Origin of the sequence: Prochlorococcus marinus XMU1412 (assembly GCF_017696315.1) — a bacterium.
GTDB classification, from domain to species: domain Bacteria; phylum Cyanobacteriota; class Cyanobacteriia; order PCC-6307; family Cyanobiaceae; genus Prochlorococcus_A; species Prochlorococcus_A marinus_AF.
Map to the genome: position 1 here is coordinate 129435 of NZ_JAAORJ010000001.1, position 57671 is coordinate 187105.

63 protein-coding genes (2 of these 63 cut by a window edge) are annotated in these 57671 nt (G+C 31.4%); 31 read left to right on the plus strand and 32 right to left on the minus strand.

The window, feature by feature from the left end; genetic code table 11:
• On the minus strand, nt 1–1149 hold the 5' portion of the coding sequence (gene radA / locus HA152_RS00710; protein WP_209132523.1) for a DNA repair protein RadA. It extends 213 nt beyond the left edge of the window; the window shows 1149 of its 1362 coding nt (coding positions 1–1149); it begins with the start codon at nt 1147–1149; its stop codon lies beyond the left edge, outside the window.
• Between the two features lie 107 nt (nt 1150–1256).
• Here radA and rpaB point away from each other — a divergent pair, with 107 nt between their 5' ends.
• The 5 genes from rpaB to HA152_RS00735 are packed head-to-tail and all read left to right on the plus strand — an operon-like array spanning nt 1257 to nt 6025.
• Nucleotides 1257–2003, plus strand: a complete 747-nt coding sequence (rpaB, locus tag HA152_RS00715; RefSeq protein WP_025892447.1) for a response regulator transcription factor RpaB — start codon at nt 1257–1259, stop codon at nt 2001–2003.
• Entirely contained in the window at nt 2004–3422 is a 1419-nt protein-coding gene (gene plsX / locus HA152_RS00720; protein WP_209132525.1) for a phosphate acyltransferase PlsX, read from the plus strand.
• 53 nt (nt 3423–3475) lie between these two features.
• Complete coding sequence (locus HA152_RS00725) at nt 3476–4483, plus strand: beta-ketoacyl-ACP synthase III (RefSeq protein ID WP_209132527.1); 1008 nt, start codon at nt 3476–3478, stop codon at nt 4481–4483.
• Between the two features lie 18 nt (nt 4484–4501).
• Nucleotides 4502–5398 (plus strand): ACP S-malonyltransferase, encoded by an 897-nt coding sequence (fabD, locus tag HA152_RS00730; protein ID WP_209132529.1) that lies wholly within the window; start codon nt 4502–4504, stop codon nt 5396–5398.
• Between the two features lie 6 nt (nt 5399–5404).
• Nucleotides 5405–6025: a lysophospholipid acyltransferase family protein gene (locus tag HA152_RS00735; RefSeq protein WP_209132531.1), complete on the plus strand. Its 621-nt coding sequence runs from the start codon at nt 5405–5407 to the stop codon at nt 6023–6025.
• Nucleotides 6026–6029: 4 nt separating this feature from the next.
• Here HA152_RS00735 and HA152_RS00740 read toward each other — a convergent pair whose 3' ends face one another.
• The gene (locus HA152_RS00740) at nt 6030–6683 is read right to left on the minus strand and encodes a molecular chaperone (RefSeq protein ID WP_209132533.1); all 654 of its coding nucleotides are present in this window, start codon (nt 6681–6683) and stop codon (nt 6030–6032) included.
• 9 nt (nt 6684–6692) lie between these two features.
• A complete protein-coding gene (locus tag HA152_RS00745) occupies nt 6693–6944 on the minus strand; it encodes a Ycf34 family protein (protein WP_011817632.1) in 252 nt (83 codons plus the stop codon).
• A 14-nt stretch (nt 6945–6958) separates the two neighbouring features.
• Between HA152_RS00745 and HA152_RS00750 the strand changes: the two genes are divergently transcribed.
• Together HA152_RS00750 and HA152_RS00755 are read left to right on the plus strand one after the other, a co-directional pair.
• The gene (locus tag HA152_RS00750; protein ID WP_209132535.1) at nt 6959–8176 is read left to right on the plus strand and encodes a CCA tRNA nucleotidyltransferase; all 1218 of its coding nucleotides are present in this window, start codon (nt 6959–6961) and stop codon (nt 8174–8176) included.
• Between the two features lie 58 nt (nt 8177–8234).
• A complete protein-coding gene (locus HA152_RS00755; RefSeq protein ID WP_209132537.1) occupies nt 8235–8654 on the plus strand; it encodes an RNA recognition motif domain-containing protein in 420 nt (139 codons plus the stop codon).
• Here HA152_RS00755 and HA152_RS00760 read toward each other — a convergent pair whose 3' ends face one another.
• Together HA152_RS00760 and pds are read right to left on the minus strand one after the other, a co-directional pair.
• Nucleotides 8655–9563, minus strand: a complete 909-nt coding sequence (locus HA152_RS00760) for a phytoene synthase (RefSeq protein WP_209132539.1) — start codon at nt 9561–9563, stop codon at nt 8655–8657. It lies immediately after the preceding gene.
• A gap of 34 nt (nt 9564–9597) precedes the next feature.
• A complete protein-coding gene (gene pds / locus HA152_RS00765; RefSeq protein WP_209132541.1) occupies nt 9598–10998 on the minus strand; it encodes a 15-cis-phytoene desaturase in 1401 nt (466 codons plus the stop codon).
• Between the two features lie 90 nt (nt 10999–11088).
• On the opposite strand from pds, the gene ndhM reads away from it, so the two are divergent.
• Together ndhM and HA152_RS00775 are read left to right on the plus strand one after the other, a co-directional pair.
• Complete coding sequence (ndhM, locus tag HA152_RS00770; protein ID WP_209132550.1) at nt 11089–11436, plus strand: NAD(P)H-quinone oxidoreductase subunit M; 348 nt, start codon at nt 11089–11091, stop codon at nt 11434–11436.
• Entirely contained in the window at nt 11433–12056 is a 624-nt protein-coding gene (locus tag HA152_RS00775; RefSeq protein ID WP_209132552.1) for a DUF3172 domain-containing protein, read from the plus strand. The genes ndhM and HA152_RS00775 overlap by 4 nt, the downstream gene beginning before the upstream one ends.
• A 6-nt stretch (nt 12057–12062) precedes the next feature.
• On the opposite strand, the gene HA152_RS00780 is transcribed toward HA152_RS00775, so the two are convergent.
• On the minus strand, nt 12063–13007 hold the full coding sequence (locus HA152_RS00780) for a LysR family transcriptional regulator (protein ID WP_025922065.1): 945 nt from the start codon (nt 13005–13007) through the stop codon (nt 12063–12065).
• An 83-nt stretch (nt 13008–13090) separates the two neighbouring features.
• Between HA152_RS00780 and HA152_RS00785 the strand changes: the two genes are divergently transcribed.
• The 5 genes from HA152_RS00785 (at nt 13091) to HA152_RS00805 (ending at nt 19771) form a co-directional block, all read left to right on the plus strand.
• A complete protein-coding gene (locus HA152_RS00785) occupies nt 13091–13819 on the plus strand; it encodes an NnrU family protein (protein ID WP_209132554.1) in 729 nt (242 codons plus the stop codon).
• Between the two features lie 33 nt (nt 13820–13852).
• The gene (locus HA152_RS00790; RefSeq protein ID WP_209132556.1) at nt 13853–15874 is read left to right on the plus strand and encodes an NAD(P)H-quinone oxidoreductase subunit 5; all 2022 of its coding nucleotides are present in this window, start codon (nt 13853–13855) and stop codon (nt 15872–15874) included.
• Between the two features lie 121 nt (nt 15875–15995).
• Nucleotides 15996–17600: an NAD(P)H-quinone oxidoreductase subunit 4 gene (locus HA152_RS00795; RefSeq protein ID WP_209133291.1), complete on the plus strand. Its 1605-nt coding sequence runs from the start codon at nt 15996–15998 to the stop codon at nt 17598–17600.
• Between the two features lie 123 nt (nt 17601–17723).
• Nucleotides 17724–18545, plus strand: coding sequence for a segregation/condensation protein A (locus HA152_RS00800; protein WP_209132559.1), 822 nt, complete (start codon nt 17724–17726; stop codon nt 18543–18545).
• Nucleotides 18546–18592: 47 nt separating this feature from the next.
• The gene (locus tag HA152_RS00805; protein WP_209132561.1) at nt 18593–19771 is read left to right on the plus strand and encodes a nucleotidyltransferase family protein; all 1179 of its coding nucleotides are present in this window, start codon (nt 18593–18595) and stop codon (nt 19769–19771) included.
• On the opposite strand, the gene HA152_RS00810 is transcribed toward HA152_RS00805, so the two are convergent.
• Nucleotides 19755–20645 carry a methylenetetrahydrofolate reductase gene (locus HA152_RS00810; RefSeq protein WP_209132563.1) on the minus strand — a complete coding sequence of 297 codons (891 nt, stop codon included), beginning with the start codon at nt 20643–20645 and terminating at the stop codon, nt 19755–19757. The two genes, HA152_RS00805 and HA152_RS00810, sit on opposite strands and share 17 nt — an antisense overlap.
• Before the next feature lie 77 nt (nt 20646–20722).
• Between HA152_RS00810 and HA152_RS00815 the strand changes: the two genes are divergently transcribed.
• Nucleotides 20723–20995, plus strand: coding sequence for a helix-turn-helix domain-containing protein (locus HA152_RS00815; protein ID WP_209132565.1), 273 nt, complete (start codon nt 20723–20725; stop codon nt 20993–20995).
• Here HA152_RS00815 and HA152_RS00820 read toward each other — a convergent pair.
• The 9 genes from HA152_RS00820 to HA152_RS00860 form a co-directional block, all read right to left on the minus strand.
• On the minus strand, nt 20964–21152 hold the full coding sequence (locus HA152_RS00820) for a hypothetical protein (RefSeq protein WP_209132567.1): 189 nt from the start codon (nt 21150–21152) through the stop codon (nt 20964–20966). The two genes, HA152_RS00815 and HA152_RS00820, sit on opposite strands and share 32 nt — an antisense overlap.
• A 67-nt stretch (nt 21153–21219) precedes the next feature.
• Nucleotides 21220–21717, minus strand: a complete 498-nt coding sequence (locus tag HA152_RS00825; protein WP_209132569.1) for a CYTH domain-containing protein — start codon at nt 21715–21717, stop codon at nt 21220–21222.
• Entirely contained in the window at nt 21718–22629 is a 912-nt protein-coding gene (locus tag HA152_RS00830; protein ID WP_209132571.1) for an NAD(+) kinase, read from the minus strand.
• A gap of 9 nt (nt 22630–22638) precedes the next feature.
• On the minus strand, nt 22639–22959 hold the full coding sequence (gene nuoK / locus HA152_RS00835; protein WP_041484502.1) for an NADH-quinone oxidoreductase subunit NuoK: 321 nt from the start codon (nt 22957–22959) through the stop codon (nt 22639–22641).
• Between the two features lie 18 nt (nt 22960–22977).
• Complete coding sequence (locus HA152_RS00840; protein ID WP_209132574.1) at nt 22978–23577, minus strand: NADH-quinone oxidoreductase subunit J; 600 nt, start codon at nt 23575–23577, stop codon at nt 22978–22980.
• 13 nt (nt 23578–23590) lie between these two features.
• On the minus strand, nt 23591–24217 hold the full coding sequence (gene ndhI / locus HA152_RS00845; RefSeq protein WP_209132576.1) for an NAD(P)H-quinone oxidoreductase subunit I: 627 nt from the start codon (nt 24215–24217) through the stop codon (nt 23591–23593).
• A gap of 68 nt (nt 24218–24285) precedes the next feature.
• Nucleotides 24286–25404 (minus strand): NADH-quinone oxidoreductase subunit NuoH, encoded by a 1119-nt coding sequence (gene nuoH, locus HA152_RS00850; RefSeq protein ID WP_209132583.1) that lies wholly within the window; start codon nt 25402–25404, stop codon nt 24286–24288.
• Between the two features lie 75 nt (nt 25405–25479).
• A complete protein-coding gene (locus HA152_RS00855) occupies nt 25480–26625 on the minus strand; it encodes a citrate synthase (protein WP_209132585.1) in 1146 nt (381 codons plus the stop codon).
• Between the two features lie 126 nt (nt 26626–26751).
• Complete coding sequence (locus HA152_RS00860) at nt 26752–28212, minus strand: hypothetical protein (RefSeq protein ID WP_209132587.1); 1461 nt, start codon at nt 28210–28212, stop codon at nt 26752–26754.
• 89 nt (nt 28213–28301) lie between these two features.
• On the opposite strand from HA152_RS00860, the gene HA152_RS00865 reads away from it, so the two are divergent.
• Nucleotides 28302–28652 (plus strand): rhodanese-like domain-containing protein, encoded by a 351-nt coding sequence (locus HA152_RS00865; protein ID WP_209132589.1) that lies wholly within the window; start codon nt 28302–28304, stop codon nt 28650–28652.
• Here HA152_RS00865 and trpB read toward each other — a convergent pair whose 3' ends face one another.
• A complete protein-coding gene (gene trpB / locus HA152_RS00870) occupies nt 28653–29891 on the minus strand; it encodes a tryptophan synthase subunit beta (protein ID WP_209132591.1) in 1239 nt (412 codons plus the stop codon). It lies immediately after the preceding gene.
• A gap of 48 nt (nt 29892–29939) precedes the next feature.
• Between trpB and HA152_RS00875 the strand changes: the two genes are divergently transcribed.
• Nucleotides 29940–30251 carry a translation initiation factor SUI1 gene (locus HA152_RS00875; protein ID WP_209132594.1) on the plus strand — a complete coding sequence of 104 codons (312 nt, stop codon included), beginning with the start codon at nt 29940–29942 and terminating at the stop codon, nt 30249–30251.
• A 42-nt stretch (nt 30252–30293) separates the two neighbouring features.
• Nucleotides 30294–30917 (plus strand): adenylyl-sulfate kinase, encoded by a 624-nt coding sequence (gene cysC / locus HA152_RS00880; protein WP_209132596.1) that lies wholly within the window; start codon nt 30294–30296, stop codon nt 30915–30917.
• Nucleotides 30918–30931: 14 nt separating this feature from the next.
• Here cysC and purE read toward each other — a convergent pair whose 3' ends face one another.
• The gene (purE, locus tag HA152_RS00885) at nt 30932–31468 is read right to left on the minus strand and encodes a 5-(carboxyamino)imidazole ribonucleotide mutase (protein ID WP_257470592.1); all 537 of its coding nucleotides are present in this window, start codon (nt 31466–31468) and stop codon (nt 30932–30934) included.
• An 89-nt stretch (nt 31469–31557) separates the two neighbouring features.
• Between purE and bchM the strand changes: the two genes are divergently transcribed.
• Nucleotides 31558–32259 (plus strand): magnesium protoporphyrin IX methyltransferase, encoded by a 702-nt coding sequence (bchM, locus tag HA152_RS00890; RefSeq protein WP_209132599.1) that lies wholly within the window; start codon nt 31558–31560, stop codon nt 32257–32259.
• 1 nt (nt 32260) lies between these two features.
• Here the strand turns inward: bchM and HA152_RS00895 are convergent, their stop codons facing one another.
• Entirely contained in the window at nt 32261–32989 is a 729-nt protein-coding gene (locus HA152_RS00895) for a response regulator transcription factor (protein ID WP_209132601.1), read from the minus strand.
• 59 nt (nt 32990–33048) lie between these two features.
• Between HA152_RS00895 and HA152_RS00900 the strand changes: the two genes are divergently transcribed.
• Complete coding sequence (locus HA152_RS00900) at nt 33049–34194, plus strand: cysteine desulfurase family protein (RefSeq protein ID WP_209132603.1); 1146 nt, start codon at nt 33049–33051, stop codon at nt 34192–34194.
• Between the two features lie 14 nt (nt 34195–34208).
• On the opposite strand, the gene rsmH is transcribed toward HA152_RS00900, so the two are convergent.
• The gene (gene rsmH / locus HA152_RS00905; RefSeq protein WP_209132606.1) at nt 34209–35111 is read right to left on the minus strand and encodes a 16S rRNA (cytosine(1402)-N(4))-methyltransferase RsmH; all 903 of its coding nucleotides are present in this window, start codon (nt 35109–35111) and stop codon (nt 34209–34211) included.
• Nucleotides 35112–35149: 38 nt separating this feature from the next.
• Between rsmH and HA152_RS00910 the strand changes: the two genes are divergently transcribed.
• On the plus strand, nt 35150–36337 hold the full coding sequence (locus tag HA152_RS00910) for an NAD(P)H-quinone oxidoreductase subunit H (protein ID WP_032519718.1): 1188 nt from the start codon (nt 35150–35152) through the stop codon (nt 36335–36337).
• Nucleotides 36338–36346: 9 nt separating this feature from the next.
• Nucleotides 36347–36799, plus strand: coding sequence for an acyl-CoA thioesterase (locus HA152_RS00915; RefSeq protein ID WP_209132608.1), 453 nt, complete (start codon nt 36347–36349; stop codon nt 36797–36799).
• 3 nt (nt 36800–36802) lie between these two features.
• Here the strand turns inward: HA152_RS00915 and HA152_RS00920 are convergent, their stop codons facing one another.
• The 3 genes from HA152_RS00920 to menA are packed head-to-tail and all read right to left on the minus strand — an operon-like array spanning nt 36803 to nt 39881.
• The gene (locus tag HA152_RS00920; protein ID WP_245211169.1) at nt 36803–38005 is read right to left on the minus strand and encodes an AMP-binding protein; all 1203 of its coding nucleotides are present in this window, start codon (nt 38003–38005) and stop codon (nt 36803–36805) included.
• Nucleotides 38002–38967, minus strand: coding sequence for an o-succinylbenzoate synthase (locus HA152_RS00925; RefSeq protein WP_209132619.1), 966 nt, complete (start codon nt 38965–38967; stop codon nt 38002–38004). The genes HA152_RS00920 and HA152_RS00925 overlap by 4 nt, the downstream gene beginning before the upstream one ends.
• A complete protein-coding gene (menA, locus tag HA152_RS00930; protein WP_209132621.1) occupies nt 38964–39881 on the minus strand; it encodes a 2-carboxy-1,4-naphthoquinone phytyltransferase in 918 nt (305 codons plus the stop codon). The genes HA152_RS00925 and menA overlap by 4 nt, the downstream gene beginning before the upstream one ends.
• A 101-nt stretch (nt 39882–39982) precedes the next feature.
• Here menA and HA152_RS00935 point away from each other — a divergent pair, with 101 nt between their 5' ends.
• Nucleotides 39983–41395, plus strand: a complete 1413-nt coding sequence (locus HA152_RS00935; RefSeq protein WP_209132623.1) for a chorismate-binding protein — start codon at nt 39983–39985, stop codon at nt 41393–41395.
• Here HA152_RS00935 and gshB read toward each other — a convergent pair.
• Nucleotides 41388–42311, minus strand: a complete 924-nt coding sequence (gene gshB / locus HA152_RS00940; protein ID WP_209132625.1) for a glutathione synthase — start codon at nt 42309–42311, stop codon at nt 41388–41390. The two genes, HA152_RS00935 and gshB, sit on opposite strands and share 8 nt — an antisense overlap.
• 5 nt (nt 42312–42316) lie before the next feature.
• Nucleotides 42317–42571, minus strand: a complete 255-nt coding sequence (grxC, locus tag HA152_RS00945; RefSeq protein ID WP_209132627.1) for a glutaredoxin 3 — start codon at nt 42569–42571, stop codon at nt 42317–42319.
• Nucleotides 42572–42647: 76 nt separating this feature from the next.
• Here grxC and prfB point away from each other — a divergent pair.
• From prfB to HA152_RS00975, 6 genes are all read left to right on the plus strand, one after another.
• Nucleotides 42648–43770, plus strand: a protein-coding gene (gene prfB, locus HA152_RS00950) for a peptide chain release factor 2 (RefSeq protein ID WP_209132629.1) whose coding sequence is annotated in 2 segments (ribosomal slippage) — nt 42648–42722 and nt 42724–43770 — 1122 coding nt in all. Because the reading frame shifts where the segments join, the coding sequence is not laid out codon by codon here.
• A 3-nt stretch (nt 43771–43773) separates the two neighbouring features.
• A complete protein-coding gene (locus HA152_RS00955) occupies nt 43774–43956 on the plus strand; it encodes a DUF3285 domain-containing protein (protein ID WP_011817674.1) in 183 nt (60 codons plus the stop codon).
• Between the two features lie 6 nt (nt 43957–43962).
• Entirely contained in the window at nt 43963–44502 is a 540-nt protein-coding gene (gene ybeY / locus HA152_RS00960) for an rRNA maturation RNase YbeY (RefSeq protein WP_209132637.1), read from the plus strand.
• A gap of 6 nt (nt 44503–44508) precedes the next feature.
• A complete protein-coding gene (locus HA152_RS00965; RefSeq protein ID WP_209132639.1) occupies nt 44509–44919 on the plus strand; it encodes a diacylglycerol kinase family protein in 411 nt (136 codons plus the stop codon).
• A 12-nt stretch (nt 44920–44931) separates the two neighbouring features.
• The gene (locus HA152_RS00970; RefSeq protein WP_075507470.1) at nt 44932–45528 is read left to right on the plus strand and encodes an anthranilate synthase component II; all 597 of its coding nucleotides are present in this window, start codon (nt 44932–44934) and stop codon (nt 45526–45528) included.
• A 19-nt stretch (nt 45529–45547) separates the two neighbouring features.
• A complete protein-coding gene (locus tag HA152_RS00975; protein WP_025900235.1) occupies nt 45548–46273 on the plus strand; it encodes an MBL fold metallo-hydrolase in 726 nt (241 codons plus the stop codon).
• Here the strand turns inward: HA152_RS00975 and HA152_RS00980 are convergent.
• The 4 genes from HA152_RS00980 to mnmE all read right to left on the minus strand — a co-directional run bounded on the left by HA152_RS00980 (nt 46270) and on the right by mnmE (nt 51552).
• Entirely contained in the window at nt 46270–47379 is a 1110-nt protein-coding gene (locus HA152_RS00980) for a pyridoxal phosphate-dependent aminotransferase (RefSeq protein ID WP_209132641.1), read from the minus strand. The two genes, HA152_RS00975 and HA152_RS00980, sit on opposite strands and share 4 nt — an antisense overlap.
• A complete protein-coding gene (gene argS / locus HA152_RS00985) occupies nt 47379–49193 on the minus strand; it encodes an arginine--tRNA ligase (protein ID WP_209132644.1) in 1815 nt (604 codons plus the stop codon). Before argS ends, HA152_RS00980 begins: the two co-directional genes overlap by 1 nt.
• 27 nt (nt 49194–49220) lie before the next feature.
• Nucleotides 49221–50087, minus strand: a complete 867-nt coding sequence (gene nadC, locus HA152_RS00990) for a carboxylating nicotinate-nucleotide diphosphorylase (RefSeq protein WP_209132646.1) — start codon at nt 50085–50087, stop codon at nt 49221–49223.
• Nucleotides 50088–50169: 82 nt separating this feature from the next.
• Entirely contained in the window at nt 50170–51552 is a 1383-nt protein-coding gene (mnmE, locus tag HA152_RS00995; protein ID WP_209132648.1) for a tRNA uridine-5-carboxymethylaminomethyl(34) synthesis GTPase MnmE, read from the minus strand.
• Between the two features lie 66 nt (nt 51553–51618).
• Between mnmE and HA152_RS01000 the strand changes: the two genes are divergently transcribed.
• Nucleotides 51619–52062, plus strand: coding sequence for a DUF2062 domain-containing protein (locus HA152_RS01000; protein WP_209132650.1), 444 nt, complete (start codon nt 51619–51621; stop codon nt 52060–52062).
• 18 nt (nt 52063–52080) lie between these two features.
• Here the strand turns inward: HA152_RS01000 and HA152_RS01005 are convergent, their stop codons facing one another.
• On the minus strand, nt 52081–54390 hold the full coding sequence (locus tag HA152_RS01005; RefSeq protein ID WP_209132652.1) for a RelA/SpoT family protein: 2310 nt from the start codon (nt 54388–54390) through the stop codon (nt 52081–52083).
• A 54-nt stretch (nt 54391–54444) separates the two neighbouring features.
• On the opposite strand from HA152_RS01005, the gene HA152_RS01010 reads away from it, so the two are divergent.
• Entirely contained in the window at nt 54445–56043 is a 1599-nt protein-coding gene (locus HA152_RS01010; protein WP_209132654.1) for an ABC transporter ATP-binding protein, read from the plus strand.
• Here the strand turns inward: HA152_RS01010 and HA152_RS01015 are convergent.
• Nucleotides 56036–56995, minus strand: coding sequence for an RluA family pseudouridine synthase (locus HA152_RS01015; RefSeq protein WP_209132656.1), 960 nt, complete (start codon nt 56993–56995; stop codon nt 56036–56038). The genes HA152_RS01010 and HA152_RS01015 overlap by 8 nt on opposite strands.
• Nucleotides 56986–57671: the 3' portion of a ribosome biogenesis GTPase YlqF gene (gene ylqF, locus HA152_RS01020; RefSeq protein ID WP_209132658.1), read on the minus strand. It continues 187 nt past the right edge of the window; 686 of the gene's 873 nt are visible here — the last part of the coding sequence; its start codon lies beyond the right edge, outside the window — the gene reads right to left on this strand; the stop codon is at nt 56986–56988. Before ylqF ends, HA152_RS01015 begins: the two co-directional genes overlap by 10 nt.

Sequence of the window (57671 nt, forward strand, 5' to 3'; positions counted from 1 at the left end):
TGGCAAAGGAGGAATATTTTTCAAACTTGATAAAATTGATATTGCTACACCTAAGTCAGAAGATGGATCATTAATCTCAAAACCCCCACCAGTAGCAATATAACAATCAAATTCAGATAATTTTATCCCTACGTGTTTTTCAATAACAGCTAGAATTTGATGCAATCTATTTATGCTTATTCCAGTTGTAATACGTCTTGGGTTACTGTAGAAAGTTTTATTTACTAGTGCTTGTATATCAACTGCTAATGGTCGAGAGCCTTCATTTGTAATCGTAGTCGTTACACCTGAAATGTTTTCTTTATTTGTAAAAATTGAACTTGGGTTTTGTATCTCTCGTAAACCTTCTTCAAGCATTTCAAAAATTCCAATCTCGAAGGTCGATCCAAATCGATTTTTTATACTTCTTAGTAATCTATGTGAGGAAATATTATCTCCTTCAAAGTTTATTACTGTATCAACTAAATGCTCTAGAGTTTTAGGGCCAGCTAAAGAACCATCTTTGGTTACATGACCAATTATTAGAAGAGCGATATTATTATCTTTGGCAAGATTTTGCAATTCAGATGAACATTCTCTAACTTGAGAAACCGATCCTGGAGAACTTTGCATTTCATGATTATGGATGGCTTGAATACTATCAATAATTGCGAAACTTGGATTTACACTTTTGATCTCTTCAATAATTAGGGATAAATTGGTTTCTGCAAAAATTTTCAAATCTATACTGTTTTGATTTAATCTTTCCCATCTAATTTTTACTTGTTCTAGAGATTCTTCTGCAGTTATATATAAAACTTTCTCATTAAGAGATATTTTTCCTGCTGATTGAAGAACTATTGTGCTTTTGCCTATACCTGGTTCTCCTCCTAGTAATACAACAGATCCAGGAACTATCCCACCTCCAAGCACTCGATCAAATTCTCTAAAACCACTTGTAAATCTTGATATTTTTTCTGATGAAATCTCGTTAAACGGTATAGATTTTTTATTATTTTTTATATTTTTTATTTCTTGATATTTAGATCTCTTACTTTTTATTTCTTCAACAATGGAATTCCATGAGTTGCAATTTAGGCATCTACCAAAGTATTGAGAAGTTTCAGATCCGCAATTCTGACAAATAAAAGTCGATAATTTGCTAGACATTAAGTTTCTGAATGAAGTAATGGAACAAGAATGTTTGGGATATTGCCCCTCTACAAGTTAGATTAGGTTAATAATTAATTCTCTTACTGATTAGCTAATAGAAACAAATGGCTCTATCTAGTCAAACTAAAGAAACTATACTGGTCGCAGATGACGAGGCAAGTATTAGAAGGATTTTGGAGACACGTCTCTCCATGATTGGCTACAAAGTTGTAACTGCAAGTGATGGTAAAGAGGCACTAAAGTTATTTAAGGATTATGAACCTGATTTAGTAGTTCTTGACGTCATGATGCCAAAGTTAGATGGTTATGGAGTTTGTCAAGAATTACGGAAAGATTCTGATGTCCCAATTGTTATGTTAACTGCATTAGGAGATGTTGCAGATAGGATAACAGGTTTAGAATTAGGAGCTGATGATTATGTAGTAAAACCATTTAGTCCAAAGGAGTTAGAAGCTAGAATTAGGTGCGTACTCAGAAGAATCGACAAAGAACAAATTCCTGGGATGCCTAATTCAGGATTAATTCTGGTTACGGATATAAAAATTGATACAAATCGAAGACAAGTTTTTAAAAGTGATGAGAGAATTAGATTAACTGGTATGGAATTTAGTCTTTTAGAGCTTTTGGTCAGTAGGTCAGGTGAGCCATTTAGTAGAGGAGAGATCTTGAAGGAAGTATGGGGATATACCCCCGAGAGACATGTAGATACAAGAGTCGTGGATGTTCATATATCAAGATTAAGATCAAAACTGGAGGCTGATCCTGCAAATCCTGAATTAATTTTGACAGCAAGGGGTACAGGATATCTTTTTCAACGGATTGTCGATATTGCTCCTTTTGATGGTAAATAAATGGGAAAAAAAACAGCACAAAAAATTAATAAGTCCAGAGCTATTAGAAGATTAGTTATTTGGTACAAAAGAAATTCGGCTGTGACTTCTATAGTTGATACTGCTGCAAGTTCTGCGGCCACGGCTAGTAATGTTGCGGGTAATATGGTCTCTGGTGCTGGATCAGTAGTAACAACAGCTAGTAATGTTGCAGGTAATGTTGCAGGTAATGTTGCAGGTAATGTAGTTTCAAGTGCTGAATCTGTTGTTAATACTGCTAGTAGTGTAGTTTCAAATGCTAGTTCAATAGCTAAAAATACACTACAGCCATTTGTTTTTGACCCATTAAAAAGATTACAAAATAACGATAATATTTTAGATAGGGTGGAGGAATCTCAATCTAAAAGAATTTGGATCGCAGTTGATGGTATGGGTGGAGATTATGCTCCTGGTCCAATTCTTGAGGGTTGCCTAGAAGCAATAAGTAGATTTCCAATAAATATAAAGTTTGTCGGCAAAATTGAAAAAGTTAAAGATGCAGCAGAAAAAACTGGTTTATCAGAATTATTAGAAAATGAAATAGATAATAATCGTCTTGAATTAATTGATAGTGGAGAACCTATTGGGATGAATGAAGAAGCTACTGCAGTTAGAAAAAAGAAAAATGCAAGTATAAATGTTGCAATGGATTTAGTAAGAAATAATAAAGCTGAAGCTGTCTACTCAGCGGGTAATTCAGGCGCCATGATGGCTTCTGCCATATTTAGAATTGGGAGATTGAAAGGGATTGAGAGACCAGCTATAGGAGCATTGTTTCCAACAAGGGATCAAACTCGCCCGGTATTAGTTTTAGATGTCGGTGCAAATACTGATTGTAAGCCATCTTATCTGCATCAATTTGCTCTTCTAGGTAATATTTATGCAAAAGACGTCCTACAAGTTCAAAAACCAAAAATTGGCCTTTTAAATATTGGAGAAGAAGAATGTAAAGGTAATGATTTATCCTTAAAAACATTTGAATTATTATCTTCTGAAAAAAGTTTTGATTTTGGAGGTAATTGTGAAGGGCGAGATGTATTATCAGGTAGTTTCGACGTAGTAGTCTGTGATGGATTTACTGGAAATATATTATTGAAATTTCTTGAATCTGTGGGAGGAGTTTTATTAGATATTTTGAGATCTGAACTGCCACGTGGCAGGCGGGGGAAAGTTGGTTCAGCTTTTTTAAAAAGTAATCTACTCAGAATTAAGAAAAGGTTAGATCATGCTGAACATGGAGGAGCTTTATTACTAGGGGTGAATGGTATTTGCGTTATTGGTCATGGAAGTAGCAAATCTTTATCAGTAGTTAGTGCTCTTCGCTTGGCTCACTCTGCAGTGAATCATGGCGTTATGGACAATTTAAATCAACTGCAAAAGCTTCAAGTTTTAAATTCATAAAACATATTGAGTCAAATTTATGTTTGACTAATATAAGTAACTAAAAAATTCTTTTGGAAGGAATAAATTTTAATCAGATTGGAGTGTCATTCAAGGGAAGTGGAAGTTATGTACCTGATCAAATCCTAACCAATCAAAAAATTAGTCAAAAAGTTGATACAAACAATGAATGGATACAATCTAGAACTGGCATTTCTGAGAGAAGAATCTCTAGCGTAGAAGATAATGTTACTGAGATGGGTTATAAGGCTGCTTTAACTGCTATAGAAATGGCTAATTGGGATATTAAAACGATTGATTTGATTGTTTTAGCTACTTCTACTCCGCATGATTTATTTGGATCAGCCCCATCTATTCAAGCTAAATTAGGGGCAGCTAATGCTGTAGCTTTCGATTTAACTGCAGCTTGTAGTGGTTTTTTATTTGCCTTAATAACAGCCTCACAATATTTAAAAGGGGGTAGTTTTAAAAGGGCTATTGTTATTGGAGCAGATCAATTATCAAGTTTTGTTGATTGGAACGATAGAAGAAGTTGTATTCTCTTTGGAGATGGTGCCGGTGCATTAGCAATTGAAGCCACAAATGAATTTGATAATTTTATAGGTTTTGATATGAGAACCGATGGGGGAAGGGGTTCTTTTCTTAATCTTCCATCAAAAAAGAATAAGGATTCAATAGTTGATGAAATTGACTTTTTAAGTGGAGGTTTTTCTCCAATTCAGATGAATGGTCAAGAAGTTTATAAATTCGCAGTTAAAGAAGTTCCCCTAATTCTTGAAAAGTTGTTTAAGAAAATGAAATATAATTCTGATCAAGTTGATTGGCTCTTACTGCATCAAGCTAATCAAAGAATATTGGATTCTGTAGGAGAAAGGTTAAAAATTCCCAGAGAAAAGATTCTTAGTAATTTAGAAAAATATGGCAATACGTCAGCAGCAACAATTCCACTAATGATGGATGAGGCTGTAAGAGATTATAGAATTAAACAAAATGATATTATTGCTACAAGTGGTTTCGGTGCTGGGTTAAGTTGGGGTGCAGCCCTAATTAAATGGGGTTAAAAACAAAATAGGAACATTATGACAGTTGCATGGGTTTTCCCTGGACAGGGTTCGCAAAAAATTGGAATGGCAAAACAAATTGAAAATTTGCCGAGCACAAAAGAGAGGTTTAGTTATGCTTCTGAGATATTTGAGAGAAATTTATTTGAAATTTGCGAGTTAAATTCTGATCCAACAAATCCTCTAAGTGATTTGAATAATACGAGAAATACACAAATCTGTCTTTTTTTGGTTGAATCAATTTTATTAGATGCCTTAAAAGAAAATGGTTTTAAACCAACTTATGTTGCTGGGCATAGTTTGGGAGAAATAACTGCATTATATTGTGCGGATGTTTTTTCATTCGAAGACTGCGTATCACTAATAAAAGTAAGATCTCAATTAATGGTAGATGCTGGGCAAGGATCTATGGCAGCAGTAATTGGTTTTGATAGAAATGAACTTGATTTATTAGTCAAAAAAAGTGAAGATGTTGTCATTGCAAACGATAATAGCTCGTCCCAAGTTGTCTTATCAGGATCTAATGAAGAGTTAGACAATTTATCGAAAGAAATTCCTTGTAAAAGATTCCTAAAATTAAATGTTTCAGGTGCATTCCATTCACCATTCATGGATGAGCCTGCAGTTAAATTTTCTGAATATTTAAAACAGATTAAGTTTAAAAGTCCTTCTTTCCCAGTAATAAGTAATTATGAACCTTCATTATGTGACGATCCTAATGAGCTTAAAACTAGATTGGAAAATCAAATGTGTAATGGCGTAAGGTGGCGAGAAACTATGGATTTAATGGCAAAAGATAATGATCTTCATTTTGTTGAAGTTGGCCCATCAAATGTGCTTAGCGGTTTAGCAAAAAGACATATGAAAGATTTAAAAATTTCTCAAGTTTCATCTTCTAATCACATAACTTATTAATTAAGTATGACAAATGATGTTTTTCAAAAATTAATCTATCAATTAGTTAGCAAACTTTTTGTATTGCCAATTTATAGATTTTTTTTTAGAGGTCATTTAATAGGTAGAGAGAATATTCCGCAAAAAAATTCTTTTATAATGGTTTCTAATCATGGTTCTTTGCTTGACCCTCCTTTGTTAGGTCATGCTCTTGGACGTAATATATCTTTCATGGCCAAGGCAGAGCTATTTAAAATACCTTTTCTTGGGTTTATTATTAAAGCTTGTGGAGCTTATCCTGTAAAAAGAGGAATTGTTGATAAAAATACCATTAAAACAGCATGTACAAAATTATCAAATGATAATTGCATTGGAATATTTATTGATGGTACGCGTCAAAAAAATGGTCGAGTGAATAAGCCCAAACACGGTGCAGCATTATTAGCCTTTAAAAATCAAAAATTATTATTGCCTGTCGCAATAGTTAATTCTCATAAACTAATAAGATTTAAATTCTTTATTCCTTTGTTTTCAAAAATAGTTATTAAAGTCGGAACACCTGTTCAACCTCCTCAGAGTTCATCAAGAGATGATCTGAATTCTGTAACAATGTATCTTCAAGATAAAATTAATAATTTGATTGGATGAATATTTAGTTAATTGGAGAAATAGGGTAAAGAGGCAAAACTTTTCTCCAAGAATTTAAATTTGAATTTAATAAATTTTTATTTGCTAAGTTTAATAGTTCTTTTAAATCTTCTTTATCATCATAATTAGCCTCAAAAGTAAGTTCTTTACTCCCAAGTTCTTTGACAACTTTTGGTAAAACTGTTTCTCGAATGAATAGATCCGAGGAATTTTTTTCTTCATAACAAATTTCATATTTACCTGCAATTAAACCTTTTCGTTTTAATTTTTTGTAAATCCAGAATGATTTTTTGTTTGTAAAGATATTATTTTTTGATGCAATTCTTTTTGCCATTATTTCAAATGAACTAAAACTGTCTAGAGGACAATTTATTTGTTGTGAGATAGTTCTTGCTAAAACTACAATAAGTCGTGAAGCATTAAAATTTGCTGGCCCTATGCTGACAGATAACTTATTTATTTTTTGTAAATTTTCTTTGGAAATGAATTTGTTAAGATCATTAATTAAATTGTTGCAAAGGTCATTATCAAATTTTTTGATAAATAATTCATCAGATTCAAGAGTATTGTTTTTTCTATACCCGAAGCCAAAAGAATTGTCTGTGCTATGAATCACTAATGTAGGGTAATTTTCTCTTTGTTTTAATTTATTTGTCATCTATTACCTTTAAACAGGTAATTCCATGCCTGGATTACATTTAGACCATTTACCAAATTCATTTTCAAAACTTTCACAAGATTGAACATCCCAATCAGTTTTATAATCACCATTATTGTCTTTAACTATATTGACATGAATGAATGGTTTTTTTGCTTTAAAATCAGGAAGATCACAAATATGATCAACACCATGATTATTCTCAACATCATGATATGTGATACATCTATCAACCCACTTACAGTTGATGCAAATGCACATAACTATTAAATAAAATGAAAAGTAGCATTCACACAGATCATACACTAATAATTGATGAATTAGAAACAAGTATAAAATTTCATAATTTGGATTTAATATTAGGTTTGTTACCTAAAGGATCATATTTGGTTGGTGGTTATATAAGAGATATTATTTTGGGCAGAAAAACTGAAAAGGCAGATGTTGATATTGTGGTACCTTTAAATGCAATTGAAATTGGGAAAAAGATTGCAGATAATATTGGATCAAAATTTATAATTTTAGATGAAAAAAGAGAAGTAATAAGAATTATTCTTAAGCATATTTATATTGATATTGCTAATCAAGTTTCATCCACGATAGAAGAAGATTTATATTCTAGAGACTTTTCGATTAATTCAATTGCTTTTTTATTTGATAAGAAGTGTTTGGTTGATCCATTAAATGGTCTTAAAGATCTAGAGATTTCTTTGCTTAGAACTAATTCTGAAAAAAATTTACTAAATGATCCTTTACGCATATTAAGATGTTTTCGATTTGTTTCAGAATTGAATTTTAAAATTGATCTTGATTTAATTACCTTTATTAAAAAAAATAAAGGGAAATTAAATCTTGTTGCTAAAGAGAGGATTAATTATGAAATACAGAAAATAGTTCAAGGAGAAAATGCTCTTAATGCAATATTGTTTATAAAAAAATTAAATATATTTAGTACTGATAATTTATCTGAAGATTCTTTTTTTTTGGATTTAGAGAAAATTAATTATTCAGAACTTAATCGAGAAGAAAGAGAAAAATTTCTACCATCATTTTTTATTGCTCAAATTTTAGATGTTGTATCCTTAGAAAAACTTAAATTTAGTAAATCTGAAATAGCAAAAACTAAGTTATTACGAAAATGGCATTTTTTGTTGGAGAAAAAAAATATATCTCAATTAACTGAATCAGATAGATTTGCTTTACATAAAGAATTAGAGATGTTTCTTCCAGCTTTTATTTTTTATTTGCCTCAAAACTTTCGATTAGATTGGCTTCATAGATGGCGAGACAATAATGACAAATTATTTCATCCTTCAAACTTACTTAATGGTGAGGTAATCAAAAAAAATTTAAAAATAAAGGATGGGCCTATCTTAGGAGAGCTGTTACGCTATCTTTCAAAGGAACTTGCATATAAGAGATTAAATAATTTTGATGAAGCTATTTATAAAGCAAAGCGATGGATTGAACAAAATGCACCAAAATGTGATTAAATACACATAGCTAAGTTTTGTTTAGAAGTTCAGACTTCAAAATCATTTTTAAAAATTTATGAGCATTCGCATTTACATTGGCAATTTACCACAAGGATTTAATCCAAAAGAATTTGATACACTTTTAAAGTCAGTTTCTGATTCGATTAGATTTAAAGCAGTACTAGATAAGGAAACTAAAGAATGCAGGGGGTTTGGTTTCGCGACAGCTAATAATGACGATAATGCTAATTTATTAATTCAAAAGTTAAACGGTTTTGAATTTAATGGTTCTAAATTACGAGTTGAGCTATCCGAAAAGAAAGATTCTGCTTCAAATAAAAGAAATGGTGGAAAATTAAACAAAAATAAGAAGAGGAAAGACTTTAAGAAAATTGTTCATAGTGATGCTCCTAACCTAGAAGCACCTGATCCCAGATGGGCTGGAGAATTATCTAAATTGAAAGATTTGTTGGCTAATCAGAAGACGCCTGCTTAGTTACTTAATTCTAGAAATTAAAAAAGATATTGGAATCTCAAGAGCTTTTACTGAATTTTTTACAAAAGCTCTATTATTAAAAACATCATAATCTAATCTTTCAATAGAATCTAATATTCCTCTGTAAAGACGTAAAGATGTCCACACAGGCCATCTTGCGTCAGAAGATAGCCACTTAATACCATCCTCAGACTTTTGGAACCATTCACGAGCTCTTGTTAATTGAAAGTTCATCAGTGCTTTCCACTGCTTGTTTATTTTTCCTTTTAAAAGTTCTTCTTCAGAATAATTAAATTTTTCAATATCCGCTTGAGGGAGATAAATTCTTCCTCTGTGTCTATCTTCTCCCACATCTCTTAATATATTGGTTAATTGATTTGCAATTCCAAGCGCTATAGCTGCTTCAGAGGGGTCAGGCATGGCACTCCATGGGGCTGATGTATAAGCACTATCAATCCCCATCACATTTTGAGTCATTAAACCAACAGTCCCCGCAACTCTATAACAATAGAGTTTTAATTCATCAAAATCTTTGTATCTAAATTTATTCAGGTCCATTCTCTGGCCATCTATCATATCTAGATAAGGTTGAATACTTTGTGGATATTTCTCGATCGTATCTAATAGAACTGAGTCTAATTCAGATTTAATATTCCCTTTAAATACATTTTTAGTATTTTCTTCCCATTCATCTAGATTATCTGAAAGCTCATCTTGTGATTTAGTTGAGGCTTCTACGCTATCCATTATTTCATCTGTTCTTCTACACCATACGTAAATAGCCCAAATAGCTTTTCTCTTTTCTTGAGGTAATAGAAGAGTACCCAAGTAAAAGGTTTTAGCCCATTGTTGAGTTTCTTTTCGGCATATCTCGTATGCTTGATCTAGTTGAGAAATTGAATTTTTCAAAAAGTTTTAGCTGAATTGAATGATCTTGCAAATGTTATGAAGAAACATTTTGAGAGGTTTTGGAATATTCCTTATTAATTGATTCCGCGCATAATTTGCCACTTAAAACAGCTCCTTCCATAGATGCTAAATATTTTTGCATTGTATAATCACCAGCTAAAAAAAAGTTTTTTATGGGGGATTTTTGACTAGGTCTGAACTCTTGACATCCCGGAATTGCCTTATAAACAGATCTTGGTGTTTTAACTACTTTATATTTTCTTAATTTTGTCTTATCGTCACCCATGAAATGTGTTGGGAATAATTTCTTCAATTCTTCCATAGTTGCATCAACGATGTCTTGATCACTTCTATTTATCCAATCTTTTGCCGGTGCGAAAACTAATTCAAGCATTGATCTATTTGGATCTTCGTATTCTTTACATGTAATACTCATATCTGCGTAAACACTGAGAAGTGGTGATCTGCTAAATAGTAGATGGTCGATATCCGTTAATTTTTTGTCAAACCATAAATGGATATTAATGACTGGCACACCATTTAAACCATCTAATTTAGAAAATGCATCTAACCCTTTCCATTGTTTAGGGATCATTAATTTAAAGAGATCTACAGGCATTGCACTTACATAAGCATCCGCCGTTAGCTCTTCCTTTTCGTTTTTATCTAAAGAGGCAACAGTAAAACTTTTTACTGTACTGTCCTCATTAAGGTTGATTTGTCTTAATGGACTATTCATGTGAACTTCTCCACCACGAGCAGTAATATAATCAACCATTGGCTGACAAAGTCTTTCTGGAGGAGCTCCGTCGAGGAATGCCATTTTAGAACCATTTTTTTCTTGTAAAAATCTGTTTAATGCTGTTAATAAAACTGTAGATGATATTTCATCAGGCCCAATGAAATTAAGAGCTTTACTCATCGCTATAAAAACTTCATCATTAACCCTTTCCGGTATATTGTGCTCTTTTAGCCAATCGGTCCATGATTTTGTATCACATTTATCTAAGTACTTTTGGCCTCTCAACATTGCAGGCACTAAACCTAATCCAAATAGAATCTTTTCATTCCAAGAAAGCATATCATTATTGCTTAATATTGCTGAAACTCCATTAACGGGAGCAGGTATATCGGGAAAGTCGAATCTACTGTAAGTTCCAGGCTCTGATGGCTGATTAAAGATCATTGAATGACTTTTCCATTGGAGTCTATCTTCAATATCTAGTTCCTTAAAAAGTTGCAACATATTTGGGTAGGCTCCAAAAAATATATGTAACCCAGTTTCATACCAATCCCCATCTTCGTCTTTCCATGCGGCAACTTTCCCACCTAAAACATCCCTAGCTTCGAGTACAATCGGTATGTGTCCATTATCGACTAAATATTTAGCACATGATAAACCTGCTAAACCGGCACCAGCAATTACAACACGCATTATAAAATCAAGAAAAAAATTAACACTTACTAATAAGCTACATTAAAGTTAGAACATAATAGTTTTTTTCGTTGATTATTTCGTAAAATTATGGAAAAAATGCTTTTAAAATCGACTACTAGACATGTAAGAATTTTCACTGCCGAAGTGGTAGATGAAGAATTAAAGTTTCATCCCAATAAACTAACTCTTGATTTAGATCCTGATAATGAATTTATTTGGAATAAAGATTCTCTAAACAAAATAAATGAAAAATTCAATGAATTAATAAAAGGGAGAGCAGGAAAGGATTTAGATGATTATGAACTTCGAAAAATAGGATCAGAAATCGAGGGTTTAATTAAATTTTTGCTTCAAGATGGTCAGTTAAGTTATAACCCTGATTGTAGAGTAATGAATTATTCAATGGGTTTACCAAAGACAAATGAAGTGCTGTGAATAGATCATCCTCAAATAGAAGGCCAAGGAGAGGCTCAAATAGAAGTTATTATCCTCCTAATCCAAGGGACATGGATTCGTATGGTCAAAGAAACAATAGATTGCCTGCTTCTTCTGAACAAAAGATCAACTTTAGTACAGGAACCATTGCCGTACTTGCTGGAGTACTAATTTTAGGAGTTGGTATTGGAAGCGCTATTACCAGTACAACGGATGGCGGTCAGGGAAATATAGCAAGTCAACAACAATTAGATATGGCTGTTCCAGACCCTGAATTTTGCAGACAATGGGGAGCTAGTGCTTTTGTAATTGATGTTGAAATGTATACGACTCTAAATCCATCTACGAGTTTTGTAACGCAACCAGCTCTTCAGCCAGGGTGTGTGATTAGAAGAGAGAATTGGACAGTGTTACAGAAACAGGGCGCAATTAGTAATGAAGATGTAAGAGAATGTAAGCAAAGGATGAATACTTTTGCTTATATTGGTTCTATAAGAGATAAGCCAATAGTTAAGTGCGTTTATCAGACTGATGTAAATGAAAATAAATTTATAATAAAAGGCGATGGACAAGCCGAAGATGGAGGGGTAGGTATTAATAAAGAAGCAATTCAGTTTTGATCAAAATTATATATGCCTTAAAGGGCTTTCTAAACTAGCAAATTGTGGAAGAATGTTTTTCTTAAATACTTCTGATGCTCGTGATGTATATCTTGACGGATTAGTAATTAATTTAAGTTCTCTTTTCACCTCTAAATCAGCAACGAATGCTTTGTGGATTGTTCCAGCCGATAATTCTCTTTCAATAGAAACAACAGGCAAAAAGGAAGCTCCTAAGCCTGATTGAACCGCATTCTTGATTGCTTCAAGAGAGTTAAGTTCCATTTCAATTTTTAATCTTTGAATATCAAGCCCAGAATCTTGGAGAAGTTTGTCAACAACTTTTCTTGTTGTAGATTGTGAGTCTAATGTTACAAAATTTAATTTGTATAAGTCTTCCTTTAGAAGCTCTTTTTTGGTGGAAAGTGGATGTTTAGATGGTAAAACTAATGCCAATTCATCAGTGGCATATGGAATTACTTGCAGCAAATTTTCCAAATCGCCAGGTAATTGACCGCCAATAATGGCTAAGTCAATTTGTCCATTGGCGACACTCCAACCAGTTCTTCTAGTACTGTGAACTTGAAGTTGAACGGATACATCAGGGTATTTTTGTCTGAATAGTCCTATCATTCTCGGCATTAAATACGTACCCGTTGTTTGGCTCGCTCCAATAACAAGAGTTCCACCTTTTAAGCTATTTAAATCTTCAATAGCTTTGCAAGCTTCGTCGCATTGATTCAAAATTCGTTCACAATATTCAAGTAATAGTCTCCCTGCTTCAGTCAATAGAGCCTTCCTTCCACCTCTATCGAAAATTGTGATTTCAAGTTGTTTTTCTAAATTTTGTATTTGTAAACTCACGGCAGGTTGGGTTACATATAAGAGGTCGGCAGCTTTTTTAAAACTTCCTTGAGCTGCTATAGCTTTTAATATTCTTAATTGGTCGAGTGTAAATGGTAATTCTGGCATCTATTATGCCTACAATTTCTTATAATTCTAATGCTTAGATGCATTCTTGTTAAGAACAAAAATTATTTGAACAATCTAAATATATGGAGACTCATAAAACTTCCCTAATTATTTTACTTTTGATTTTGATTTTTGCGGTAATTCATAGTGGGGGAGCTGCTTTAAGAATCAAAGCAGAATCTATTATGGGTCCGAGATTATGGCGCTTATGTTTTGTTTTCTTAAGTTTGCCATCTGCAATTATCTTGATTAGCTATTTTTTGGCTCATAGATATGACGGAATAAGATTATGGAATTTACAGGGAAATAATTTTGTTTTTATGGTCGTTTGGTTCTTAACTGCAATAAGTTTTTTATTTTTATATCCCGCTACTTACAATTTGCTAGAAATTCCTTCGGTTTTAAAACCTAAAGTACGAATCTATGGAACTGGGATAATGCGAATCACAAGACATCCACAAGCATTTGGTCAGATAATTTGGTGTTTTGCTCATACTTTATGGATTGGCACATCATTCACCTTAGTAACTTCTATTGGCTTAGTTTTGCATCATCTTTTTGCAATTTGGCATGGCGATAAGAGATTAGCAAATAGATTTGGAGAAGAATTTGAAATTTTTAAAAAAAATACTTCCATAATCCCTTTCATGGCAATACTTGAGGGCAGGCAAGAATTTAAGATTAAAGAATTTTTTAGGTTATCTCAATTTGGTATATTAATCGCAATAGGCGTACTTTGGTGGTCTCATCAATATATAAATATTGCTGTTAAAACATTTAATTCATCATTTTTGTCTGAATTTTTCAATTGACAGTTTAAAATCAAAATATAAGTTCTTTAAAACATGCCACAAGCTTCAGAAATTGCCTGGTTAATTCCCGTTTTTCCACTTATTGGAGCAGTGCTTTCTGGCTTAGGACTAATAAGCATCAACAAGAAAATAAATAATTCAAGAGAAATTGTTTCTGTAGGTCTAATTTCTTTCGTTGGGATTTCTGCGGTAATTAGTTATAAAGCTTTAATTGAACAAATTAATGGTTATCAATCAGTAGAGAAATTATTTGTATGGGCCAATGCAGGGGATTTCACAATTCCAATGGGGTTTGTCCTTGATCCTTTGGGAAGTGTAATGCTTGCGTTAGTAACTACAATAACTTTGCTTGTAATGATTTACTCTCATGGTTACATGGCGCATGACAAAGGTTATGTCAGATTTTTTACATATCTAGCATTATTTAGTAGTTCAATGATGGGATTAATAGTTAGTCCGAATTTATTAGAAATTTATGTTTTTTGGGAATTAGTTGGGATGTGTTCTTATTTATTGGTTGGTTTTTGGTATGACAGGGATGGCGCTGCACACGCTGCACAAAAAGCATTTGTTGTTAATAGAGTGGGAGATTTTGGTTTATTGTTAGGAATTCTTGGTCTATTTTGGGCAACAAATAGTTTCGATTTTAATGAAATTGCTACTGGAATTTCTCAATCGATATCTGACAATTCGATACCCATTTGGGCTGCTTTATTGCTTTGTTTCTTAGTTTTTTTAGGGCCAATGGCTAAATCTGCTCAGTTTCCTCTTCACGTGTGGTTACCTGATGCGATGGAAGGCCCGACTCCTATTTCTGCACTTATCCATGCTGCAACAATGGTTGCAGCGGGAATTTTTCTTGTAGCAAGACTTCAACCTTTGTATTCAATATTCCCCTCTATTCAGTTCATTATTGCTTTAGTTGGCACCATTACTTGTTTTTTAGGAGCCTCTATAGCTCTGACCCAAATGGATTTAAAAAAAGGTTTAGCTTATAGCACAGTTTCTCAGCTTGGGTATATGATGCTCGCAATGGGTTGTGGAGCACCAGTAGCTGGAATTTTTCATTTAGTGACTCATGCTTGCTTTAAAGCAATGCTATTTTTGGGATCTGGTTCAGTAATACATGCTATGGAAGAAGTGGTTGGCCATCAGCCTGTATTAGCTCAAGATATGAGATTGATGGGCGGTTTAAGAAAAAAGATGCCATACACTTCAACAACATTTTTAATAGGTTGTATAGCAATTAGTGGAATTCCTCCATTGGCAGGTTTTTGGAGTAAAGACGAGATTCTAGGAAATGCTTTTATATCATTTCCAGCTTTTTGGTTCGTAGGACTTCTCACAGCTGGCATGACTGCTTTTTATATGTTTAGGCTTTATTTCTTGACATTTGAAGGAGATTTCAGAGGGGACAATAAAGAATTACAAAAACAGCTTCTAATAGCCTCTAAAACAAACCTAGATGAAGAAAATGAAGAAGAGCACGAAGAAAATGGCTCTATTCATGAGTCACCCTGGTCAATGACATTTCCCTTGGTATTTCTGGCTGTGCCGTCTGTAATTATTGGTTTTATGGGACTTCCATGGGATAGCAAAATTGCAAATTTACTAGATCCTGAAGAAGCAGAGACTGCTGCAAAAGCCTTCGAATTAAAAGAATTTTTGCCTTTAGCAATTGCGTCAGTACTTATTGCATCAGCTGGAATCATTATTGCTTATCAGGCATATTTTGTACGAAAAATTAATTTATCAGTTTTATTTGCCGAAAAGTTTCCTAGTATCAACCGATTTTTATCCAATAAATGGTATCTAGATGATATAAATGAAAAACTTTTTGTTAAGGGTAGTAGAAAACTTGCTAAAGAAGTTTTAGAGGTTGATTCTAAGGTTGTTGATGGCGTCGTAAATCTTACTGGACTTGTAACTTTAGGCAGTGGAGAAGGTTTAAAATATTTTGAGACTGGTAGGGCTCAATTTTATGCGCTTATTGTTTTTGGAGGTGTAATTTTACTAGTTGCTATATTTGGTTTTCAATCTCCTCAAGTATCTTAATTACAATTGTGTGTCTTCACTGTCCATTGGGGTGAAAAAATACAGAAAATTTCTAGACTTTATTTAAGATAAATTTCTTATTAAATTGAGTACTTATTTTTATACACATTTTGCGACACAAATGTTGGGAAATTTGGGAGCTGGATTGTCTAATTTTCCTTGGTTATCTGCTTCAATTTTATTCCCAATTGGTAGTGCATTTGTGATACCTTTTTTCCCTGATAAAGGAGATGGCAAAGAGGTTAGATGGTTTGCATTGTCTATTGCATTAATAACTTTTTTAATAACTGTAGGTTCATATATCAATGGCTTTGATATTAGTAATGAAAATGTTCAATTGAAAGAAAATATAAGTTGGCTACCTGATTTAGGTCTTACTTGGTCTGTTGGCGCTGATGGCATGTCTATGCCGTTAATATTATTGACTAGTTTTATCACTGCTTTAGCAGTTCTTGCTGCATGGCCAGTAAAGTTCAAACCAAAGTTATTTTTCTTTTTAATATTGGTTATGGATGGCGGACAAATAGCTGTGTTTGCAGTACAAGATATGCTGTTATTTTTTCTAACTTGGGAACTTGAGTTAATTCCCGTTTATTTATTACTGGCTATATGGGGTGGAAAAAATCGACAATATGCAGCAACAAAATTCATTATCTATACAGCTGGCAGTTCTATCTTTATTCTTCTGGCCGCGTTAGCAATGGGTTTCTATGGTACAGAAATTCCTAACTTTGAGTTTTCGCACTTGGCGGCTCAAGATTTTAGTCAAAAATTTCAAATATTATGTTATGTAGGGCTTTTAATTGCATTTGGTGTGAAACTACCAATAGTACCTCTTCATACTTGGCTCCCAGATGCTCATGGAGAGGCTACAGCTCCTGTTCATATGCTTCTGGCAGGAATTTTATTAAAGATGGGAGGATATGCTCTTTTAAGATTTAATGCACAATTATTACCTGTAGCTCATGCTCAATTTGCCCCATTATTAATAGTTCTGGGGGTAGTCAACATAATTTATGCTGCATTAACTTCTTTTGCTCAAAGAAATCTTAAGAGAAAAATCGCATATAGTTCGATAAGTCATATGGGTTTTGTTCTTATTGGTATAGGGAGTTTTAGTAGCCTTGGAACAAGTGGAGCTATGCTGCAAATGGTTAGTCATGGATTAATAGGTGCAAGTTTATTTTTTCTTGTTGGCGCCACCTATGACAGAACAAAGACTCTTAAACTTGATGAAATGAGTGGTGTAGGACAAAAAATGAGAATTATGTTTGCCCTATGGACTGCTTGCTCCCTTGCTTCCTTGGCTTTGCCTGGTATGAGTGGATTTGTTTCCGAATTGATGGTATTTACAGGGTTTGTTACTGATGAAGTGTATACACTTCCTTTTAGGGTAGTGATGGCCTCTTTAGCTGCTATCGGTGTAATACTTACTCCTATTTATCTACTTTCAATGTTGCGAGAAATTTTCTTTGGTAAAGAAAATACTAAATTAATTGAAGAAAGAAAACTTATAGATGCAGAGCCAAGGGAAGTTTATATTATTGCCTGTTTACTTTTACCGATTATTGGAATAGGTTTATACCCAAGATTAATTACTGAAAGTTACATTGCATCTATCAATAATTTGGTCGATCGAGATTTAACTGCAGTTAAAGGTGCTGTGAAAACAAATATTTTTTCAGGGACTAAAACAAATGACATATTAAAAGCCCCAAAAATATAATTTTTTAAATTTATGCAATATTGTTTGGCATTAAATAAATTAAAAGATATCTTGTGATTAGATTTTATCTATTTTAAAATATCTAATTTAAATCCTATTGGTAGACAACAATTAGGCCCTAGATTGTTGATTAAGTTTCTTCAAGACGCCGCAGGTAAAGGCGAGCTTGATCCATGGGATATTGATGTAATCAGTGTAATTGATAGTTTTTTAGAGCAATATTCACATACTTTTAATCAATCTGCAAATAGTCAAATCTCGTATCAGAAGGATTTAGCTGAGACCAGTGAAGCATTTTTCGCGGCTTCCGTACTAGTTAATCTTAAGGCTCAAGTTTTGGAGTCTGATGTTTTCAAAGAAAATTCCTCAGATTTTGAAGATGAATTTGATTTGGATGATCAAGATTGGATTGATAAAGAATTTGATATTCCAAAATATCCTGAAAAATATCTAAGGAGAAGATCAATTGCTCAACCAATTCTTAAACGTACAACAACATTGGGAGAACTTGTAAGTCAGTTAGAGTCAATAGCAGAAGTTATAGAAACCCAAGATCTTTTGCTCATGAAGAGAAAAAGAAATAAAAAATATTCTGATAAGGCTTTAATTTCTAAAGTAAAATCATTAGCGCATCGCGAGAAACTTCCAGAAACAACTAAAGCATTAGGGAAATTTATTGAAGGATGGGAAAAGGCATTACAATGGACAGATTTTGAATATTTAGTCAAGAAATGGCAAACAGTAGTAAAAAATGATTTAGATAAAGATCGTTTAGGAGTTTTTTGGGCTTTGTTATTTTTATCATCTGAAAACAAAATTGAAATTAAACAAATTAATTCCTTATATGGCCCAATTCAAATTAAAAGAATAATACCCGATGGTGGCTTAGCTCAATTGCCTATAGAAAATCTTGAGGTAAGTAATACCTCTTCCTCGGCTGCTTAGAAGCTTCATAGTAATAACGTATAATTTTAACAAATGGTTTTGAATTTATGAAGGCAATGATACTTGCGGCAGGTAAAGGCACACGTGTTCAGCCTATTACGCATGTTATTCCGAAACCGATGATTCCGATTTTGCAAAAACCTGTTATGGAGTTTCTCTTGGAACTTTTAAGAGAACATAATTTTAAGGAAATAATGGTCAATGTTTCTCATCTGGCTGAAGAAATTGAAAATTATTTTAGGGATGGGCAAAGATTTGGAGTAGAAATCGCTTATAGTTTTGAAGGAAGAATTGAAGATGGAGAATTAATAGGTGATGCTTTGGGATCCGCAGGAGGATTAAAAAAAATTCAGGATTTTCAAAATTTCTTTGATGAAACTTTTGTTGTTTTATGTGGTGATGCTTTAGTTGATTTAGATTTAACTCAAGCTGTTAAAAAACATAAACAGAAAGGAGCTATTGCGAGCTTAATAACAAAGAAGGTAACTAAAGATCAAGTATCAAGTTACGGTGTCGTAGTTTCTGATGAAAATGGCCGAATAAAGGCTTTTCAAGAAAAGCCAACAGTTGATCAAGCTTTAAGTGACTCTATAAATACAGGAATTTATCTTTTCGAACCCGAAATTTTTAATTACATACCTTCAGCAGAGAAATTTGATATTGGAGCTGATCTTTTCCCTAAACTTGTTGAAATGGATTTACCATTTTTTGCTTTACCAATGGATTTTGAATGGGTAGATATTGGAAAAGTTCCTGATTATTGGAGTGCTATTAGAAATGTATTGCAAGGTAAGGTAAGACAAGTGCAAATACCAGGTAAGGAAATTAAACCAGGAGTTTTTACTGGTTTGAATGTCGCGGCTAACTGGGAAAAGGTTAATATTAGCGGGCCGGTTTATATAGGAGGCATGACTAGGATCGAGGATGGAGCAACTATTATTGGTCCTTCTATGATTGGACCAAGTTGTTGCATTTGCGAGGGAGCAACTATAGATAACTCAATTATTTTTGATTATTCTAAAATTGGTAAAGGGGTAAGACTTATGGATAAGTTAGTATTTGGTAAATATTGTGTTGGCAAAAATGGAGATCATTTTGATTTGCAAGATGCATCTTTAGATTGGTTAATAGCAGATTCAAGAAGATCTGATTTGACTGAGCCATCACCTCAACAGAAAGCTATGGCAGAATTATTAGGTACTGATTTGATTAATATTCCAGACTAAGATTAGCTTTTTCAATAATCTCAGGAATTAAATGCTCTGCTTTTACGGCCATTAGATGAACACCATTTGCGATATTAATGAAATCATGTGCTTGTTCAGATGCAATTTCAATGCCTTCTTGTAATGGGTCTTTAGCATCTTTAAGACGATTTAAGATATTTTCAGGGACGTTTGCGCCTGGAACGTATTTGTTTATAAAGAGAGCGTTTTTGTAAGACTTTAATAGAAATACACCTGCAATGACTGGAATTTCAAGAGGCTTGCTAATTTTTTCACAAAACTCTATCAAATTTTCTCTTTCCATAACCATTTGAGTTTGTATAAATCCAGCTCCAGCCTCTTTTTTCTTTCTTAATCTATTTTCTAAACTTCTTTTATTTCTGCAATTTGGATCAGCTGCAGCACCTGCAAAAATAAATGTTTTTTTATCGGAAAGTTCTCCTAGAGTAGGATCAATTCCTTTATTAAAAGCCTGAATTTGTTGAAGTAATCTAACTGACTCAAACTCATGAACGGCTTTGGCATCTTGTTGATCCCCAGCTTTTACTGAATCACCGGTAATGCATAAGATGTTTTTAATTCCTAAAGCATTTGCGCCCAGAATGTCTGATTGTAAAGCAATTTTATTACGATCTCTGCAAGAAATTTGCATTACTGGTTCTATCCCATTTTCCAGTAATAGTTTGGACATTGCCAAGCTGCACATTCTCATTACAGCTCTGCTTCCATCAGTAATGTTAACAGCATGTACCTTATCTTTCAAAAGTTGTGCTATCTTAAGAGATCTTATGGGGCTTCCACCTCTTGGCGGCATTAGCTCTGCCGTTATTACCTTAGATCTTTTTTCTAAAGTCTGCTGAAGTTTCGATTTCAATTGCTTTTGTTTCCTAGTTGGTTAACAAGTGTACTGAGATTGCTAAACTTAATTAATATAAAAAAGGAACTGTTTAATTGCAAATGGTTGAAGAAGAAGTAAACAACATTGATATGATGGGTCTCTCGGCAAGGGAGATGGAAATCATTGATCTCGTAGCTGATGGGCTTACAAATCAAGAAATTGCGGTAAAACTTACTATTAGTAAAAGAACTGTTGATAATCATGTAAGTAATATGTTTACAAAAACTGGTTCTAAAAACAGAGTTGCACTGTTAAATTGGGCAATGGACAACGGAAAGATTTGTAGAGATGGGTTTAATTGTTGTACACTTCCTGACTCGGATTAGGATTAGTATAACCCTCTACTTTGTTTGTATTATCAGCCAAATCCATTAAACAATAATTTGTAGAACCTAATTCGAAGAGTTCAGCATATGCAATACATGCATCCTTATCTGAATCAACAAATCTCAATATTCCTTCTTTGTCGTAGAGACCATACATCTGAAGAAAATAGAAAAATACTTTGCTTAAACATAAAGAAAATATAAGGGATGAGTGGTTCCTTTGACTAGTTACTTTTTAAAGTTGTTAAATAGTCTTCTCTCCACTCTGAAAAAGGATTGTTAGCGAGACTGAAATTGGAGTAATGGTTCAGTCCAGTAATTTCTTTTGAAATGAAAGATGGAAGAAAAAAATCTTCTTTTTCATTAGAAAGTTCAATTTCTGCAATTTCAAGTGGATAATTATTTTCTTTAAAACAATCTATAATCCAAGATTTTTTTTCAATTTCTAGTAAGTATCTATCTTTTTTAATTGTATTTGAAAGATTTGACATTATTGTTTCAGCATCGCTTCGTGGAATGGAGTATTCAAATTCAAAGTTGGTAAAGCCCTTGATATGTTTTTTAAGTGTAATTTTAGAGTTTTTGCCAATAAGCCTTACCCTAATAATCCAATCATCTAAACTTTTAGATAAGTATCCTTGTTCAATATAAATTTTTTTATTTATGAATTCTTTCCAATTATCATTTTTTATAAGAAATCTTCTTTCTATTTCTAAGGCCATTTAATTTTTGAAATCTTTTTGAGATAAATCACCTTTCCAATCTAGTTTTTTTATAAGGGTATTATAGTAGCTTGTGCTTTTTTTAAACTTTATTATTTTGCAGGGCGATTGCCCTTTTTTGATCTCACAATAATAACTTTCCTTAATGGTCATACATTTTGAACCGTCTCTCCATAATTTAATTTCCCCTGTACTTTTTTTTACAGGTTTTATGATTACCTTACTTGTATTAGGTATAACTATTGGTCTACTAGCCAAACTCATTGGGCATATAGGGTTAATTACCATTGCATCAATGCTAGGGTGCACTATTGGCCCCCCTGCAGCCATTGAGTAGGCAGTTGAACCAGTAGATGTAGATATGATTAATCCATCACCTTTGTATTCATTAACCTTCTCATTATCTATTTCAATTTGTATTTGGTTGGTTGGAGAAATGTCTTCTTCAACAGATTTAAAATAAAAATCATTTAAGGCATCGTAGCTTTTTATAATCTTTTTCTCAGAACTTGTCTCATTTATACAAACATTACAATTTAATCTATTACGAAAGTCAATTTTATATTCTTCGTTTTCAAGTATTTCAATAAAAGATTTATCGAATAAAAAATCTTTTTCTTGCGTAAGGAAACCTAGATTACCACCAATATTAAAACTCAACAAAGGAATATCATAATCAGCTAAAGCATTTGCACATTTTAGGAAGGTTCCATCTCCACCAAGAACAATGCCAATACTTGGTAGGAATTCTATATTACAAAAATATTTTTCAATTTCATCTTTATAAAAATCACTTTCAATTCTTTTTGATTTTATATTTTTAGCTTTGAGGACTTCTTCACAGAATTTAGAAGCCTCTTGAGCAATAGAACTATCTGAACGATATATAATAAGCACTAATGAAAGTTTCATTTAGTGGTTTTACCATTTTAATAAATTAAAACTTTCCATATCTACAGTTACCCTATTCCTATAAAGGGATAATAAGATAGCTAATCCAACTGCTGCTTCTGCGGCAGCCACAGTAATTACAAAGATTGTAAAAACTTGTCCTTGAATTAAATTATTATCAACATAGGAAGAAAACGTCATTAAGTTTATATTTACTGCATTGAGCATTAACTCAATGCTCATAAGGACTCTTACTGCATTTCTGCTATTTAATAATCCCCAAATCCCAATACAAAATAGTGCTGAAGATACTATTAAAAATGCTTGAATAGGAATAGATTCTAAATTCATCATAATAAGAGTGAAAGGTTAATTTTTATTTGTAAGTAGTGGTTCTGATGATTTTTCAATTAACTCTTGATCAACAGGTAATCCAGTGGAAATATCCTTGCTCATTACATCTCTTCTAGCTAATACAATAGCTCCAATCATTGCCATTAAAAGTAAAACTGATGCTACTTCAAATGGAAGTAAATAATCACTAAATAGATGTTCACCAATTCTGATAGTTGATTCTTCTCCTATAGAGTTTTGAGGACTTGATAGGGTCCACTCATTAGTCAAGTCAACTCTAATTAAAAGACTTAGCAGGGTTAAACATATTGATGTTGATATGATTCTTCTCGATTTAATGTCACTGATGGGCTTTAAATCTTCTTTTTTATTGACTAACATTATTGCAAAGATTATTAATACATTCACTGCACCTACATAAACTAAAACTTGAGCTGCAGCAACAAAACTTGCATTTAGAAGAAGATATAATCCTGCTACACTCATGAAAACTCCTCCTAGAAGAAAGGCTGAATAAACAATACTTTCAAGCAATACAACACCAATAGCTCCAATAAGGATTACTAAAGATAAAATCGTAAAACAAATAATTTGAGTTGTTATTGCAATGGACATAAATTAATGGAAATTAATTGTTTGGATTAGAAACTTTATCTTTATTTTCATTGGGTTCCGGTCTCATCCAATCATAGACTTCTTCAGGTAATTTACCAACTCTAGTATCTGAAGCTGGGATTTCATGAGGGTCCATGACACCTTTAGGAAGATAGGCAAGTTCTCTTAGAGGTTTAACTGAAGGATCTGTTGTGACGTTCGTAGGTAACCTACCAAGTGCAACATTATCAAAGTTTAGATTGTGTCTGTCAAAAGTAGCTAATTCATATTCTTCGGTCATCGACAGACAATTAGTTGGACAATATTCAACACAATTTCCGCAAAATATACAAACTCCAAAGTCTATAGAGTAATTTCTAAGTTCCTTTTTTTTAGTTTCTTTATTCATTACCCAATCAACAACTGGTAAATTTATGGGGCAAACTCTTACGCACACTTCACAGGCAATACATTTATCGAATTCATAATGTATTCTTCCTCTATATCTCTCGGAAGGTATTAATTTTTCATATGGATATTGGACAGTAACAGGTCTTCTTCGAAGATGATCAAAAGTTACTGAAAAGCCATTATATAAGTATTTACCAGCATTAAATGCTTCTTTGATATAGCTATTTATTTGTTGAAGAAAATTTTTCATTTTGAAGAATTTACTTAGTTATTTTATTTTAGTGGATTAATTTTAAATTTAAGTATTTTTACTTAAGTTTAACCACCAAAGAATTGCGGAAAAGCAAGTTTTAATCCTGCAGTTATCAAAAGATTAGCAAGAGAAATTGGAAGAAGAAACTTCCATCCTAGATCTAATAGTTGATCTATTCTTACTCTAGGAGTCGTCCAACGCAATAATATTGCAATGAAAACTAAAAGATATGCTTTCAATACAGTCATTATGATTCCAATTGATGCAGTTAAAACTTGTATAAAGGGTGCATTAATGGGCAAGTTTAGAAACTTAGCTATTAATTCAACTGGAATAGGAAAACCCCATCCTCCCAAATAAAGTATTGATACCAATAAAGCTGAAAGGATTAGGTTAATGTAACTACCCAGGTAGAACAATGCGAATTTCATACCTGCATATTCAGTTTGGTATCCTGCAACTAATTCTTCTTCAGCTTCGGGTAAGTCAAATGGAAGTCTCTCACATTCTGCAAGAGCACAAATCCAAAAGATTATAAAACCAACCGGTTGTCTCCATATATTCCAGCTTAAAATTCCTGCACCACTTTGTTGGTTGACAATGTCAATAGTACTTAGAGAATTTGTCATTAGTACAATAGCCAGTACAGATAAAGCTAAAGGAATTTCATAACTTATTGATTGAGCTGCTGCTCTTAAACCTCCTAATAAAGAATACTTATTATTTGATGCATATCCGCTCATGAGAAGTCCGATTGGCTGGATACTGCTTAAAGCAATCCATAGGAAAATTCCAATACCAACGTTACTTATTAAAAGGTTTTGTCCAAAAGGAACGATTAGCCAGGACAGAATAACTGGGACAAGAACTAATATAGGTCCTGCAGTGAAGAGTATTCCATCCGCTTTAGCAGGAATAATATCCTCTTTAACAAGCAACTTAAGACCATCAGCAATTGGTTGGAGGACGCCAAGTGCTCCTGCATATTCGGGGCCTATTCTTTGTTGAGCAGCAGCAGATATTTTTCTTTCAAGCCATACTGTTACTAAAACGCCAACTACTGCAGCTACCAAAATCAAAAGCATTGGTAGAGGGAGCCAAATTATATGAGCGATTTCGCTGGAAAGGCCAAAACCTTTTAAGAATTCATTAAAACTATATTCGAGATCTAATCCGTATTCCAAAATTTTTTTGTTATTTACTTTATAGATTAACTCTTCACAAACAATATGTGTGTTTTTTATGAAAAGCTACAAATATTATTCTCTATTTTCTAGGCTGATCCAATCTCTTGGTGCTGAACCTGTATAGATTTGCGATGGCCTGAAAATTCTGTTTGCTCCAAGTTGCTCTCTCCAATGAGCTAACCAACCAGCTACTCTAGATATGGCAAAAATCGGCGTAAATAAATCACGAGGAATACCAAGTTTTCTATAGACAAGACCAGAATAAAAATCCACGTTAGGGAATATACCCTTAGGTCCAAGTCTTGGTATTGCCTCTGCCTCAATTGATTTAGCAACTTCATACATTTCATCAGCTCCAAATCTTATAAAAAGCTCTTCTGCCAGTTTTTGAAGAATTATTGCTCTTGGATCTTTGACTTTATATTCTCTGTGGCCGAAGCCCATGATCTTGCTTTTATTTTTTATTGCATTATCTAAAAAAGATCCAGCATTTTCTGGGGTTTTAATCTCTTCTAACATTGCAATTACATCTTCATTTGCTCCTCCATGCAATGGGCCAGCCAAGGTTCCTACTGCAGAGGCGATGACAGCATATGGGTCTGTAAGAGTACTTGCAGTAACTCTAGCGCTAAATGTACTTGCGTTTAAACTATGTTCGGCATGTAGAATTAAACACCTATCAAAAACTTTTGCAGCTATAGGATCTTGTTCTTTTTCAGTCAGCATGTAAAGAAAATTTGATGAGTAAGTTAAATCATCTCTAGGTTGAATTGGATCTTGTCCTTTTCTAATTAGTTGAAACGCAGCAATCATTGTGGGTATCTTTGCTATTAGTCTTATCACTGCGTTGTAGATGTAGTTAGGATCATCTATTGCCCTACGTGAATAGAAGAGCCCCAAAGAAGCTGCACTAGATTGGAGAGCATCCATAGGATGACCAGTTGCAGGGAAACATTTCATCATATCTCTGACTCTAAAACTTAACCTTCGATGCATCTGAACTTCTTGTTCGAAATCTCTTAGTTGAATAGCTGTGGGCAATTCACCCCAAATCAATAGATAAGCAGTTTCTAAAAAACTGCTTTTTTTGGATAGTTCTTCAATGGAATAGCCTCTGTATAATAATTTACCTTTGTTGCCGTCAATATCACAGATAGATGAATTAGTAACTGGGACTCCTTCTAATCCTGGTTTTAAAATTAGTTTGTTGCTATCCAATTGCTTAATTCAATATCAAATACTTATAGATTAAAGATAGTAAAATAATTTTTAATTAACCACAAGATATTAAATTCGCAAAAAATTAAAATGATTGTCTTTGAAGCTTATTTGAATAAATTTAATTTACAGAATTTTTAATATTGTTTCTTTATAAAGAATTGGATTTTTTTCAGGAATAGATTGACTTATGATTTCTAGCGATTCTTCATTTGATATTTTTAAAATATTTCTAATGAGAAAATTAAGGTCCTGTAAATTAGAAAAATATTCAATTTTATTAGAATTTTCATTTTTGATATCAACTTTTGAATAAAGAAAAGCAGATTTATCTTTATTACTTTTTAGGTTAAAAAATTTTTTTGAAATTCTCTCTAATTTTTCACCATCAATTAAATGATTACTTATGATTTGTAAACCTCCTGATTCTATTGAATAAATATTTTCAAAAGTTAATTGTTTTATAACATCGTCTTTTTCTTCAAGAATATCTTTGGAATAGATCGAATAAATATCTTCATTTTGTTTCAAAGTATATTTGTTGAAATCTTTTAGTTTTTTAATAGTACTTAAATCAAATTGATCTTCATTATTTTTTTCAACTGTAATAACCCAATCTTTATTTGTATTGAGAATTAAAATGTTTTGATTATCATTCTGATTAAACTCTTTAAAAAAATTGAGTTGAAAATCATTTATTAAAGGTTTTAGATATTTGTCAAAATTTTTTATATCACTAAAAATTGAAATTTCAGGATTATCTTCATTAGTATCCTCTTGATTTATTAACCGATCGTAAGCAAGAATATCAATATTTTTTTTATTATTTAGTAAATAGGATTTTAAAATTAAATGTTTATTTTTTAAGTCAAATGTTGTAGCTATGATATCTAGCTTATTCTCAGTAAAAATTTCCTTATCAAAAAATATACTTTCCCAAAATTTATTTGTGAATAATATGTTTTTTTCGTTTTTTAGTTCAAAAAGTTCTCCCTCATATTGAAATTTTTTTTCTTTAAAATTATTGCTGGAGTTAATACTATCTTTGATTAATTTTTTATCTGATGAGGCAATTATATAATTATCCTCGGTTCGGTATATAAAGTTAAGAAAATTTATTTTGTTTTCTCTATTAATTGAAATTATCTCATCAATCTGATCAATTTTATTAGGCAAATTTAATAAATCTTCTATTGTTTTTTCTGGCTTAATTTTAAAAACTATCAAAATATCATCCTTAAGCTTTTTATGATTTTCAAAAGTTGAGATTATAAGTTCATTATTGTAGATATCTTCTATTTTATTTTTGCCTAAATCTATACCTAAGTAATCTAATATAGATTCTTGTATTAAAACAAAGTTATCTTGATTTTTTGGATTGTTATCTTTTTCTTTATTATTGACAAAATTAAAACTATCTAAATTTGAAATAAATAATAGTTTATTGTTTTCAGGAATGTATTTTAATATATTTAGTTGCTCAATATTTGTACTTTGCTCCTTATATTTATTAGCAGAAACTTTTTTAAAACCAAAAAAAATTAATAATGATAATAATAGTATTATTGCTACTACCCTAAGTTTCATTATCAATGTTTATTTTTATTTTTAACAATAAACTTCTTACTGCAACTTAATTTATTAAATTGTAAATAACACATAATTTATCCTATAAATTGGGAAGTTGTCCAAAATCTATAAATGCCTTTAGTCTCAATGATTGGTTTAATTCTGAGAAAGAAGACCCAGTCTTGATTGATGTAAGAGAAAAGTCAGAGCTTGAACTGGCTCGTTTCTCAAAAGAATTCTTACATATACCAATTAGTAAAGTCACATTTGAATACGTTGAAGAAATATTTGCTGGTTTATTAGACAGAAAAATTGTAGTTACCTGTCATGCAGGAATAAGAAGTTATAACTTTTCACAATGGTGTTTAAATAATAATATTGTTAGCGAAATATGGAATTTGGAGGAGGGTATTGATGGATGGAGTAGATACATTGATCCATCAATTCCAAGGTATTGATTAAATTTCTAATGAAGATGCAACAGTATTAACATCTTTGTCACCTCTACCAGAGCAATTGATAATTATATGAGTATCTTTTTCAAGAGTAGGGCATAATTTCTCTAACCAAGCAAAGGCATGGGAAGTTTCAAGTGCTGGTATAATTCCTTCAAGTTCACTAACAAGTTTCAAAGCATCTAAAGCTTCTTGATCAGTTACTGATCCATACTCTGCTCTACCTATATCTTTTAAATGGCTATGTTCAGGCCCTACTCCAGGGTAATCTAAACCCGCACTTATTGAGTGAGCTTCTTGTACTTGTCCATTATCATCTTGTAATAGAAGACTCATTGATCCATGCAAAATTCCAACTGACCCTTTAGTGATAGTTGCAGCATGTTTGTCAGTATCAACTCCGCTTCCTGCGGCTTCAACTCCAATAAGTCGTACAGAAGTTTCTTTAACGAAAGGATGGAAAAGACCCATTGCATTTGATCCCCCACCTACACAAGCAAGTAAAATATCGGGTAAAGATCCAAACGATTCCAGACATTGTTTTTTAGTTTCTTCTCCTATAACTGCATGAAAATCTCGCACAATCTTTGGGAAAGGGTGTGGACCTGCAACAGATCCTAAAATGTAGTGTGTGGTTTCGACATTAGAAACCCAATCTCTAATGGCTTCACTAGTAGCATCCTTAAGTGTTGCAGTACCTGAATTTACAACTTTAACTTCAGCTCCAAGAAGTTTCATTCTGAAGACGTTAAGGGATTGTCTTTTTATGTCTTCAGCACCCATATAAATAATACATTTCAAGCCAAATCTCGCACAAACAGTAGCCGTAGCAACTCCATGCTGACCTGCTCCAGTTTCTGCAATTATTCTTTTTTTGCCCATTCTTATTGCTAATAAAGCTTGTCCAAGGGCATTATTAATTTTGTGAGCACCAGTATGATTTAAATCTTCTCTTTTAAGCCATATCGTTGGAGTTGCTTGTTTAGTTTTAAAATGTTCAGTAAGTCTTTTGGCTTCATAAAGTGGTGTTTCTCTGCCTACATAAGTCTTAAGAAGATGATTTAATTCTTTTACAAAAAATTTATCTTTCCATGCAATAGACGCAGCTGTTTCAAGCTCAAAAAGAGCAGGCATTAGCGTTTCAGGAACATATTGACCACCATATTTTCCAAATCTTCCATCTTCAGAGGGTTGATTTAAATCGTCTTTTTTATAATTTTGGCGAGAAAATGTACTTACCACTTTTTTTATAGAATAAGTATTAACTAACTATAGATTATAATTAAAATAATGGGAAAAAAGAATTGGATCGAATTTGATAATCAAGAAATAAAATATGAAGAAGCAGCTAAGATAGATACTTTTGATAAAAGATCAAAAATAAATATTTCAAAACAAAAAAAAGGTAAAAAGGGTAAGACTATAACTTTAATTAGAGGGTTAGGAACTGAGGATGAAATCTTATTAAAAGAATTACTAAAAAAAATTAAAGTTTTTTGTGGTACTGGAGGAACATTAATTGATAGTAATATCCAGTTACAGGGTGATATGGTATCGAAATCAATTGAGTTTCTTCGTAAAGAGGGATTTCATAATTTATGAAGCAAGGGTTAGGATAGGTTTTTAATTTTGGTTATCCAAACAATGAAAGAACAAGATCAAACAAAGTCAACCAATATAAAGTGGCACAATTTAACTATTGATAGAGAAAAGTTAGAGAAAATGAGAGGTCATAAAGGAATGGTTATCTGGTTTACAGGTTTATCTGGCTCTGGTAAAAGTACTTTAGCCAACGCTTTAAATGAAGTTTTACACTTAGATGGTTTTTCGACTTATGTGTTGGATGGAGATAATATTAGACACGGTTTATGTAAAGATCTTGGTTTTTCGGATGTTGATAGAGAAGAAAATATACGAAGAATTGGAGAAGTTGCGAATTTATTTATGAATGCTGGGATAATAACTATTACAGCATTCGTTTCACCATTTATTAGCGATAGAGATAAGGTGAGAAAAATTATTGGATCTAAGGATTTTATTGAAGTTTATTGTGCTGCTGATATCACAGTTTGCGAAAATAGGGATACTAAAGGTCTTTATAAGAAAGCGCGTTTGGGTGAAATTAAGGAATTTACAGGTATTTCTAGTCCATATGAAGCTCCTCATAATCCTGAAATTGTTGTTGATACAGGTTCGTTAGATTTAAATGATTCCGTTGAGAAAGTTGTTAACTACCTTAAAAAAGAAAACTTTCTTAAAAAGGCCTAATAGAAAATATTACTTCATTTATTTTGAAGATAATTGTCAGGTCCAATAGTTGATAACTTACTATTTTTAGTTCTTACCTTTGTATGTAGATTTTCTCTGAATTCTTTTAAAGTTTTCTTTATAGAATCATCAAATAAACTGATCATCTCTATTGCCAATAATCCAGCATTCTGAGCTCCATTAATTGCAACTGTTGCAACTGGAATCCCAGCGGGCATTTGAACGATTGATAAAAGAGAATCAATCCCCTTAAGTGTCTTACTTTCTACTGGTACTCCAACTATAGGTATACAAGTTATCGATGCCAGCATTCCTGGAAGATGAGCAGCACCACCAGCACCGGCAATTATTACTTTTATGTTTTCTGACTCTGCATTTTTTGCATATTCCATCATTTCAATAGGTGTTCGATGAGCAGAAAGTATACAAACTTCAGTTTTTATTCCAAATTCTCTTAAAATATCAATAGCGGGTTTCAATGTTTTCAGATCTGAATCACTACCCATTACGACAGCAATTTTATAAATATCTTTAGAATTCAATTCTGACAAAATAACAAATCAATTCTTTCCTATAATGGCGTGCAATTAATTTGGCGCCAGTTAGTTAGTATAAAAAGAATGAATTTTCATAGAATATTATGACTTTAAATAAGATTATCGAAAAAAGTGAAGTTAGGGAGTATTTTAATGGTACTGGCTTTGAAAGATGGAATAAAATTTATAGCAAATCTGATGAAATTAATACAGTTCAGAAAAATATTAGGAAAGGTCATCAAAAAACTGTAGATGATGTAGTCTCGTATATCAAAAATTATCCTGAACTAACAAAAAAAAGTTATTGTGATGCAGGCTGTGGTGTAGGAAGTCTTTCCATACCTTTACTAAGACTTGGTATAAAAGAACTACAGGTGAGCGATATTTCTTCTGAAATGATTAAAGAAACCAAGAAACGCATTAATGAATTAGGTTTGAATCAAAGAAAAATTAAATATGAAGTCTGTGATCTGGAAAAATTAAAAGGGTTATTTGATGTTGTAGTTTGTTTGGATGTATTTATTCATTATCCTCAACCGGTTGCAGAAGAAATGGTTCAACATCTATGCGATTTAAGCAAAGAAAAACTAATCGTTAGCTTTGCTCCTTATACTCCAGTTCTTGCTGTTCTAAAAAATATTGGAAAATTATTTCCTGGGCCAAGTAAAACTACAAGAGCATATACATTGAAAGAAAAGGGTATTATTAATGCCGCTAAAGAAAGTGGATTTAAAGTTGTTAAAAAGAAATTAAATCAAGCTCCTTTTTATTTTTCAAAACTAATTGAATTCGAAAAAATTAAATAATTTATTTTACTAAATGATTTTCAAGTGCATAACGTACTAATTCGGTTCGACTAGATGTACCTGTCTTGATAAAAAGTCTACTTACATATTTCTCAACATTTCTAATAGATGTTTCAAGCTGTCTTGCAATTTCCTTATTCATCAGTCCCTCTGCTACTAGTTGAAGCACACTTGCTTCTCTTGGAGTAAAACTAGGAAGATTTATTTTATTTTCTGGATTAGTCTGGCTTTGGTCTGTGAGCATAGATTTTATTTCAGTAATTTGTTTTGCCATTTTGCTTACATCAATATCTGCGAATCGTGCCGCTTCTTTTAGTAAACGTTCCTGTCTGTTGATTACATTTTTAACTCTTGCAGCTAATTCATCGGGATCGAAAGGTTTGGAAATATAATCATCAACTCCTGCAAGATAACCTTCAGTTCTGTCAAGGGTCATTCCTTTTGCAGTTAGAAAAATAACTGGAGTTCCTCCTAATTTTTCATCCTCTCTAATTTTTTCTAATAAAGCATAACCGTTGGCTCGAGGCATCATAACATCGCTAATTATCAAATCAGGGAAAACTGTTTGAGCTTTTTCCCAACCATCCTCTCCATCAACTGCAATAAATATTTCAAAGCCTTCATCTTCCAGAAATGTTTTAACGGCTGTTCTTAAACCAGGCTCATCATCAACTAATAAAATTCTTGATTTTCTTACCGGTTCATTATTTATTTGATTAATTTCATTCATTTTTTAAATTCTTTAATTTGATTTTCTGGTAATAAAGAGAATTTTATATACTAAATATAATGCTATCAACTCCTATACTACTAGATTATCAATCTTCGACTCCTTGTTCTAAAGATGTTGTTGATTCTATGGAACCCTTTTGGAGTGAGATATTTTCTAACCCTGCAAGCAAATCTAATTTAGCGGGTATTAACGCAAGCGCCATATTGGAAGCCTCAAGAGAAAAAATAGAACAAAATTTATTTCTTAAGAATAAAAAAGTTATTTTTACAAGTGGGGCAACAGAATCTAATAACTTAGCCCTATTAGGTTTTGCTAGAAATTATCATAAAAAAACAGGAAATTACGGACATATTATTACCTTAAAAACGGAGCATAAAGCCGTTTTAGAGCCCCTCAATCAACTAAAAAACGAGGGATTTTGGGTTACAGAAATTTATCCTGAGAAAGATGGCTTAATTTCAGAAGAACAATTCAAAAAAAATATAAGAGAAGATACATTTCTGGTTAGTGTCATGTTGGCAAATAACGAAATAGGAGTTATTCAGCCCATAGAGAATATTTCAAAAATATGTAAATCGAGAGGAATAACTTTTCACTCTGATTTCGCACAATGTTTAGGTTATATCGAGTTAGACAATCTTTTATCAAATGTAAATATGATTACGATGAGTTCTCACAAAATATATGGCCCTAAAGGGATAGGGCTTCTCTTGATTGATGAAGAAATTAATCTTGAGCCTTTAATTGTTGGAGGAGGTCAGGAATATGGTCTCAGGTCTGGTACATTACCTCTTCCTTTAGTAGTTGGCTTTGCTAAAGCAATAGAGATAGCAGTTTTTAATCAAAAAAATAATGCTGAGAAATTACGTTTATACAGAAATAACCTTTTAGAGGGTTTGTTAGAAAATAATTCTGGTTTATTAATTAATGGCTCCATAGAAAAAAGATTACCTCATAATTTAAACTTGACTGTATTGGATTTAAACGGAGCAAAGTTTCATAAACTTTTAAAATCTAAAATAATTTGTTCTAGTGGATCTGCATGCAGTAATGGTGAACCATCTCATGTTTTACTAGCCTTAGGTCGATCTTTTAAAGAAGCGGAATCTTCAATAAGGTTAAGTATTGGATTAAGCACTAATTCAGACGATATAAAACAAGCAATTCATATTCTTACAAATACGATCAAATTATTACGTTAGAAATTATTTGCACCTTAATTTAATTGAGCAATTCTTAATTTTCCACTTCTAGACCTTTTATTTAGTTCGACTTCTTGTACGGAAGGAGTTATTGGCTTTTTTGTGAGGTTTTTTAGTCTTTGATCATTTTTAAAAGAACTTTTAACTAATCTATCCTCGAGGGAATGAAAACTAATAATAGAAATAATTCCTCCCGGCAAAAGCCATTCAGGAACAACTTGCAAAAATTTTTCTAATACGTCAATTTCTTTATTAACGGCAATTCTTAGTGCTTGAAATGTTCTTGTTGCTGGGTGTATTTTTTTATATCTTTGTTTTGGTGGGAAGCAGCCCGCAATAGAATAAGCTAACTCTTTTGTCCCAGAATATTTCCCATTTTCCTTCAAATCTATTTTTATTTTCCTAGCAATTTTTCTTGATAATCTCTCATCTCCATATTTATAAATTAGGTTCGCTAGATCTTTTTCATTTAAATCCTCAATTAATTTCTCGGCATCAACCTCAAGAAAAGGATTCATGCGCATATCAAGTGGACCATCTTTTTGGAAGCTAAAACCTCTTTTAGGATCATCAATTTGATTACTATTTACTCCAAGATCTGCAATTACAAAAGAAACTTTTTCTTTTGGTACAAAATCCGCAAAATTTGAAGCCATTATATCAATCCTATTTTTAAATTCATCAAGTTTTTTTGATGCTGATTTTCTTGCGAATGGATCTTGATCGAGTCCAATTATATTTAAATCCGAATATTTTCTCAATAAATGATAAGAGTGCCCGCCTCCGCCTAAAGTTGCGTCTATTCCTTTAAGTTTGTTGTTATTTATTAAAGGGTAATGCTCTAATGAGGCCATAATCTCATCTGTCATAACTGATTTATGATTGAAAAAAGATGAATCAGATAGGTCAGTTTGCATAACTTTCGACTAAGATTTATTTAGAAGTTAAATTTCGAATGGCTCAGCTAGAGACTAGAACAGAACCAATGGTGGTCAATTTTGGCCCTCACCATCCCTCAATGCATGGGGTTTTAAGGTTAGTTGTAACTCTTGATGGTGAGAATGTCATTGATTGTGAGCCAGTAATTGGATATTTACATAGAGGAATGGAAAAGATAGCCGAAAATAGGACAAATGTAATGTATGTCCCTTATGTAAGCAGAATGGATTATGCAGCAGGAATGTTTTATGAAGCTATTGTAGTAAATGCTCCTGAAAGATTAGCTAATATTCCAGTTCCTAAAAGAGCTAGTTACATCAGAGTTCTAATGCTGGAACTCAATCGTATCGCTAATCATCTTTTATGGCTCGGTCCCTTTTTAGCAGACGTAGGAGCTCAAACTCCATTTTTCTATATTTTTAGAGAAAGAGAAATGATTTATGATCTCTGGGAAGCTGCTACTGGACAGAGGCTGATAAATAATAATTTCTTCAGGATAGGTGGTGTTGCATGTGATCTTCCATACGGATGGTTAGAAAAATGTATAGACTTTTGTGATTGGTTTGGACCTAAGATTGATGAATATGAAAAATTAATTACAAATAATCCAATTTTTAGAAAAAGAATTGAAGGTCTCGGAACAATTCAAAGAGACCAGGCAATTAATTGGTCTTTGTCTGGGCCAATGCTTAGAGCTTCTGGAGTTTCCTGGGATTTAAGGAAAGTTGATAGTTATGAATGCTATGACGATTTTGATTGGCAGATTGCTTCAGAAAAAGAAGGAGATTGTTATGCGAGATATCGAGTGAGAGTAGAAGAGATGAGACAATCTCTAAGCATCATTCGCCAAGCCTGTAAAATGATTCCAGGAGGTCCAACAGAAAATTTGGAAGCTCAAAGAATGGCGACTGAAGATAAGAAAAGTGAAATATTTGGTATGGACTATCAATATGTAGCTAAGAAGGTTGCTCCAACTTTTAAAATTCCTAACGGAGAATTATATACAAGATTAGAGTCCGGGAAAGGAGAAATAGGTGTATTCATTCAAGGAAATAATGAAGTTACCCCATGGAGATTTAAAATTAGAGCAGCTGATTTAAATAATCTGCAAATTTTGCCTCATATTCTTAAAGGTGCCAAAATCGCTGATATTATGGCAATTCTTGGCTCAATAGATGTCATTATGGGATCTGTTGATAGATAAGTACTTTAAATGAAACCTATTGATTGGTTAATATTGCAGAAGAAAGTAAGGTTTGGTGATTGTGATTCTGCAGGTGTAATTCATTTTCATAACTTATTAAAATGGTCGCATGAAGCTTGGGAAGAAAGTATTGAAGTCTATGGGATCCCTTGTAACGATATTTTTCCAGATTTTTCTATACGTAAAAGTCAAATTATTTTTCCAATAGTAAATTGTGAAGCAAACTTTCATGCTCCTATAAAAATTGGAGATTTATTAAAAGTAAAAATTGCCCCTCATAAAATTAATACTCATTTGTTCCAAGTAAATAGCTTTTTTATAAAAAATGGAAATAAAGTAGCCGAAGGGAAAATTATACACTGTTCTTTAGATGTTGATTCAAGAAATAAAATAGAAATTCCCGATCAGCTAGAAAGATGGATAGAGGCTTCTAATGTGAGTACAAATTTAAAAGAATGCTGATTATTATTTTTTAAATTTATAGTTTGTTTTTTCTGTAATGCTATTTTTGTTTTTAACAATCCACTTTTCAGGCTTTTCATGTTTAGGCCAACTTTGAGAAAAATTTTTTAATAAATTTAAAGAAATTTCAATATTTTTATCATTTGTAAGTTCTCTAAATTCAACTATTACTTTAATTTTATTTCCCCATAATTTGTTAGATACTTTCGCAATATTGAATTTATTAATTGGGATATTTTCTTTCATAATGAAATCATTTAATCTAGATTCAATTACTTCAGGGAAAACAACTTCTCCTCCTGAATTAAAGGCATTATCACTTCTTCCAACAAATTTTAAATAGTAAGAATTATTGATTTGCTTAATTTCACCTAAATCACTTGTTTGCCACCACCCATTTTTATTTTTGAAATTTTCAGTTTTTAAAGAATCTATTATTTCGATTCCAATTCTGGCTGATTTTATTTCGATTAATCCTTGTGCGTTAATTCTTATTTTTGTATCAGGTAGTATTTCTCCAACATTTTTAAAACCCATCAAGAATTCTTTTGGTTTTAAACTTGTAACCATTGCTGCTGTTTCAGTTGCGCCGTAACAAGGTGCTAATTTTATTTTTTCTTTTATACATTGTTCTGCAGTTTCGTCTGAAATTGAAGCTCCACCTACCCAAATTAGATCAAAAATTTTTAGCCAACTAATTCCATCTTTTTGAGCTAAAAGTCTTTGTAATTGGGTAGGTACTAATGATGTAATCAAGTGTTTTTTGTTGTTTTTAAATTTAATTGTGAAAAGTAAAAGTTCTCGAGTTTTTTTTATCAAATTCGGAGAAATATTAATACAATCACATCCCCAAGTTTGACTTCTAAAAATTGGCATTAATCCACTTATATGGTTCAGGGGTAAAGTATTTAAAATTAAGCAGTTTTGTAATTCAAATCCTTGCTCTATTAGCCATTGACCTGATGTAGTTGCAGATAATTTAAGATTATTTAAATGGTGAAAACATTGTCTCGGTTTTCCAGAACTCCCACTACTGTTTAAGATAATTGCTGGCCCATTTTCAGTAATTGAATCTAATACATCTTTGTCTTCATAAAATTTGTTTTTTACATAAATAATTTTATTATCTCTAATTTTTTCAATAATTTTTTCTACAGATTGAGTTTCGTTATTTTCAACTTCAATAGTATGAATTTTATTTTTCATAGTTGATCCCATATCGTTTTTGCTTCATTTAAAAATAGAAACGAATTAGGGAATTTATTCATTGCTAAACCAGGAACTTTTGGTGTTGGTCCTTGTAATTGTAGAGAAGATAAATGATGGAGCCATCTCTTTCCTATTCCAGTTTCAAATGAGGTACTTATAGATATTAAAGCTTTTTTATTTTCTAATTCTCTTAAAAGCTTAACTGGATTATTTTCTTGAGAAGGCCTTCTAATTTGCCAACCCTTCCACTCATCAATCAAAGTTGGAAATTTTAAAAGTGATTCGTCTAAAGCTATTGGAATTTTTTTGTTTAGTTCTGTCAGTCCATCAATATCATCAACACAGAGAGGTTGTTCTAACCAATCTATATTTTTATTATCTTTCAAAATATCAGCCCATCTATTAGCTATCTCTCTTCCCCAAGAACCATTAGCATCTATTCTTAACTTAATATTATTGCCTATTTTGCTTAAAATTTCTTCTAATTTTGCTTCTTCCTCATGGTTATTTTTTAGTGCTACTTTCCATTTTAAAGTTAATGATTTTCCAATATCACAATGTCTTTTTTTAATATCATTTAGATCTGAAACTACATTTTCATGATTTAACAATATGGCTGTTTTACCAATTTCATCAAAGTAGTAGTTTTCTTTAAAAATTATTTTTCCATTAATCTCAGCTAATGCAGAATTTATTGCAGATTGAATGCATGGGTGAAAAATATTTATTTGCTTAGATAAATTAAATTCCTCTATATACTCAGGGATCATATCTAGTTGTTTCGCACACTTTTTTAAGTCTTTTTTATGTAGCGGTGAAACTTCTCCAAACCCTATTTTTTTATCATTACTTATTAATTTAATTATCCAACCCGATTTTGTATGGTAATTGGTTTTAGAATTTTCTACTTTGGCCGATAACTTAAAGCTATAAGATTTTTTTTGAAATATTAAGTTCATTTATTTAGCAAGTAATTAAATATTAATCCTGTGATTAAACCAATTCCATTAAGAGTTTGAAATTTTATTGCGATGAATTTGCAATTTTTTATTGCAGAAGGTTTTGCATACGAAGATTTTAATAAATTTATAAGTCTTGTTGCTTGAGGGAAACTAAGCAAATAAAGGATGCAAAAAACTGGAATAAATCCATAAACTATTGTGAAAAGTTGAAAAATATATATTGTAAAAATTATCCAAGGCACAAATTGAGAACCTTTTTTTGCCCCTAAGCGAACTAAAGGTGAAATTTTCCCATGCTTTTTATCTTCAGAAATTTGATGAAAATGAGAACAAAATAACACAAGAGTTGTTGCCAAGGAAGGTCCTGAACCAAGTAATAAAGAAACTTTCCATGGAATATCTTCGAAGTAAATATTAGACGGATTTAACGCAATTAAGACTGCAGAGTACGCAAAAGGTCCAAATGCAAGCCAGCATAATGGTTCTCCTAAACCTTGATAGCCTAATCTAAAAGGAGGACCCTGATATAAGTATCCTAAGAAGCAGCAAGCTGCCACCAAAATAAAAATGTTTATACTTGTTGATACTGAAATAATTAAAATTATTAATAAACCAATAACTAAAGATGTATATGCAATAAATGAAATTATTTTTTTATTTTTTACAAGATTTACAATTGAATGGAATTTAAATTCATCGATTCCTGTTTCTGAGTCGTATAAATCATTAGTTAGATTTTCCCAAAGTAATATCAAAATTGCAGCTAAAGTAAATGAAATCAAATTATAAATTTTTACCTCTTCATATTGATTGAGCGAGTAAGCCCCTGTTATTAAAACTGGAAGTATGGCCACAGAATAAAGAGGCCATTTTATTGCTTTTTTCCATAATTTTTTTTTATCTTCTTCCATTTTTAATTAACACGCAAAATTAGATAATTATTGGATGTAGTTTATAAATTGAGTTACATTTTTTACTTTATTGCATCATTTTTAGTTATTTTCAATAAGTAATGAAAAATGATTTAAACTTAACAGATTTTTTAAAAGATGTATTTTCCTCTTTCGATGAGAAAGTTGAAAATTCTGGATTAGTAAGTATTTGTGTTGAGATTCCTTGTATTGATTTATTTCAAGTTTATGAATTGTTAATAAATCAATATCCGTTTTCTTCATTTTGGGAGGAATCTGATGGCATTTCATATATAGCTTTCGAGAAGTGTAAATATGTTACTCTGGATGGCCCAAAAAGATTTGAGGTAGCAAAAGAGTTTAATTCTGAGAATTTTAAAAATTTAATTAACTTAACTAATGAATCGCATAATTATGCACTTTCAAAAATAATTTATTTATTTTCTTTCTCTGAAAATTTGAATAATAAGAATTTACCTTCAGATATCCCTAGTTTGGAAGCAATTTTGCCAAAAATATTAATTACTAAAAGTGGCAAGAATTGCTGGTTAAGAATCAATGGTCATGTTGAAGGTAAATCATCATTAAGAACATTAATTGAAGAAATATGGACAATTAGAAATCAAGTTATTAATTCTGGCTCAGAATTAATAAAATCATCTGGCTTAAAAACTAGTTTTGATTCCCCTTTTATTGATGATTTCTCACGCTCCTTAGAAACTTCTAAAACAAACATGAAAAAAGTAGTAAAAAGAGGAATTCAATTAGTAGAGAAAGATATCCTCGAAAAGATAGTTTTAGCCAATAGGATTAAAATAAAACTTAAAAATAAATTAGATTTAGTAGAAATTTTAAAAAGATTTAAAAAGAAGCAACCAAATACATGTAGATACGTTTGGAAAAGGAATAGTAAGGATATTTTGTTTGGAGCAACTCCAGAAAAATTATTTTCTTTCTCTAAACCTAATTTAACTTTAGAGGCTCTTGCTGGAACTATCTCTACTAATTCAAATTTTAAGAAACTCCTAAAAAGTACTAAAGACTTAAAGGAACATAATTATGTAATACAACATTTGATTAAATCTTTAGAAGTTTCAAAAATAACAAACTTTAAAAAAAGTGATATCAAGGTAAATTCATTTGGAGATATTTCTCATTTGCAAACACTCATTTTCTCTAAAGTTGAAAATATTTGTCCTTTTGAATTGCTTAAAAACTTACATCCATCTCCAGCTGTTTGTGGATACCCAAAAAATGTAGCATTGGATTGGATAAACACTCTTGAGTCTTTTCCTAGAGGAAATTATGCTTCTCCAATGGGTTGGGTTGATTCATCAGGCAATGCTTCATTTCTTTTGGCAATAAGAGGCGCAAGATGTATTGAAGAAAATATTGAATTTACTGCAGGCTCAGGTATAGTTTCTGGCTCCGTTTTAGAGAAAGAAATAGATGAGATTAAATTAAAATTTGAATCTATAGTAAAACAGATATTTTGCGCTAAAAACCCTAGATAATTTCTACTAATTTTTCAATAACTTCCTCTGAAACATTTTTATTGGATAAATTTTCTATTTCTCTTAAACCTGTTGGACTGGTTACATTAATCTCGCTAAGCATTCCATTTATTACATCAATACCTACAAAAAATAAACCCTCATCTTTGAAGTGTTGAGATAATTCTGAGCAGATACTTTTTTCTTTTTCTGTTAATAATGTGGGTTCAGCCTTGCCTCCCATCGCTAAATTACTCCTAAAATCGCCTCCTTGAGGAATCCTATTTATTGATCCAATTGCTTCTCCATTTACGATAATTATTCTTTTATCACCCTCTATGACTTCAGGAATAAATTTTTGCATCATAACTGGTAATTCTTCTTGAGAAGTGATTAATTCAATGATTGATTTAATTCCTGGATAATTTTTATTAATCCTTATAACACCTTGACCACCTTTTCCTCCTAGAGGTTTTATAACTACTTCATTATTTATATTTGCAAAATTAATAAGATCTTTTACCTTACTCGCAACTATTGTAGGTGCCATTAAGTGGCTGTATCTTAAAGCACCTAGCTTTTCATTCCACGCTCTTAACGATGAGGGTTTGTTTATTACTTTTACTCCTTTTCTTTCGGCAACTTCTAAAAGATGGGTTGCATATAAATAAGCCTCATTTACAGGAGGATCTTTTCTCATCCAAATGCAATTAAATTCGGCGAGAGGGATGCAATCATTCTCTTTGAAAGAAATCCATGGAATTACTTCAACTTTTACGGAAGATGCCCATACTTCATCACCTCTAGCTTCCAGGTCTTGAGGAGTACAACTCCAGATTTCAATATTTTTTTTTGATGATGCTTGCATTAAAGCAGCAGTTGAATCTTTTAAGGGATTTATATTTTTAATTGGATCTATTACGAATAGAAATTTCATAAGATCTAGTTTAATAATGCTTCTAATTTATTTTCATTTTCTAATGCGTAGAGATCATCGCAGCCTCCGATACCCTCATTATCTATAAATATTTGTGGTAATGTTCTTCTACCATCAGCTCTTTCAATCATCAATGCTCTGGCATCTTCGTCGCCATCTATTTTATATTCTTTAAAATTTACATTTTTTTTCTTGAGTAGTGATTTTGCTCGAATACAGAATGGGCAATATTGCCAAGTATAAATTTCAACTTTGGACATTTTTTTAAAATAATACTTAGTTTATACTATTAAACAAAAGTGCTTGTTAGATTATAAATAACGATTAAATTCTATTTTGATAGATATTACAGATTTCAAAAAAGATCTTTCGGAACTAACAGAGCGCCTGGGTAATGCTCAGGATTGTCTTTGACGTTCCAAGATTAAAAGCGAAAAGGAAAGAGTTAGAGCAAATTTCTGCTCAGCCTGAATTTTGGGATAATCAAGAAGAAGCTAAAAAGCAAATGTTAATCCTTGATGATGTCAAAGCACAACTCGAATTGTTAGATAAATGGAAAACTTTTATTTCTGATGCTAATGCCTCTCTTGAGCTTTATTCTCTAGAACCCGAAGAGGAAATGATTTTAGAATCGCAGCTGGGATTAAAGAAATTAAGAGATAATTTGGATAAATGGGAATTTGAAAGATTGTTATGTGGTGAATACGATAAGGAAGGAGCAGTAGTTTCTATTAACGCAGGTGCGGGTGGAACAGATGCGCAGGATTGGGTAGAGATATTATTAAGAATGTACTCTAGATGGGCCGATAATAATCAAATGAGCCTTGTCATTAATGAATTATCTCAAGGAGAAGAAGCAGGTATTAAAAGTGTAACGTTTGAAATTGATGGAAAATATGCATATGGCTATCTGCAACATGAAAAAGGAACTCATAGATTAGTAAGAATTTCTCCTTTTAATGCCAATGGCAAAAGACAAACCAGCTTTGCTGGGGTAGAGGTTATGCCAAAATTAGATGATAATATTTCACTTGATATACCTGAAAAAGATTTAGAAATTACAACGAGTAGATCCGGTGGAGCTGGAGGACAAAATGTTAATAAAGTAGAAACAGCAGTGAGAATTGTTCATTTGCCTTCAGGGATTTCAGTAAGATGTACTCAAGAAAGATCTCAATTACAAAATAAAGAAAAAGCTATGTTACTTTTAAAGTCTAAACTATTAGTGATTGCTAAAGAACAACGAGCTGCTGAAGTCGCTGATATTAAAGGTGATATTGTGGAAGCTGCATGGGGCAATCAAATAAGAAATTATGTTTTCCATCCCTATCAAATGGTAAAAGATCTTAGGACTATGCAGGAGACTAACGAGTTAGATAGTGTTTTAGATGGTGGACTTGACCCATTTATTCATGAATTATTACGTATGAATATTTCTTCTAATGAATCTATTGAATAACTAATGGAAAATAAAAACGAAATTTTAGAGAAAAAAGTTTCTCCTCCAAGTTTTATAAAGCTTGCTATGAGAAATATGGTAAGGAAAGGCTCAAAAAGTATTTCTCATTTTTCAATAACCTTTCTAGTTTTAATTGGGATATTAATACTTGTGGCCACAATAGGTAAGCCCAATATTCCAGTTTAAGAATGTATGAAAGAAAAAATTATTTCTGAAATAAATTTAGATTTGGTTTTTCAATGTAATGATTTCTCTCAATTTTCAAATAAGTTAAAAGATACTAAAACTCATCTTATTTTTGAATCTATTTTTTGGGAGAAAGTTTTTTTATCTTGGATAAATACTATATTAAAAAAAGAGGATTATGAATTACCAAATTATATTTTTGAAAAAAAATCTTTTTCATTAGGCTTACAGATAATATCTAATCAAGAAATTGCTTCTTTAAATAAGAAATGGATGCAAAAAAATGGTCCAACTGATGTTCTATCTTTTCCAATTATTTCTGATGAATCTCTAAATAATTTAGATCATATAGAGTTGGGAGATATTTTTATATCATTAGAGATGGCTCTTGCGCAATCTTATGAATATAAACATTCAATCTATAGAGAGATGATCTGGTTGGCTAGTCATGGATTTTTACATCTTTTGGGATGGGAACATAATAATGAGCATGATTTAGAAAATATGTTAAATTTCCAAGAATATTTAATTACTCGATTAGATTAAAAATAAATGGAAAAAAAAATAAACTATTTAGAAAATAGAAAAGAATCATACAAAACTTCTAGTAATGTATTTATAAGTTTTAAGTATGCTTTCAGTGGTATTAGTTATGTATTAAAAACTTCAAGAAATTTTAAAATTCAATTAATTTTTGCAGTTGCAAGTTTAATAATTGGTTTTTTACTAAAAATTAGTCTAAGTAATTATGTTATTTTGATTGCAACAATAATGTCTGTTTTAATATTAGAAATATTGAACACATCTATTGAATCAATCGTTGATTTAGTAGTGAAAAAAGAATTTAGTATTTTGGCTAAAATTTCAAAAGATACTTCTGCGGGAGCAGTATTATTAGCTTCCATTAATTCTGTTATTATTGCTGTATATATCTTTCTTCCTAAAATAAAGTTGTTATTTTAAATCCATATAAATATGTTTCTTGTTATTGATAATTACGATAGTTTTACTTATAACCTTGTTCAATATTTAGGAGAACTTTCAGTTGATCATGAAATAACTAAAGAATTAATAGTTAAAAGAAATGATGAAATTACTTTAGAAGAAATTATCAAACTAAATCCTGGTGGAATTCTCTTATCTCCAGGTCCAGGTAATCCAGATCAATCTGGAATTTGTCTGCCAATTCTAAAAAAATTATCTAAAAATATTCCGACCTTGGGAGTTTGTTTAGGTCATCAAGCTTTGGCCCAAGCTTTTGGAGGTAAGGTTATAGTTGGGAAAGAACTTATGCATGGTAAGACATCCAAAATATTTCATAATCAAAAAGGATTGTTTAAAGATATCGAGACTCCATTTGTGGCTACTAGATACCATAGTCTTATAGTTGATTCAAGTTCTTTACCATCTTGTTTCGACATAACTGCGACTTTAGAAGACTCAACAATTATGGCTATCTCTCATAAAGAATATAAACATTTACATGGGGTACAGTTCCATCCTGAAAGTGTGTTGACGCAATTTGGTCATAAATTAATTAGTAATTTTCTAAAAATGGCTGAACAAAAGTAAAATAAAAAAAAATAATATTATGATTTCTCAAATTAAAAACTTTTTATTTTTGATATTAGTTAGCTCTTTTTTACCTACATCATTATTGGCAAGGAACTTAGGAATAAAAAGTTTGGGACATAGTAGTTTTTTAATTACTAGTGCAGATAAATCTATTCTTATAAATCCCTTTAAAGCAATAGGTTGTGCAAGTAATTTAAAGGAGCCAAAAGAAGTCAACGTAGATTTTATTTTGGCTAGTTCTAGGCTTCCAGATGAAGGATATAACCCTAATGATCAATTAATGTTCGTTGAGCCAGGAATCTATCAATTTGAGGATATTTTATTAAATGGAATTTCTGTACCACATGACAGAGTAGATGGAAGAAGATTTGGGATGGCAACTGTTTGGAGTTGGGAGCAGAATGACCTTAAAATTGTTCATATGGGAGGAGCTGCTGGTGATATTGATATAAACAGTCAAATTATTTTGTCTGCTCCAGATATATTGTTTATTTCAATTGGAGGAGGAATAAAATCTTACAATGGTAAAGAAGCCTCAAAAATAGTTAAGCTTCTAAAACCTAATGTAGTTATTCCTGTTCACTTTGAACGCGGCAAAAAAATTAATAAAGAATGTGATTTCTCAAATGCTGATTTATTTATCGAAAATATGAAAGATTTTAAAGTAAAATATGTTGGAAAAGATTTTCAAATAAAACCTAAAAGAATCGATCAAAATACAATTTATATTTTCAGTAATTAATTTTTTAAATCTAATATCTTGTAATTGTCCCAGAAAAAAATCATTTGTTCTTTAGTTCCAATACTAACCCTTATAGAATTACCGATATCTTTTTTGTTTTCCATACTTCTAATAAGAATACCTTTTTCTCTCATCTGTTGTATTAAGATTTTAGGATCTTTATTTGGCCAAATTAAGAAATAATTACCTCCACTAAAGTGAGTTCTGATTTTTGTTGATTTAAATTTATTTAAAATCCATTCCCTCGCCTTTTTTACTTCTAAAACATAATTATCAATATATGATTTGTCTTTAAGTGCTGCTAATGCAGCTATTATAGCAAAGCTGTTTACATCATATGGTCCTGTAACTTTATTAATGTACTGAATTAAACTTTTATTGCCAAAAGTAAAACCTATTCTTAAACCAGCTAGACCTGCAGTTTTTGAAAGAGATTGGATTATTAGTATATTTTTATTCTTTTCAAAATCTATCGATTCAAGAAGACTATCTCCATTAAATTTTTCATATAGTTCATCAACAACTATTAATGAAGCTTTATTGATATTGGCTAAATTAATTATTTCATGAGAGCTTAGAACAGTTCCTGTTGGGTTATTTGGATTGCAAATAAATATTAACTTTGGATTATGCTTTATTATTTTTTCCCTAAATTCTTCGATGGGGAATAGAAAATTTTCTCCAATGTAAGAACAAATTATTTTTTTCATTCCTCGGATTTCTGCACAAGGAGAATAGTAACCAAAAGTTGGATTTGTTGTTAGAAATATTTGATCTTTTTCTCCAAAGCAATTGAAAATTGCATTTATTGCTGCATCTGCTCCATTGAAAATTCCGATTTCATCATTTCCAAATTTTCTTGAATCAAGATATTTATCACATAAAAATTTTTTTAAAAAATTATATTCTGGATAAATTGAAATCTCATCTAATTTTATCGCTTGTAATGCCTCTAGAACCTTAGGACTTGGACCTAAAGTATTTTCATTAAAGTCTAAGCGGAGTAAATTTCTTCTATTTTCTAAAGGTGCAGAGTAAGACTGCATATTTATTATTTCTTCTCTTGGTTTTGGGAAAAGATTATTTAATGGATCAAAATCATTCATTACATTCTTTCTAAAGTTTCAATTCCTAAAAGCTCTAAGCTTAATTTTAGTGTTTTTGCAGTTAGGTCACATAAATTAAGCCTAGAAATTTTTATATTTTTTTCTTCTTTGAGGATTGGAACTTGATCATAGAATCTATTAAAAGTCTGACATAGCTCGAACAGATAATTGCATAATCTATTTGGCATTAAGTCTTTTTCAATAGAAATTATGACTTCATCGAACTTAAGTAATTTTCTGATAAGTTTCCACTCAGATTTATGTTGATAATTTACGTACTGAAAATCTTTAGAGTCATAAACAAAATTATTTTTTCTTTTAATTCCTAAAATTCTTACAAGTGTATATAACAAATAAGGAGCAGTATTACCATTTAGGGAAAGCATTTTATCAAAACTAAATTGATAATTGGTAATCCTATTTTGACTTAAATCTGCATACTTAACAGCTCCTAATCCAATAATTCTTGAAGTATTTGCTATAAACTCTTCGGTCTCATAACGATCTTCATCTTCTAATCTTTTCAATAAATCTTCTTTTGCTCTTCTAACTGCTTCATTTAATAAATCTTTTAGGCGTATTGTTTCACCTTCTCTTGTCTTTAGTTTTTTGCCATCAATTCCTTGAACTAACCCAAAAGGGACATGGTTTACTTGACAATTTTCTGGGATCCATTTTGCTTTTTTTGCAACTTGAAAAACTCCAGCAAAATGGTTTGCTTGCCCATGATCAGTTACATAAATAATTCTTGAAGCATCATCGCCATTAGGAGGTTTATTGAATCTGTATCTTATAGCAGCAAGATCTGTAGTGGCATAATTAAAACCCCCATCTTTTTTTTGAATAATTAGCGGTAAAGGTTTGCCTTCTTTATTAGTCATCCCATCTAAAAATACACATTTTGCTCCTTGATCTTCTACTAATATTTTTTCTAAATTCAAATCATCAATAACTGATTTTAAGAAGGGATTATAAAAAGATTCACCTCTTTCTTCTATTTTTATTTTTAAATTTTTATAGATTTCATCAAATTCTTTCCTTGATTGATCACATAATAATTTCCAAGCTTTAATCGATTTAATATCTCCACTTTGTAACTTAACTACTTCCTCTCTAGATCTTTTTTGGAATTCAGATTCGTTATCAAATCTTTTTTTTGATTCTTTATAAAATTCAACTAAATCACTTATTTTGATCTTTCCTATTTCTTCTAGATCATTTGAATATAAATCTTTGAGCTGAGTAATAAGCATGCCAAATTGTGTTCCCCAATCACCAACATGATTGAGTCTTAATACTTCATAACCTCTTAACTCGAAAATTCTAGATATTGAGTCACCTATTATTGTTGATCTTAAATGCCCTACATGCATTTCTTTAGCAATATTAGGGCTAGAAAAATCTACAATAACTTTATTGGACAACCCACTATCTAAATCTTTTCTAATTAGAGGTATGCCAGCCCTATTGCATTGAATATTTGACTTAATTTCATTTATTAGAACCTCATCTTTTAATTTTATATTTATAAATCCAGGTCCAGCTATTTCTAGACTCTTACATAATTTTGATATGCTTATATTTTTATTTAAAAGGTTAATAAAATCATTAGAAATATCTCTTGGGTTCTTTTTATATATTTTAGATAAACTTAAACAAACATTACATTGATAATCACCAAATTCCTCTTTTGATGATTGTGTAATTAAATTTTTTCGAAGAATTTCGAATTCTCCTTTTTTATCATTTTTTTCAAGACTATCTAAAAGAGATTCTTCAAATTGTTTTGTTAATTCTTTAAAAATGATTAGCATTAATTATTAAATTATTTATCTATATAATTAATTAATATAACGCATACTCAAATCAATCCAATTACTTTTGGTGATTGAAGAACTTGTTGAAATCAAATCAATACCTTTTATTAGATATTTACTAATTTCTTCAGGGTTAATTCCAGAAACTTCTATTATCAAATTTTTATTTACTTCTTTTTTTAAGCTATTCATTGATAAATCTCTTAATTCTTGAACGTTTTTTTTGATTATTTCAGGGCTAAGTTCATCCAATAAGACACTATCTGCACCTGCTAATACTGCTTCTTTTGCCTGTTCGATATTCTCAGCTTCAATTATGATATGAGTTGTAAAAGGCGAATTTAGTCGAATTTTTTTTACTGCATTATTAAGATTATCTGTCCATGCAATGTGATTTTCTTTTATCATAGCTGCATCGTATAATCCCATTCTATGATTGACTCCACCTCCGCATTTGAATGCATATTTTTCAAATATTCTTAAGCCAGGAGTCGTTTTCCTAGTATCTGCTAATTTTATATTTGTACCTTCTAACTTATTTACAAGATTCTTTGTGTGTGTTGATATTCCAGATAAATGCATTGCTATATTTAAGCTTATTCTTTCACTAGCTAGCAAACTTTTTGAAGGCCCATATATTTCTAAGAGTTTTTGATCTTTAACAAATTGATCTCCATCAGAGATATAAAATTTTGGACTGATTTTTAAATCAATTTTTCTAAAAATTTCTTTTATAATTTCAACCCCGCAGAATATACCCTCTTCTTTTGCAATCCAATATGCATTACCATTCTCTTCTGTAATAGAGGAACTTGTAAGATCTCCCCTACCTATATCTTCATCGATCCAATTATCAATGATTTTACTTATTATTGGAGTATTTAAATCCACTAAACTAAGAAATAATTAATTAATAAAAATTAAACTGAAGTTAGAGAATCAACTATATATCACTATGTAATTTAACTCAAATTTATTTACCAATACAAAACTTAGAAAAAATATTATCTAGAAGTTCCTCTGTTAATTCTTGACCAGTTATTTTAGATAAGTTTTGAATTCCATCTCTCAGCTCAATTGATAACAAATCAAATGGCAATTTATTTTTAATTATTTCATCAGTATCATTTAAATTAGATAAGCAAGCAGACAAATTTGTTAGATGTCTTTCGTTTAAAAATATATTGATATTTTCTACTTGTTTTAATCCGCATTTTTTTATAATTGTGTCTATTAATAATCTTTCACCATCATTATTCTTAATACTCATAAGAATTGTGTTTTTTAACTCATTTGAACTAATATTTTTGCAATTAATTAAATCTTTTTTATTACCCAAAATAGTAATTAATTTTTCTTTGGGAATTTCTTGTATTATTTTTTTGTCTTCTTCATTAAATCCTTCTTCAAGACTATAAATATAAATTATAAAATCTGACTCTTTTATTTTCCCAAAACTTTTTTTAATTCCTATACTTTCAATTTGTTCATGAGTTTCTCTTATGCCAGCAGTATCAATTATTTTCATTGGAATATCATTAATAGTTAAATTAACTTCAATAACATCTCTAGTTGTTCCAGGAATATTAGTTACGATTGCTTTCTCTTTTTTTGCAAGCAAATTTAATAAAGAGCTTTTGCCAACATTTGTTTTACCTATAAGCGCAATGGATATTCCATTATGAATATATGAATTTCTTTTTGCATTTTCTATTAGTAATTCTATTTTTTCTTTGACTTTTTTAATGTTTTTTAGATATTTGGTGTAATCAAAATCTGTGAAGTCTTCTTCAAAATCAACTCTCGCTTCTATTTCGCAAAGTTGATTTATAAGGTCATTTTTAATATCATCAATTTTTTTCTTTATTTCTCCTTGAACCCCGCTAAAGGCTAACTCGGCTGATCTGGTATTGCTTGCATTAATTAATTGATTAATCGACTCAGCTTGAGTAAGGTCTATTTTCCCATTAAGAAAAGCTCTTTGACTAAATTCTCCTGGGTTTGCAAGTCTAACTCTAGAATTACTAGATAATAATATCTTTAAAACTTTATTTACTATGATAATTCCGCCATGGCAATGAAGTTCAACTACATCCTCTCCTGTGAAGCTATTTGGGGATTTCATCACTAAAATTAAAACCTCATCTATAAATTTATTTTGTTTATTTTCCTGAATAAAACCACGAAAAACTCTATGTGATTTCCATGCATATTTAGATTTAGTTTGAACAATCTTTTTGCAAGAATTAATTGCGTCTTTCCCTGATACTCTTATTATCGCAACTCCTCCCTTCCCAATACTTATAGCTGAAGCAATTGCGGCTATCGTATCTTCTGTAGTAACTATCGAATCCATCTCTCGCTTTGTTATGGATAATTAAGTAAGATTATCAAGCATTTAATTTTGAAATTTTCTTTCTGAATGAGATTTAAAAGAGATATTACCTATAAGAAAATTCTATCATTATTTAGGAGTCAGAATGGAAGTCCTTTCTTTAATGCTAAAGGTTTAGCTATAGGGGTATTTAGTGGTTGCTTTCCATTTTTTGGTTTTCAGACTTTAATGGGAGTATTTTTTGCGAAACTAGCTAAGGGAAATATTGTTCTAGCTGCAATTGGTACCTGGATCAGCAACCCTTTTACTTATATTCCACTTTATTATTTTAACTATAAAGTTGGTTCGATTTTTTTAAATAATCCTTCTAATAAAATTCTTGAAAAAAGTTTAGTTATTGATGACTTATGGAAACAAGGTAGAATTTTTTCCTTAAAATTACTCTTAGGTTCATCTTGTGTAGGTATTTTATTAGCTTTGATTTGCGGCAGTATTGTTTTCTTTATCTACAAGATAAAAAGTAAAAGATAGATTGATCTGATTTTAAAATTAACTTTGTCCAATTCTGGCAATATCTAAAACATCTGCCATTGATTTAATTTGTTCAATTGTTTTGTGAAGTTGATTATAACTTTCAAGACCTACACAAAGATTTATAACAGCTGGTTTACCATAAGCAGTTTTAACATTGGCATCACTAACGTTTATACCTTTATCAGATAACCGCATAAGAATATCTTTAAGAACTCCAACTCGATCAATTACTTCTATTCGTAGCTGAATTGGAAACTTATTATCGCCAGTTTTATTATCTTGATTCCAACCGACAGGTAATCTTCTCTCTATTGGAATTGGTATTACATTTTCACAATCTTCCCTATGTATAGTTATCCCATGGTTGCCGAGCGACACAGTTCCGATAATATCCTCGCCTGGGAGTGGGGAACAGCATTTACCTATTCTGTAATCAAGACCTTCTATCCCGGAAATTGGTGATTTAGCTGCTGTATTAGATTGATTAGTGGATAAATTATTATTACTTTTAAGAGATTTTGCTATTTCAGAGTCAGAATCATTTTTTACATCTTCTGTCTGTAATTTTATTTCTTCTCTTAGTCTGTTTAATACTTGATGCAAAGTTAAACCACCAAAACCAAGAGATGCAAGAAGGTCTTCAGTAGTTTTTAAATTGCATCGATTTGCAACTTTTTTCATGGCTTCACTAGAAAGTAATGCTTCAAAACCGTTTCTACCTACTTCTTTTTCAAGTAAATCTCTACCTCTTTTAATCGTTTCATCACGATGGCTTTTCTTATACCATTGGCGAATTCTATTTTTAGCAGTTGGCGTAACTACAAAGTTCAGCCAATCCAAGCTTGGAGTAGCATTATTACTTGTCAAAATTTCTATGAAGTCACCATTTTGAAGTGCTGTAGATAATGGAGAAAGCTTTTCATTAATTCTTATTCCATTACAGTGATTTCCAACTTCAGAATGGATTCTGTAGGCGAAATCTATCGCGGTAGATCCTTTCCTTAAACCAACAACATCTCCTTTTGGAGTGATTACAAATACTTCTTCATCAAATAAATCTTCTTTAATTGAAGCTAAATAATCATTATGATCCCTTTCATTACCTTCTTGTTGCCATTCTACTAATTGTCTTAGCCAATTAAATCTCTCGGCATTACTTTTAGCAGGAGAACCACCCTCTTTATATTGCCAATGAGCGGCAATACCATATTCAGCAATTTGATGCATCGAAGTAGTTCTAATTTGAACTTCAATAGGTCGATGTCTTCCAATCACAGAAGTGTGTAAGGACTGATATCCATTGGGTTTTGGTAATCCTATATAGTCTTTAAATCTTCCTGGAATTGGTTTGAAAGTATCATGAACAACTGCTAAAGCTCGATAACAACTATCTGAATTGTCCACGATAATTCTTAGGGCAGCAACATCATAAATCTCGTGAAAATGCTTTTGTTGTCTTTCCATTTTGCTCCAGATGCCATAAAGATGTTTTGGCCTTCCTGTTATTTCAAAATTTTTCAAACCCGCTGAATTCAAGTTTTCCTTCATAAGATTCAAAGTTACTTTTAATCTTTTTTCTCTATCACTTCTTTTAACGGCGATTTGATCTTTAAGATCTAGATATTCTTTAGGCTCTAGGAATTTAAAAGCTAAATCTTCTAATTCCCATTTAAATCTGTTTATTCCTAGTCGATTAGCTAATGGTGCATAAATCTCTCTTGTTTCTCTCGCTATTCTTAGTTTTTTCTCATCATTTAGCCATTCAATTGTTCTCATGTTATGGAGTCGATCTGCAAGTTTAACTAAGACAACTCTGATATCGCTGGCCATAGCCAAAAACATTTTCCTAAGATTTTCAGCTTGTGCTTCAGTCCTGTTGTTAAAGTGAATGCCGCCTAATTTTGTTACACCCTCTACAAGTATTTTTACTTCTAATCCAAAATTTGTTTCTATTTCAGATAAATCAATGCCAGTATCTTCAACTACATCATGTAAAAGGCCTGCAGCAATAACAGATGAACTAGCACCTATTTCTTTAAGGAGATTTGCAACAGCAACCGGGTGGATAATGTATGGCTCGCCGCTCGCACGGAATTGTCCATCATGAGCTTTATAAGCAAGTTTAAAAGCCTTTACTATAAGGTTTTGATTCTCATCATTTTCTTTATTTGATTTTTCAAAATTATGAATATCTTTAAGAAGCCAATCGGGAATGTTTATTTGATAATTCAAAGATTCACTTTCATATTTTTTATTTTCAGGCAAAATAGTTTTGGAAACTTCAATTTCGTTTTTTTCTTTTGAATTTGCAGCTGCCTCGGACATTTTATATTGCTTTAGATGTATTTTATTTATGTCTAGAAAAATTTGCTATAAATCATGGAAAAAAATAAAGAAAAAATTATTGTAGTTAAAAATCTTACTGTTAAATATGGTCTAAAACAGCAACCTATTATCAAAAATTTTAATTTGGAAATAGATAGTGGAGATCATTTGGCCATAATAGGACCTTCTGGATGTGGAAAGACCACTTTTGCAAAAACATTAGTAAATATATTGCCTGCAAAGGCCACTTCTAAAGGGTATCTATCGATTTCTAATGTAGATCCTAGGAAAATAAACAACAAAGATGCACAATTATTTAGAAGAAAGAATTTTGGATTTATTTATCAAGACTCTATAAAAAAACTTAATCCGCTAATGAGAGTTGGGGATCATTTATATGAATTATTTAAAACACATGATCAAACTAAATCATCTTTAGCTATTAAAAAATTAGTAAGAGAAGTTTTTCAAAAAGTCGGAATTGAAGAAAGTAGACTTGATTCTTTCCCACATCAATTTAGCGGCGGAATGAGACAGAGAGTTTCTATAGCAATGGCACTTGCTTTGAAACCTAAATTATTAATAGCTGATGAACCTACAACAAGCTTAGATACCAAAACAAGTTTTGAAATTATGCAAGAAATAATTCATCTATGTAATGAATTTGATACAACTTTAATTTTGATTAGTCATGATATTAATCTTGCAGCAAAGTGGTGTAAAAAAGTTGCAATAATTGAAAAGGGATCGATTGTTGAAAAAGGGAATATATTAGATATTTTTCAATCACCAAAATCAGATATTGGGAAAAAGTTAGTAAATGCTTCAAAAATAGTATTAGAACCAAATACTAAAAATAATGCTCGAGATCAGGTCGTTCTAGAGGTAAATAACCTAAGACATTGGTATAAATTAAATTCTTCAATTTTCATTAATAAATGGAATAAGGCTTTAAATGAAGTTAGTTTCAAGTTATATGAGAATGAGACTCTTGGAATAGTTGGTTCTTCAGGGAGTGGTAAAAGTACATTATGTAGGGCTTTAATTGGACTTCTTAAAGTAAGAGGTGGTGAAATCAAAATTTATGATAAAAATCATGCATCGAAAAAAAATAAATCTTTTAAAAAGAACAATAAAGTGCAAATTATTTTTCAAGATCCTTTTTCAAGTTTGAACCCGAAAATGACAATTAAAAGTATTTTGGAAGATATATTTTTTATTCAAAAAATTTCAGATAAAAGAAAAATCGAAAAAGAAATAAAATTAATGTTTAGAAATTTGAATCTTCCCTTAAATAATGATTTTTTTAATTCGTATCCTAGCCAATTATCTGGTGGTCAATTGCAAAGAATTTCATTAGCCAGAGCGCTATTGTTGAAACCAAAAATTTTGATTTGTGATGAGAGCGTTAATATGTTGGATGCTTCAGTAAAAATAGAGATTCTTGAATTACTTAGAGTCTTGCAAGAAAAAATGAATTTAACGATTATCTTTATTACTCATGATTTGGGCATTGCTAAAAGATTTTGTGATAGGTTGCTAGTTATGAATCACGGAAAGATAGTTGATGAAGGAGAAAGTTCCACAATATTCACTAAAACTCAAAACACGTATACAAAATCGCTTCTAAATTCCTCTTTGAATCTTATTTAATTTTAAGAACACTTAGTAATTTTTGAAAATCTAATGGTAATTCTGATTCAAATATCATTTCTTTACCATTTATTGGATGTATAAGTCCAAGCTTAATGGCGTGTAAAGCTTGGCCATCTAATTTACATGGTAGTTTTTTACATCTTCCATATAACGGATCACCCACAATTGGATGATTAATGTGAGCGCAATGTACTCTTATTTGATGCGTTCGCCCCGTATCTAGTTTGAAACTCATTAATGAGTAATTGCCAAATCTTTCTTCTAATTTCCAATAGGTACAGGCATACCTTCCTGAAGTTTCTTCAACTACTTTATATTTCAATCTATTTAATTTATCTCTGCCAATGTTCCCCACTATTTGGCCTTCTTCAGAATTCGGTGCTCCATGAATTACTGCAATATATTCGCGTGATGCTATTTTTTCTTTAATTTGTTTCTGGAGATTTACTAATGCCTCTTGGCTTTTTGCAACAACCATACATCCGGAGGTATCTTTATCTAATCTGTGAACAATCCCAGGTCTTAGTTTCCCATTAATTCCAGGTAGATCTTTACAGTGAAAAAGTAATCCATTCACTAAAGTTCCAGATTTGTGTCCAGGGGCTGGATGAACAATTAGTCCTGATTGTTTATTAATTACTATGATGTGCTCGTCTTCAAAAAGGATATTTAAATCAATTTTTTCAGGTTTCAAATAAATAAGAGGTTCTGGAGGAGGCATCCATATTTGAATATTGTCGCCATTTTTTAATGGGGTCTTTGCTTTCGCAGTCTTATAGTTTACAAGTACTAAACCTGAATTTATAAAATGTTGAATTCTTGCTCTACTTTGTTCTGGCCTTTTACTTACCAACCATCTGTCTAGCCTCATAGGAAGAGGTAGCTCATAAATAATTTCTATAAGCTCACCTTCTCCAATGCCGAAAGAATTTTGATTATTTAATTCCATAGTGGGACTTCTAAAGCAATTTTACCCAGCATTTGATTTCTATAATCTTCCAATAACTTATGAGACATTCTCCTTTTATCGCCAGAGGTATGTTTTGAAGCTGCTTCGTCGATCCAAGCAGAAGGACTCTTAAAGCCTTTAGTAATATCAACTCCATATCTATTAGATATTTGTTTAACTGAGATATTCGCATTCTTATCTTTGTTGAGAGTGGATATAATTTTGATAAATCCAATTGCGACACTCTCTATTTCATAAGCAGCTTCTCCAATATCGTCACACAGTGCAAGATTAAGTGCTGATTTTTGATCTTCTAAATTTGGAGGTATAACACCAGGAGCATCTAGCAGATCTATACCACTTTCTAATTTTATCCATCTTAAATTACGAGTCACGCCTGCTTTCCTAGCGCTATCTACAACTCTTTTTTTTGCGATTCTATTAATTAATGCCGACTTTCCTACGTTTGGAAAACCAAGTGTAAGGGCTCTAATTGGCCTAATTCGCATTCCTCTAGAGAGTCTTCTATCGTCGATTGACGACCTAGAATCTTTGGCTGACTTACAAATTTCTTTAATCCCTGTTCCTCTTTTAGCATCACACCAAAGAGGATATTGATCTTTAGAATTAAACCATTTATTCCAACTATTGATTGTATTCGGGGAGATCATATCTG

Excerpts from the sequence above, each read along its gene's own strand:
- rpaB (WP_025892447.1), top strand. The coding sequence starts at position 1,257 with ATGGCTCTATCTAGTCAAACTAAAGAAACTATACTGGTCGCAGATGAC.
- plsX (WP_209132525.1), top strand. The coding sequence starts at position 2,004 with ATGGGAAAAAAAACAGCACAAAAAATTAATAAGTCCAGAGCTATTAGA.
- fabD (WP_209132529.1), top strand. The coding sequence starts at position 4,502 with ATGACAGTTGCATGGGTTTTCCCTGGACAGGGTTCGCAAAAAATTGGA.
- HA152_RS00735 (WP_209132531.1), top strand. The coding sequence starts at position 5,405 with ATGACAAATGATGTTTTTCAAAAATTAATCTATCAATTAGTTAGCAAA.
- HA152_RS00740 (WP_209132533.1), bottom strand. The coding sequence starts at position 6,683 with ATGACAAATAAATTAAAACAAAGAGAAAATTACCCTACATTAGTGATT.
- HA152_RS00745 (WP_011817632.1), bottom strand. The coding sequence starts at position 6,944 with ATGTGCATTTGCATCAACTGTAAGTGGGTTGATAGATGTATCACATAT.
- HA152_RS00750 (WP_209132535.1), top strand. The coding sequence starts at position 6,959 with ATGAAAAGTAGCATTCACACAGATCATACACTAATAATTGATGAATTA.
- HA152_RS00755 (WP_209132537.1), top strand. The coding sequence starts at position 8,235 with ATGAGCATTCGCATTTACATTGGCAATTTACCACAAGGATTTAATCCA.
- pds (WP_209132541.1), bottom strand. The coding sequence starts at position 10,998 with ATGCGTGTTGTAATTGCTGGTGCCGGTTTAGCAGGTTTATCATGTGCT.
- ndhM (WP_209132550.1), top strand. The coding sequence starts at position 11,089 with ATGGAAAAAATGCTTTTAAAATCGACTACTAGACATGTAAGAATTTTC.
- HA152_RS00780 (WP_025922065.1), bottom strand. The coding sequence starts at position 13,007 with ATGCCAGAATTACCATTTACACTCGACCAATTAAGAATATTAAAAGCT.
- HA152_RS00785 (WP_209132554.1), top strand. The coding sequence starts at position 13,091 with ATGGAGACTCATAAAACTTCCCTAATTATTTTACTTTTGATTTTGATT.
- HA152_RS00790 (WP_209132556.1), top strand. The coding sequence starts at position 13,853 with ATGCCACAAGCTTCAGAAATTGCCTGGTTAATTCCCGTTTTTCCACTT.
- HA152_RS00795 (WP_209133291.1), top strand. The coding sequence starts at position 15,996 with ATGTTGGGAAATTTGGGAGCTGGATTGTCTAATTTTCCTTGGTTATCT.
- HA152_RS00805 (WP_209132561.1), top strand. The coding sequence starts at position 18,593 with ATGAAGGCAATGATACTTGCGGCAGGTAAAGGCACACGTGTTCAGCCT.
- HA152_RS00820 (WP_209132567.1), bottom strand. The coding sequence starts at position 21,152 with ATGTATGGTCTCTACGACAAAGAAGGAATATTGAGATTTGTTGATTCA.
- HA152_RS00825 (WP_209132569.1), bottom strand. The coding sequence starts at position 21,717 with ATGGCCTTAGAAATAGAAAGAAGATTTCTTATAAAAAATGATAATTGG.
- HA152_RS00830 (WP_209132571.1), bottom strand. The coding sequence starts at position 22,629 with ATGAAACTTTCATTAGTGCTTATTATATATCGTTCAGATAGTTCTATT.
- nuoK (WP_041484502.1), bottom strand. The coding sequence starts at position 22,959 with ATGAATTTAGAATCTATTCCTATTCAAGCATTTTTAATAGTATCTTCA.
- HA152_RS00840 (WP_209132574.1), bottom strand. The coding sequence starts at position 23,577 with ATGTCCATTGCAATAACAACTCAAATTATTTGTTTTACGATTTTATCT.
- ndhI (WP_209132576.1), bottom strand. The coding sequence starts at position 24,217 with ATGAAAAATTTTCTTCAACAAATAAATAGCTATATCAAAGAAGCATTT.
- HA152_RS00860 (WP_209132587.1), bottom strand. The coding sequence starts at position 28,212 with ATGAAACTTAGGGTAGTAGCAATAATACTATTATTATCATTATTAATT.
- HA152_RS00875 (WP_209132594.1), top strand. The coding sequence starts at position 29,940 with ATGGGAAAAAAGAATTGGATCGAATTTGATAATCAAGAAATAAAATAT.
- cysC (WP_209132596.1), top strand. The coding sequence starts at position 30,294 with ATGAAAGAACAAGATCAAACAAAGTCAACCAATATAAAGTGGCACAAT.
- bchM (WP_209132599.1), top strand. The coding sequence starts at position 31,558 with ATGACTTTAAATAAGATTATCGAAAAAAGTGAAGTTAGGGAGTATTTT.
- HA152_RS00895 (WP_209132601.1), bottom strand. The coding sequence starts at position 32,989 with ATGAATGAAATTAATCAAATAAATAATGAACCGGTAAGAAAATCAAGA.
- HA152_RS00900 (WP_209132603.1), top strand. The coding sequence starts at position 33,049 with ATGCTATCAACTCCTATACTACTAGATTATCAATCTTCGACTCCTTGT.
- rsmH (WP_209132606.1), bottom strand. The coding sequence starts at position 35,111 with ATGCAAACTGACCTATCTGATTCATCTTTTTTCAATCATAAATCAGTT.
- HA152_RS00910 (WP_032519718.1), top strand. The coding sequence starts at position 35,150 with ATGGCTCAGCTAGAGACTAGAACAGAACCAATGGTGGTCAATTTTGGC.
- HA152_RS00915 (WP_209132608.1), top strand. The coding sequence starts at position 36,347 with ATGAAACCTATTGATTGGTTAATATTGCAGAAGAAAGTAAGGTTTGGT.
- HA152_RS00920 (WP_245211169.1), bottom strand. The coding sequence starts at position 38,005 with ATGAAAAATAAAATTCATACTATTGAAGTTGAAAATAACGAAACTCAA.
- HA152_RS00925 (WP_209132619.1), bottom strand. The coding sequence starts at position 38,967 with ATGAACTTAATATTTCAAAAAAAATCTTATAGCTTTAAGTTATCGGCC.
- menA (WP_209132621.1), bottom strand. The coding sequence starts at position 39,881 with ATGGAAGAAGATAAAAAAAAATTATGGAAAAAAGCAATAAAATGGCCT.
- HA152_RS00935 (WP_209132623.1), top strand. The coding sequence starts at position 39,983 with ATGAAAAATGATTTAAACTTAACAGATTTTTTAAAAGATGTATTTTCC.
- gshB (WP_209132625.1), bottom strand. The coding sequence starts at position 42,311 with ATGAAATTTCTATTCGTAATAGATCCAATTAAAAATATAAATCCCTTA.
- grxC (WP_209132627.1), bottom strand. The coding sequence starts at position 42,571 with ATGTCCAAAGTTGAAATTTATACTTGGCAATATTGCCCATTCTGTATT.
- HA152_RS00955 (WP_011817674.1), top strand. The coding sequence starts at position 43,774 with ATGGAAAATAAAAACGAAATTTTAGAGAAAAAAGTTTCTCCTCCAAGT.
- ybeY (WP_209132637.1), top strand. The coding sequence starts at position 43,963 with ATGAAAGAAAAAATTATTTCTGAAATAAATTTAGATTTGGTTTTTCAA.
- HA152_RS00965 (WP_209132639.1), top strand. The coding sequence starts at position 44,509 with ATGGAAAAAAAAATAAACTATTTAGAAAATAGAAAAGAATCATACAAA.
- HA152_RS00970 (WP_075507470.1), top strand. The coding sequence starts at position 44,932 with ATGTTTCTTGTTATTGATAATTACGATAGTTTTACTTATAACCTTGTT.
- HA152_RS00975 (WP_025900235.1), top strand. The coding sequence starts at position 45,548 with ATGATTTCTCAAATTAAAAACTTTTTATTTTTGATATTAGTTAGCTCT.
- HA152_RS00980 (WP_209132641.1), bottom strand. The coding sequence starts at position 47,379 with ATGAATGATTTTGATCCATTAAATAATCTTTTCCCAAAACCAAGAGAA.
- argS (WP_209132644.1), bottom strand. The coding sequence starts at position 49,193 with ATGCTAATCATTTTTAAAGAATTAACAAAACAATTTGAAGAATCTCTT.
- mnmE (WP_209132648.1), bottom strand. The coding sequence starts at position 51,552 with ATGGATTCGATAGTTACTACAGAAGATACGATAGCCGCAATTGCTTCA.
- HA152_RS01000 (WP_209132650.1), top strand. The coding sequence starts at position 51,619 with ATGAGATTTAAAAGAGATATTACCTATAAGAAAATTCTATCATTATTT.
- HA152_RS01005 (WP_209132652.1), bottom strand. The coding sequence starts at position 54,390 with ATGTCCGAGGCAGCTGCAAATTCAAAAGAAAAAAACGAAATTGAAGTT.
- HA152_RS01010 (WP_209132654.1), top strand. The coding sequence starts at position 54,445 with ATGGAAAAAAATAAAGAAAAAATTATTGTAGTTAAAAATCTTACTGTT.
- HA152_RS01015 (WP_209132656.1), bottom strand. The coding sequence starts at position 56,995 with ATGGAATTAAATAATCAAAATTCTTTCGGCATTGGAGAAGGTGAGCTT.